The following is a 57,671-nucleotide window of genomic DNA, read 5'->3' as shown; positions in this document are numbered from 1 at the left end:
GTCAAGAACACCCAGGACGACGTTCTGCTCCGGGCCATAACCGGCGAACTGGAAAGTGAAGGCATGGCCGTGGTATCCGCTGTGGACTTCCTGCCCCACCTGCGCTCTCCGGAAGGGGTTCTGACCCGGCGCGGCCCCACTTCCGAGGAGCAGGCGGACATCGATTTCGGCTGGCCCATGGCCCGTCAGATCGGGGCGCTGGACATCGGGCAATGCATCGTGGTTCGCAAGCGCACCACCGTGGCCGTGGAAGGCCTGGAAGGCACGGATGCCACGATTCTCCGCGCCGGGGAGCTGGTCGGACCGGGTTGCGTGGTGATCAAGCTCTTCAAGCCCATCCAGGATGTCCGTCTTGATCTTCCGGCCGTCGGCCCTAAAACCATCCAGACCATGATCCAGGCCAAGGCATCCTGTCTGGCCCTGGAAGCAGGCCGCAGCCTTTTCATCCACCTCGAAGAAAGCCTCACCCTGGCCGACAAGGCCGGCATCAGCGTCGTTGGATTGCGATCGTAATTGACTCACATTACGCAATGAGACGAAGCGCAACGCATGGCTTTTTCTCAGCCAAATCTCCTGAGCGACCAGCAACTGATCCGCAACTGTAACGATTCAGTTCATCCGGAGGGTGGTCATTCACCTGCACTGGATTCCGGCTTTCGCCGGAATGACTTATCGTGGCAAGCTGCATCTATACAGTCATACCGGCGAACGCCGGTATCCAGATCTTTTTCGCGGATTTGCTGAATAGATACCCGCAACTGATCCCAGGTGCGAACTGTCACCGGTCGTTGCGGCCTGAGAGATTTTACGCGGGTTATCCTGTTTTGGAGGATTGACTGTTTGACTGAGCCAAGCATGGTTTATCAAGGCAGTGCCGAGCGCAGAGAGCACGGTCTCTTGTAATTACAGCGCAACAGCTTGATGTTATGAGGCTGGCGAGGGATTTTTGATCCGGCCAAAACAGGTAAAACAGCCGGGAGATCAAATCCAGCCCAGAAGCGCAACGTCACGCCCTTGGGCAGTTGTTCGTGATGCGCCAGGGGGCATGGAAGACGTTCAGCCGGTTCGGCCGGGCGTATCCGGCCAGGGTCAAACCGGCCCGCTTGGCGATCTCCAGACCCAGAGACGAGAGCGACGAGCGGGAAAGAACGATGGGAATGCCGATGCGGGCGCATTTCAGGACCATGTCCGACGTCAGACGTCCTGTGGTGTAGATGGCGCCTCCGGTGGGGAACCGGCCCAGGAGAATGGCGCCAATGACCTTGTCCACTGCATTGTGCCGGCCCACGTCCTCGAAGCATCCCAAATATCGCCCATCAGCCCAGTACCCACAGGCATGGACGCAGTGGGTGTCCTGCGACAGGGTCGAGTTGTTCAGGGTTCCCCGGATCAGATCGCCGACCTGGGAAAAATTAATGCAATTGCCGGATGGCTCCGGAAAATCCTCTTCCAGCATTTTGCGGCTGATCCGGCCCGTCCCCCCGCATCCGGACGTAACAATGGTCTCCGGCTCGGCCTTATCGTCCACACGGGCATACACGGTGACCCTGCCCTGCTCGCAAAGCACCACTTCCACGATCTCCTCGGCAGAGGTGACATATCCTTGGCCATACAGAAACCCAGCCCCGAATTCCTCCAGGTTCTCCGCCAGAACCATGGCCGAACCAATCACCCGCTCATTCAGCGCAACTTCAACAGGCTGCTCACGAAGCACCCGCTCCAGCGCCTCTTCCTGTCCCTCGGGAGTGAGGATGATCGTGGATGAAGTGATGATCGACGGTATGGTATTCATGGAATCAAGACGCTCCTCGTCACAAAAGCGGAAAGGAAATACAGCACCAGTAATTTTTCAGCATAAGCGGGTAGTTGGTTTCCACAAACTCGTGGCAAGCATGACCTGGATTCCCGCCTTCGCGGGAACGACTTGATTTATGCCTTCTCCGGATCAATCATACCTGCGGAGGCGGATATCCAGTCCGCCATTTTTACTCGGATGGACTGAGTAGTTATCAGCAACACAACAAAACAACTTAACAAATTCCCCCTCCGGGCGAAAGAGTTTGCCAAGCTCAACACCCCCGGCGATTGACGAGACAAAGCTCGAAAGGCTAAATGAACTCCAGTGCCCGGGTGGTGGAACTGGTAGACACAAGGGACTTAAAATCCCTCGAGGCTTACCCCTCGTGCCGGTTCGATTCCGGCCCCGGGCACCACCATAAATTCCACCAAGCCTTTTCTCATCCTGCGAACAACTTCCTCATGCTTCAGCCTGAAATGGTTCAAGCGCAAACATTTCATGGTTGCCTCAAATCGTTGTCGAGATCCGTCAACATACCAAACCACCTCGAGGCAAGAGCCATAAAGGTAGCCACGTTCCGTATCGCCGCACCCTCTACGTAGCGGGAAAAGATTCGTGCCAGTATAATCGCTCTACGGCATTATCGGCGATTTGTTCAATGATGCCGTCCAGCGCCATCCAAACATCCCAGGGATCACGATCCAGCGCGTGCGTGAGGGAGGCGGAAATGCGTTGTTCAAGCTCCTCGTCCCGGGTTCCTTTCCAGCACGTGTCCGCCAGTGCGACCAGCAAGTCTTCAAGTGGGAGGTCCGGCTGATTTCGCCAACTACCATGTGTCAGAGCAAATCGGGCATATGCGGGTGCAATGCCGCGCTCCTCCAAAAGTTTGGGACCGAGCTGTTCATGCAGGGAACCGCCGCCGCTGAGTTCGGAGTTAGCACTGACCTTGCCGATGTCGTGGGTTGCAGCACCAAACAGGACCGCTTCCTGGTCGAGTGAACCAAGCAACTCTTCTGTCCGGAGCCGTGTGCAGATTTGAGCCGCGGCGTCGTGAACGAGCCTGAGATGAGCAAGCAGGCGCGGTGGCGCGGCATACGACTGAAGCAACTCGGCTGCGGCATCAGGAAGCGGCTGAAGCGGGAACGAGGGGATTGATGATAATGGATTCATGTAAGGCCCTACCAGGCAGATGCATTTTGCATTGGGGACGCGAAGAGTTGTACAGCTATATCCACATCCATTCCCAGAACAGAATTTTCGTCACGGACTATGGCCAGTCCGCTGTCCTTCATGTCCTGTCGTTCGATATTCTCCCGGTGTTCGGGACTGTCAAGCCAGCCTTGCACCAGTTCCTTTTCATTTTGAAAAGTCCCCATGGCGATATTTTCGGCGAAGGCTTGAGGGTCATAATCTACCTGCATGATCGCTTCCATCGGTCCCTCCCCGGTTTCGGGATTGATGTGGGCGAAATAGTCGTTCTTCAGCATATCCTCCGCTCGCAGTTGCGCGGCCTGGCTCAGGTTCTGGTTGTCGGACAATGGTTCCAGGTCCAGGGACTCGCGATGCTCATTGACAAGCTCCAAAATCTTCTCAGGATCAAGCTTTTCCGCCGCAATAGTCGGGCTCAGCCAGACAAGGCCCGCGAGGACAATCGTAACAACTATCAGATATCTCATGATTGCTCCTTCCTGCATTGGTGACACAATATAATGTCGGCGCGGAAAATCCGCATGTACGGCCTAGTGCCGTCTCGTGCCGCATAAACCTTGTACATAGGACACCCTGCCGAAAACACTAGAAGGCGGCACTGACGCAACAGTACCGCCTTCAAACATCTGAAAGACTCCGCCTACTTTCTCTTCTTCAGGATCAATTTTTCCAGCTTGACGGCATCCGCGGCAAAGAGCCGGATACCGTCGGAAAGTTTTTCCGTGGCCATCTGATCTTCATTGAGCATCCAGCGAAATGATTTTTCATCCAGGGAGATCTTGTCTTCTCCGGACTCCCGGGCCATTTCCGGGCTGAGTTTGCGCTCCACCGTTCCTTCGCCTTCCCGCAGTTCCCGGAGCAGGTTCGGACTGATGGTCAGCAGGTCGCAACCGGCCAGTTCAATAATTTCTCCCGCATTGCGGAAGCTTGCGCCCATGACCTCGGTGGGATAGTCGTGCTTCTTGTAATAATTGTAGATCCGGGTCACGGAATGCACGCCGGGATCTTCATGGGGAGGATATCCGGCTCGGCCTTCGTGGGCCTTGTACCAGTCCATGATCCTTCCGACAAAGGGCGATATGAGCTGCACTCCGGCCTCGGCGCAGGCCACAGCCTGGGCAAAGGAAAAAAGCAGGGTCATGTTGCAGCGGATGCCGTCCTTGGCCAAAATCCTGGCCGCGGCTACTCCTTCCCATGTGCTGGCCAGCTTGACCAGCACCCTCTCCCGGTCCACTCCGGCTTGCTCATACAGTGAGATAAGTGTCCGGGCCTTGTCCACGGAGCCCTGGACGTCAAAGCTGAGCCGGGCATCCACTTCGGTAGAAACGCGACCAGGAACGATCTTCAGGATCTCCCTCCCAAAGGCGACGAACAATTTGTCCATGGCCAGTACCAGGAAAGCCTCGGTGGACGGAGCGCCGGCCTGGGCATCGTCAATGGCCTTGTCCACGAGATCCTTGTACTCGTCCATGGCAACGGCCTTGACGATCAAACTGGGGTTGGTGGTGGCGTCCTGAGGGTGATATTCCTTAATGCTCGAAAAATCACCGGTATCCGCGACAACCGTGGAATGTTCCTTGAGCTGATCCAGAAGGTTGGGCATAGGGACTCCTTTCGTTCAAGTGTTCATCGCCGGCTGGGTTTGATGGGAGGCAGCAGCCTGCGAAGGTCAGCGTGAGCGTGAAGCATGGCAAAGTCGGATCGAGGGTGAACAGTTGACGCTACCTGAAGATACATCGGTAAACAGCACTGCGTTTCTTCATGGAATAAATAAGAACATGCCGTCAATTGCCAATACTTTCCTCAACACTCCAGCCGCCGCCGGTCATCCGCTTCAGCTCCTCATCCCGCGCCGTGCCGTCCAGAGGAGTGCACCGGGTATAGGTGTCTCCCTCAACTACCTCTTTGCGGACCTGAAAATGTTTGTCCGCCTGGGCCGCCAGTTGTGGCCAGTGGGTGATTACCACGACCTGTTGCAGGACGGACAGATTTCGCAGGCGTTCTCCGACCTTGTTCAGGGTCATGCCTCCGATACCGGCATCCACTTCGTCGAAAATCAGTGTGGGGTTGTCCGCATCGGCGATCAGCCCCGTAATGGCGAGCAGTACCCTGGACAACTCGCCGCCGGAGGCAATGTCTTCCAGCGGCTGAAAAGGCTGCCCCGGATTGGGCGCCCAGAGCAGGCGCGGCCGGTCTTCGGTCAATCCGTGTGAAATATCGTGGGGGTGAAATGTGAATTCGATTTTCAGGTGCTCCGAAAAGCCCAGTTCGCGCAATTCACTGGACAGCTTGGCGCTCAGTTCCAGCGCGGCCTGTCGGCGTTCCGCGTTCAGTGCGTTCAGGATGTCGGACAATTCCGACTTGGCTGCCTCATACCGGCGCTCCAACTGCTTCAGGTCCAGGCCGGAGGAATCCAGGAAGGAAAGGTTGGCTTCGACTTCATCCTTGAGCTGGAGAATTTCGTGCAACGGCCTTTTGAGCTTGCGCTTGAGCTGAGAAAGCTCCCAAAGCCTGGCCTCAATGGATTCCAGTTCTCCCTGTGCGCTCTGGATTCGGGACAAGCCACGCAACCGTTTTTCGAGATCATGAGCCTGCTCTGAAAAATTCAAAAGCACGGCAGCATCTCCCCCCAGTTCCGGATGAGTCCCGGTCAGCGAAAGAACCGCCTTGTGCAGTTTCGCCAGTGCGTCATGCAATCCGGAGTCCGGTGCGCAGAGCAGTTCAAGGGCCATTCCCGCATTTTGCTGGATCTGAGCCTGGTCGCGCAGGGTCTGCTTGCGGGTTTCCAGTTCCTCTTCCTCACCATGGACTGGCTGAACCTTGGCGATTTCGGAACGTTGATACTCGAGCAGGTCCCGCCGTTCCCGCAGGCCGCGCAACCGGTCTTCAAGCTGACTTTTCTGCTCAACAAGCGCATTCACTGCCGCAAGCCGCTGCTCTTTTTCACGCACCAAATCCGGTTGGCTGAGAAACCGGTCCAGTAACCGCACATGGAACGAGGGCAGTCGCAACTGCTGCTGGGAGTGCTGACTGGCATGCAGAACCAGCTTGACCCGCAGGCGCTTCAGGCTTTCCTGGGATGCCAAATCGTCATTGACCCAGACTCGGGAACGTCCGGTATCCGCGGAAAGTTCGCGACGGATGAGCGTCTCTGTCGGTGAACCGTTCTCATTGAGGACAAACATGGCCTCCACCTGAGCCTTGTCATGGCCAGGGCGTACCATATTCACGGCTAATTTCTCACCCAGCAGGAAATCCAGGGCTCGGAGAATGAACGACTTGCCGGCTCCGGTTTCGCCGGTGATCACATTCAGACCGGAACCGAATTCCAGTTCCAGGTCATCAATCAAGGCAAGTTTACGGATTCGCAGCAGTTCAAGCATGGGATAATTTCGGGTTATGGCTTGGCGTCATGAAAAATCAGGTTGAAAAGCTCAGAGTGGCCCTGATGGAACCGTCCGGATCGGCAGCGGCGAGTGCATTTTGAAATTTCTGATCCTGGTTCTGTTTGGCGGCACGCGATCCTGCCAGGAGCAACTCCTCCAAACCTTCTTCTAGCCTGAACTCTTGGAGATTGACCAGCCCCAGTTTCAATCCAGCCAGCCAGTTTTGGGGGTGATGCAAAGTCATGTGCGAAAGCAGCGAAAGTCTGATAGGCTCAAAGCCCTGCTCCTTATCAAGCAATGCATCCATGGTCCGACATACTTCCATATCACGTGGATCCATTCTATGTGCCAAAATATAGCATTCCAGTGCGCATTCAGCTAATTGTCGCTCATGATCGTATACAAAACCCCGCCGAGTCAAACGACCCTCTCGTTGAAACTCCTTTGCCCAACAGAGATACATTTTTTGTGACGTAGGCGTTAGAATAACATATTCTCGGGATGATGCGAAATATCGCAACCAGAACGCCTTTGCCGTCGAAAGATCCCCAAGAAGCAGCGCGGACAGCGAGGCGGTGCGGTTAAGCGTCTTGTCCTCGGCATGCAAGTTGGCCTGAAGAATCGCAGCCAGATCATGGGCGACCATGTCTCGCCTGTCCACGCCCATCCAAAAGCCCAGAAGGGCGCTACGCTTGCGTGGAGATTCAGGCAGGGCCAGAAGCAGATCCAGCAGCACCTGGTCAGAAACAGGAGCTCGCCGGGCCTGCCAAAGCCGATACAGGGTCAACACCCAGTCCAACTCCGAAGATTCCCTGCTTTTCATCAAAATGCCGACCAGATTCTCCTCGATCAAGGCCAGCAGGGATTTCGCCCGGTGCTCCGGGAGATGTTCCTCCTGCACTCTGGCCCAGGCCGCCTTGGCCGTTTTTTCGGCAGCATGCAAGTTGTTCAGGAAGTGGCTGATCATGCTTCCGAGTTCCAGGGCATGCCTGAAGACGCCGACTTCCCGATCAGGAGTGAAAAGCTCCTCCAGACCGGGAATGGGAGCTGGATTCAAGACGAGACAGCCACATGACGCGGCCTCAAAGAGCCGGAAATTGATTTCCCCGAAGATGGATTCGTTGGGAGCCAGCCTGGTGTCCTGATAGATTTGCAGCATCTGCTGAAAGGGAACTTCCTGCGTCAACCGCAGATTGTACCGCTGCCCGAGAAACGAGACGAAACGCTCCCGGGATGGGCGATGCCTGGTGACCCGGCCGACGAAACCGACATCATGCCGTCGGCGGCTCCAGGGGTGCCAAGGCAGACGCCGACCGAACCAGGGCAGCCATGCAGTACGGCAAGCACCCTGATCCTGTAAATATCTGGCCCATTGTTTCTGGGTGGAGCATGTGAGGTCAAACAGCCGGGAGTATTCTTCCTGCCAGAAGGAATTCAAGTGCGTGTCAATGGACCAATAGATTTTCAGGCACGAAATTTTTCCCAGCCCTTGCAAAAGAATGCGCGCTCCCAATGTCTCCTGCTGTACAACAACATCCGGCTCAAAGGCATGACTATCCAGCAAGGCCGGAAGATCGCATATTCCCGGCGTCGGATGCAGGGCCAGGACTTCATGTCCCAGACGCGACAATTCGTCCTGAAGAACGCAGTTGATTACGCAAATCCGCATGCTGCGACCTCACGCGATATGTTCGCTTCAGCTTTCGGCGGACTTTTCACATCCAGAGTGCTTCTATGATGAATCCTCACCAACTCTGCCTCCGCGTGGCAATCAGATCTCACCATTCTCCACCATGTCCCTGAGTATCGCGCGAAAATCCAAACCCGCTTTCTTAAAGCCGTCCATGCCAAACGTCATGTTCGCCTCCAGCAGATAGGCCTCACCACCGTAGAGACAGACATCAAGGCCCACCAGATCGAACCGGCATTCCACGGCGGTTTGCATGGCCAGTTTCAGCGCCTTTTCGGGAACGGGGTCCAGAACGACTTTACCGCCCTGGGAAATATTGGTCCGAAATTCACCGGCGCGTGCCTCGCGCCAATAGGCATGCACGGGCTTGCGGCCGAGCACGACGATGCGGATATCCCGCCGGATGGGCAGATACTCCTGGATGTAGGCGGGATGGGGCAAGTGCGTATACCGTTCAAGCTGGTCCTGATTTTGGATCAGGCTGACCCCCTGGCCTTTCGATGAGTTGCGCGGCACTTTGGCTATAAAGGGAAAGGTGAAATCATCCAGAATGACTTTTTTTTGTCGAGGTCCATAGTAAATGCGTGTCCGCGGTATTGAAAGTCCAAGCAGTTGAAAAAGCTGGGTCTGCCGAATTTTATCTCCGGCATAGCGGATGGTCTGGATGCTCGGAAAAATGGGCTTGTCCATGGCACTCAAGGCTTCCGCCATCAGGATGGTCGGAAAATAGATCTTTGATGCCTTCCGGATCAGCTCCAACTCTTTTGAGGAATAGTCGGAAAGGTTGCCGCGAACTCTCAGACAATGCACGGACGGACAGTGCCGGAGTTGACGCCCAATGCCAATTTTAGCGTACGGAGAAAGACCCATGCCCTCTCCGTTGTTGCGTTGCTTGACTGCATTCAACAAAAAAAGGCGCCGAAGCGCCTGTATTTTTGTGGATCGTCTCCATGCCTGTTTCAGGATGGACAGGAGTGTCTGGATTGCAAAGACTATCGCCGTTGCCTGTCATTGCGACCGCGATCACGGTCCCGGCCACCTTCCCGGCGAGGCCCGGAAGGTCTGACCGCCGAGGCCATGTCGAATTCCTCGCCCCGCTCTTCCATGATCACGGCCTTGCGGGACAAGCGCACCCGGCCCGAGGGCTCGACCTCGATCACCTTGACCTTCAGTTCCTGGCCAAGCTGGACTACGTCGGCAACCTGCTCCACCCGTGAAGTATCCAGCTGCGAGACGTGCACCAATCCTTCCACGCCGGGCAATATTTCCACCACGGCGCCGAATTCGATGATCTTCTTGACCCGCCCGGTATAATCCTTTCCGATTTCCGGAACCTGGTTGTAGAAGGTGACCATATCCACGGCCATGTTCAAGGCTTCCTTGGTGGGCGCAAAGATGGATATCTTGCCGGAATCGTCGATGTCCACGGAAGCGCCGGTGGCCGCGGTGATGGCTTTGACGGTCTTTCCGCCGGGTCCGATCACTTCGCGGATTTTTTCCGGATTAATATGCACGACGCTGAGCTGCGGCGCATACGGCGACAGCTCTTCACGCGGCTTATCCATGACCGCATTCATCTGCTCCAGGATGTGCAGCCGGGCGTCCCTGGCCTGATCCAGCGCCCTGCTGAGCACATTGGTGGGGATGCCGCCGATCTTGATGTCCATCTGGATCGCGGTAATGCCGGCAACAGTCCCGGCAACCTTGAAGTCCATGTCGCCCAGATGGTCCTCGGCGCCGAGAATGTCCGTCAGGACAAGATAATCGTCGCCTTCCTTGATCAACCCCATGGCAATCCCGGCCACGGCTTCGGTGATGGGCACGCCGGCATCCATCAAGGCCAGCGACGCGCCGCAGACCGTGGCCATGGAGGACGAACCATTGCTTTCCATGACTTCGGAAACAATGCGCAACGTAAAAGGATAGTCCTCGGGCTGGGGCAGGACCGGCGTCAGGGCGCGTTCCGCCAATTGCCCGTGACCGATTTCCCGGCGGCTTGGCCCGCGCAGCATCCGGGCCTCACCCACGCAGTAGGGCGGGAAATTGTAATGGAGCATGAAGCGCTTGGTGCTTTCGCCGCCCAGGGTATCCAGTCGCTGCTCGTCGCGGATGCTGCCCATGGTGGCCACGGCCAGGGCCTTGGTCTCGCCGCGGGTGAACAGGGCCGAGCCATGGGTTCGCGGAAGCAGGCCGACCTGGATGTCGATGGGGCGCACCGTGGTCAGGTCCCGACCGTCCAGTCGAACGTTCTCCCGATGAATGCGGGCTCGCATCACCTCTTTTTCGAGAGCTTCCAGGATATCGTTGATCTGGGAACCCAGGAGTTGAACGTCCACGCAACGATCCACCAGACCTTGCAGAACTTCCTGATGAACGCACTTCTGGGCTTCCTTGCGTGCCGCCTTTTCCGGAATCCGCAGGGCCTCTTCCAACTTGTCCAAAGCCAAACCACGCACCAGCGCAGACAGCTCCGGATCAATGACGTTCGGCTTGGGAACAAGCTTGGGTTTGCCGGCGCTTTCCCGCAGTTGGTCCTGCAGATCCAGCAACGGAATGAGCTGCTGCTGCCCCCATTCCAGAGCCTTTGTGATCAGGGATTCCGGAACAAAAGTCGCTCCGGCCTCCACCATGACCACGGCATCGCGTGATGCGGCCATGACGAGATTCAGGGTGCTTTCGGCAAGTTCCTTGTAACTGGGATTGAGCACGAATTCGCCGTTGATGCAGCCGATCCTGATCCCGGCAATGGGACCCGCAAAGGGGATTCTGGAAATATGCAGCGCTGCCGATGCCCCGGTGAGCGCCAGGACATCCGGATCGTTGTCCGGATCCGAGGACAGGACCGTTGCGATGACCTGGACTTCCATGGGAAATTTCTTGGGAAACATGGGCCGGATGGGCCGATCGATGACGCGGGAGACCAGGGTTTCCCTGTCGCTGGGGCGGCCGATTTCCCTGCGGAAGTAGTTTCCCGGGATCTGGCCCGCGGCATAGGACATTTCCTGATAATTCACCGTCAGGGGCAGAAAGGAAACCTCCCTGTCCAGTGTCTGGGCCACGGCAGTGACCAGAACCACGGTATCGCCGCATTGAACCCAAACGGCTCCGTCAGCCTGATTAGCCATTCTGCCGGTTTCCAATATGATTTCCTTGCCGTTCAGATTCGTCGTCAGGCGTGTGCAGTTCTTGAGATCATTCATGATATATTTTTGCATCCTTGCAATAGAGTGAGTGGAGGGGCCCGAACAGTGCGGCGCAGGCACCGGGCCGGTATGCCGCAAGACCGGGACCCCTGTTTGACGCGCGGTGACTACTTGCGCAGATTAAGTCGCTCAATGAGGCTGCGATACCGTTGAATATCCTTGTTTTTCAGATAGTTCAACAAGCCTCTGCGTTTTCCGACCAGCTTCAGCAAGCCGGTCCGGGAGTGGAAGTCTTTCTTGTGGGTCTTGAAGTGTCCGGTCAGGTCGTTGATGCGGTGGGTAAGCAAGGCCACCTGCACTTCGGGCGAACCCGTATCACCGTCCTTCAGCCGGTATTCCTCGATAACTCGGGTTTTGTCTTCCAAACTCATGACCACAGCGATATCCTCCTGGGGTTGATCCACTTCGGGAAATGAATGGGATCCGGTTCAATCCGGGCTCGGCGGATCAGAAAAGTCCGCGAAGCACTGTCCATTGTCGTTGACCATCCACTTCTTTGAGCTCGACCAGAGCCAGAGGGAGTTCCTGGTCATCCAGGAACAGGGCGCGTGCACCCGGTTCCAACGGAGTCACCTGACCCGGCGGATTCCAAGGCACCTTCGCGCCGTGGCGAACCTTCCGGGCCAGTTCGGCAGAGAGAACATATCGTGGAAAGTGCGGCAACGCATCCTGCACCGCGATCACGTTCCGATCGAATGTCTCCGGCGTATCCAGCACGGTTTGCAAGCCGTGGGCCTGGTCAAGGTCGAAGGGATGGCTGCGCTCCCGGATCAATTCTTCCAGCACGGCCCCGCACCGCAGGCGTATCCCCAGGCTGTGGACCAGGGAACGAATATAGGTGCCGGCGGAACACTCCACCCGGAAGCGCACCAGGGGAAGGTCGACATCCAAGACCTCCGCCTGAAAAATTTGAATTGGTTTTCGTTTCACCGGGACATCCAGCCCGGCCCGGCTCAAGGCATACAGGGGGCGGCCCTGATGTTTGGCCGCTGAATACGGCGGCACCTCCTGCTCAAGATGCTCCAGCCACTCCTGTACGGCTGTCCGGACTTGCACTGCGGTCAGCGCGCCGCAGTCGACGGTCCGCACCGTCTTTCCCAAAACATCATAAGTATCTGTTTCCACACCCAAGCGCAACACGCCCTGATACTGCTTTCGGCCTTCCGTGAGATAGGCGGCGATCTTGGTGGCCTGTCCCAGAAGAACCAGCAACACGCCCTGGGCCAGAGGGTCGAGGGTTCCGGCGTGGCCGATCTTCTTCTGCCCCAGAGTGCGCTTGATCTGCTCCAGGCAGTATGTGGACGTCGGTCCGGACGGCTTGTTCAGGACAAGCACTCCGTGGGCTTGGGCTGGTCGAGGGAAAGCAGGCATGGTCAGGCCGAAGAGCGATTCTTGTCCTCGAGAGCCAAGTACCGATCGATCATTCGAACCAAAATGGCTTCAGCATCCTCCAGGGTATTGCGCAGCTCGCCTCCGGAGGCGTTCTTGTGCCCTCCCCCTCCGACGGCCGAGGCGATCCCCTCCACATCGACATCGCCGGAAGAACGCAGGCTGAACTTGATCTTGCGGGGCTCGTCCTCACGCAGACTGACAGCGATACGCACTCCCTTGACGCGGCGGATGTAGTCCACGAAATCGTCGCAGTCTTCAATGGTGGCCTGATGTTCTTGGCGCAGTGCCTCGGGAATGGCGATCAGGCCGATGCGGCCATCATTGTAAACTTTGGCCCCGCGCAGCACGTCGCCCATCAACTTCAACCTGTTCATCCGCCACTGGTTCTGCAACCGGGCGTTGAAGGTTCCGGGATTGAGGCCGTGGCGTATAATCCGCGCTGCCAGTTCAAGCACTCTGGGGCCGGTATTTTCGAAACTGAAGGAGCCGGTATCCGTGACCAAGGCCAGATAGATCGCCTCGCCGAGGGGACCGCTGAGGGGGATGTCCAGATCCAGACCGAGATAGCCAATCATTTCGCCGACGGAAGAACGATCCGCCTCGACCAGATTGATGCTCCCGAAGCCGCCGTTGCTGATGTGGTGATCAATGTTCACGGTCCTGTCCATGGGCAGGCGGCCGGCCAGTTCCGATCCAACCCGCCGGACATCTCCGCAATCCAACAGGATATACCATTTGGGATCCCATTCGGGCAGCGAATTTCGCAGTGGACTGGGGAAGCGCAGCCAGGAAAACCGCTCCGGCACGGAAGATTCATTGTACAGCGCATAGGTCTTGCCCAGCTTCTCCAGCATCCATCCCAGGGCCACGGTGGATCCCAAGGCGTCGCCGTCCGGATTATTGTGCGCGGCAACCAGAAAATGATCCTGCTCCAGGAAGAGCTTCAGGACCCTGGCCCAGTTCTGCTCGGATCTAGCTTTGGCTGTGGCCGTCATAGATCATGTCCTCGAGAAAGGTGTCCCGTTCAAAGCGCAATTCCGGGGTGGCGCGCAGATCCAGTCGCTTGACCAGAAGGGCACGCAGATAGCCCTTGGCTTTGGCCAGGCCATCGGCAATTTCCTCCAACCGTACCGGGTCGTCGGTGCAGGTATAAAAAACCTTGGCCACGGTCAGATCGGAGTTGAGCTTCACCCCGCTGATGGTGACCAGTTCCAGACGGGGATCTTGCACCTCTTCCTGAAGCATCTGGGCCAGTTCCCGCTGGATCATGTCCGCGAGACGAATGGATCGCCGGGACGGAGTTCCGTGCTTTACCATGAGCCGCCCTCCAGCAGGTCCGCACGGGTTTCCATGGGATCCTGCGATGATCGAAAAATTTCCGTGTTTCCGCTAACGAACTCCGCCGGCGCTGCAGCCTCGGCCAGCGACATGGCCTTGTGCAGGCGGCTTTCTACGCGCCCGGCTTCATTGGCAACCGCAACCACGGCCAGCACCAGGCGTTCATGTTCGTCCAGCGCCTCCACTTCGGAAACGGCGACATTGAACTTGTTGCGCAGCTTCTGTTTCAAGCTTTGCGCCACCTTGCGCTTGCCCTTGAGGGAGTCGTTCCCGTGCAGGCGAAATTCCAGTCGGAGCAGACCGATAATCATGAAAAAACACTACTTTTGGATAGAGGATGCAATGGGCGGACATTCCCGAGAACGATTTCGCATGCAGGAGGTTTCACGGCCCAGCACGATGCTGAACCGTGAAACCTGGATTACAACGTGGCCTTTTCGGATACTTCCTCGAAGGCTTCAATAACGTCGCCGACCTTGATGTCGTTGAAATTGGCCAGACCGACGCCACATTCGAAGCCTTTCGCCACTTCCTTGACGTCTTCCTTGAAGCGTCTCAGGGAACTGAGCTTGCCGGTGTAGATGACGACGCCTTCACGCAGCAAGCGAATCTTGGCATTGCGCAACAGCTTGCCGTCCATGACCGCGCAACCTGCCACCATGCCGATCTTGGGCACGCTGAAGGTTTGGCGAACCTCGGCCTGGCCCAGATAGGACTCCCGAATAATGGGCGACAGCATGCCGGTCATGGCATCGCGGATGTCGTTCACCAGGTTGTAGATAATGTCGTAGAAACGGATTTCAACGCTTTCGGATTCGGAAACTTCCTTGACTTTGGCCATGGGCCGCACGTTGAACCCGATGACGATGGCCGATGATGCCGCGGCCAGCATGACGTCGGACTCGGTGATGGCGCCGGCTCCGGAATGGACGATCTGCACCCGGACTTCATCCGTGGACAGCTTCAGCAGGGACTCCGAAACCGCTTCCGCTGAGCCCTGAACATCGGTCTTGATGACCAGGTTCAACACCTTGGTCTCACCGGCCGCCTTGGATGCCAAAAAGCTGTCCAGGGTGACCTTGCTTGCCTTGGCCAGGGTCTTTTCACGTTCTTTTGTCTGCCTGGCGGAAGCGATACGGCGGGCGATCTTTTCATCGGCCACGACCACGAATTCGTCGCCGGATTCGGCCAGCCCGTCGAAGCCTTGCACTTCAACCGGATAGGATGGCCCGGCTTCCTTGATCTTCTGCCCCTTGTCGTCCAGCATGGCCCGAACCTTGCCCTGATACAGGCCGCACACAAAGACGTCGCCTTCGTGGAGCGAGCCTTCCTGAATCAGCACCGTGGCCACCGGACCACGTCCCTTGTCCAGTCTGGCCTCGACGATGCGGCCGCGGGCGCGCTTCTCCGGATTGGCCTTCAGGTCCAGCACCTCGGCCTGCAACAGGACCATTTCCAGAAGTTCGTCCAGCCCGATGTGCTGCTTGGCGGAGACATTGGCGAAAATGGTGTCGCCGCCCCAGGCTTCGGCCAGCAGCCCCATCTCGCTCAGCTCACGAATGACCCGGTCGGGATTGGCGTCTTCCTTGTCGATCTTGTTGACGGCCACGACGATGGGCACGTTCGCCGCCTTGGCATGGTTCACGGCTTCCTTGGTCTGTTCCATGACCCCGTCGTCCGCGGCGACCACCAGAATGACCAGGTCGGTGACCTGGGCGCCCCGGGCGCGCATCGCGGTGAATGCCTCGTGGCCTGGCGTGTCCAGAAAGGTAATGATTCCACGATTGGTTTGCACATGGTACGCGCCGATGTGCTGGGTAATGCCGCCGGCTTCACCCTTTGTAACGTTGGTCTCGCGGATGGCGTCCAGCAACGAGGTTTTTCCATGGTCCACGTGGCCCATAATGGTCACCACGGGAGGACGTGGAGCGAGATCTTCCGGCTTGTCCTCCTCGAGTATCTGGGTGAAGCCCTCTTCAAGAAATCCGACGTGCTCCACTTCGTACCCGAACTCCGAAGCCACGAGCGCAGCCGTGTCCTGATCAATAGATTGGTTGATGGTGGTCATCATGCCCATGCCGAAAAGGGCCTTGATGATTTCCTGCGCCTTGAGGCCCATCTGCTTGGCCATGTCGGAAACCCGGATCGCCTCTTCCATGCGGATCTTGCGCTTGGCGGCCTTGATCGGCTGGGTACCCGTCTGAAGCAACTGGTCGTCCTGGGAATCCCTGGATTTCGGACGGGCCCTCTTGGTCCGGAACTTGCCGCCGGTACGATCCTGGACCGGTGATGATTTTTTCTTTTTCCAGCTTGGATCGGATCGATCCTGCTCCGCAAAGGGCGAAGTCTGGACAATTTCAACAGTCCGCTTCCCCTTTTTCTTCTTTTTCCGCTCCGACGCGGTTTCAGCGGATGGCGCGGCCTTGGGTGCACCGGCCCTGGGTTCGGCGGCGGCCCTGGCCGGAGCTTCGCCCCCGGTGGTCTGCACCGGCGTGGGAGTATATGGCTTGCTTTCCGGCTTGTAGGAAAAATCCGGCTTGGCTTCGGGCTTGGAGATGATCCGCACCTGAGGCCCGGTTTGCATCAGCGGCTCTTTTCGCTTCGGCTTGCGCTTTTTCGGTTTCTCTTCCGCGGCGGGAACCGTCTCGGAAACAGCAGCCTCCCCCGGCTCCGCTCCCGTCGACTCGTCGGCATCGGCCTGGGTCGCGTCGGGACCGCCGGCTGAAGCCGCTTCCGGGAGGCGGTCAGCGGGTTGGTCCTCGGACTGGACCGTGGATTGATCCTCGAGTCCTTCTTCGGATTCACCGCCGGGCTGGCCCCCTGGCTGAGCCTCGAATTGCGCCTCCGGCTGATCTTCAACCAACTCCGCCGCGGCGCCCGTGGGTTGCTCCTCGGAAGATGGCGTAACGTGATCATCCTGGACATCCGCTTCAGGCTTCGCCGATGATTGCGGCTGGCTGACGATTCGAGCCGAGGTCACTTTGCGTTCTGGTTTGGCTTTGGCATCTTCCTGGACAGGCGGTGCGGGCGTTTCCTCCGGCTGCCCGGCAACAGGGGCATCCGCGGCAACATCCTCCGGTTCGACTTCCTCCGCTTTAACGACCTTTTTGCGCCGACGCAGGATCACTCCCGGCTGGATCTCGCGCTGCTGAACATCGACGGAGGCGTCTTTGCGCTGCATTTTCTCGCGAACCTGGGCAGCCTCCTCGTCGGTGATGCTGCTGACATGGCTTTTTACCGGAATATCCAGCTCCCGTAAGATCAGCAACAGTTCCTTGTTGCTGATCCCAAGTTCAGAAGACAAATCCATAATACGTATCTTATTGGCCATGCATTTCTCCCTTGCACCGCTTCCGACGTTTCCTCGTCGACGTCAATTTATCCTGACATGATTCTGTTTTGCATACATAACAACCCCGGCCAGGCATCCACTGCCGTGGATCCGCAACCAGGCCCCGCTCCGGATCGGAAATGAATCGGAGCAGCTCGGTCTTCGGGTACCTGTTGCGGCAGACAACGCACATGCGAATGGCAACATGGGCAAGGCCTGGCTCCGGACGATCCTGACACCCCATTATTTCAGGGAAGCAGGCCCGGGATCACCCGATACAGGCTTTTCAGCATCCTCGGTCTCGGAGGAACCACGCTGCTCCTGTCGTGTAACGGCAAGATCTTCTTCTTTGTCCGCTTCCGATTCACCCCGGACCGCATCATCCTCAGAGGCATCCGCATCGGATTCACTTTGAGGGTCGCTCTCTTCGCCGTCGGTGTCTTCATTTCGCCCATCCAACCCGAGGAAATTGATGGCCGAGCGAATGTCGGCGACCTTTTCCGCATCCAGTCCCTGGATGGTCAGAAGCTGCTCATCCTCGGCCTCGGCCACAGCCGTGGCGCCGTCAAAACCGGCCGCGAGAAAGGCTTCAAAAGGAATTTCCGCCACGCTGGCCAGCTGCTCCAGGCTTTGGCGGTCCTTGTACATGGCCCCGTATCGGCTTTCGGTAAAAATATCGATCTTCCAGCCCAGAAGTTTGGCCGCCAGCTTGACGTTCTGGCCCTTGCGGCCGATGGCCAGCGTCAGCTGATCATCCGGAACAACGACTTCCAGCACGCCGTCTTCCTCGTCCACCGTAATGCGGGAAATTCTGGCCGGTGAGAGGGCATTCACGGCGTAGGTAGTGATTTCAGGGCTCCAAACGATGATGTCGATCCGCTCGCCGCGCAATTCCTGAACGATATTCTGAATCCGTGAACCGCGAACGCCGACGCAGGCGCCGACAGGATCCACATCGCGGTCCGTGGACATGACGGCCACTTTTGCCCGGCTGCCGGGATCCCTGGCCACGCCCATGATCCGGACGAACCCGTCCGCGACTTCCGGAACTTCGCGATTGAAAAGCACCGTCAGATAGTCAGGATGGGAACGGGAGACAATGATCTGCGGCCCACGCCCTTCCTTGCGGACATCGTAGAGCAGAGCCTGGATCTGGTCCCCGCGCCGAAAGCGCTCCTTGGAAATCTGCTCTTCCTTGGGCAGCAGGGCCTCGGTTCGTCCAAGATTGATGATCCAGCCGGAACGATCCCGGCGCTGGATGGTGCCGCTGACGATCTCGCGCTTGCGGTCCTTGTACTCCTCGTAGATGATTTCCTGCTCCGCCTCGCGCATGCGCTGAATAATGACCTGCTTGGCGGACTGGGCGGCAATGCGCCCGAGATCTTCCACTTTCAGCTCAAACCCGAGTTCATCGTCGACCTGGACGTTCGGATCGTGATTCTTGGCGTCTTCCAGAAGAATTTCGCTGACGGGGTCCTCGATTTCCCGGACCACCCGCTTGAACTGGTAGACATCAAAACCGCCCTTGTCCTCATTGAAGGTCACTTCAATGTCCACGTCCTCGCCCAGCTTCTTCGTCACGGAGGAGCGCACGGCACGTTCCAGGGTGTCAATCAGAAGATCCTTGTCGATCCCTCTGTCCTTGCTTATCTGCTCGATTGCCTTGCGCAGTTCGGCACTCATGTCGTCCTCCAGGATATACTTGCTCTTATGGTCAAAATCATCTCAGACCGGGATCGAATCTCACCCGTTGCCGCCGTCATTGTCGACGAGGCCGGAGTGACTCACTTTCCGGACCGGGTCCCCGCTTGTGAACGTCTACGGATGGACTTTGCTAGAAGATATGAACCAGGTTGATTTTCTTGATTTGATCCCAGGCCAATGCAATCCGCTCCGCATTGTGCGTCAGCGTGACAACCGCATCGTTCACCGAAACGAGTTCCCCGCGGAAAGATTTGCAACCATCCTTGGGCTCGTGGAGCAGGGCGTGCACAGTTCGCCCGATATACGCCTCCAACTGGGCCGGCTGAAAAAATTTGCGCTCCAGTCCCGGCGAAGAGACCTCCAGGGTGAATGTGCCCGGAAGGGTCTCGTCCATTTCCAGGGCAGGCCCCAGTTGCCGACTGACCTGAGCGCATTGGTCAATGGTCACCCCGCCCTCGCAATCGATATAGAGGCGAATCAGGCCCTTGCGCCCGGAGGCAAGATATTCCGTGCCCCACAGCTCCAGGCCAAGGCCGTGAACTACTGGCAAAATCAGGGATTCAAGATGGTGTACGATTTGGTTCGGCTGGCGCCGGGAATCGGAAGAGATCTGCATGTAATCAAAAATCCAAAAAAAAGGTGGACCCGATGGCCCACCCCGTTCGTTCAATATTGTTTTGCGGCCAGGCCGCAACCGATCAGGATGCTGCAAGAAAGTGGAGCGGGCGACGGGAGTCGAACCCGCGACACCAAGCTTGGGAAGCTTGTACTCTACCAGCTGAGCTACACCCGCCCGCAGTTCGCAACGCCTCATATGGTCAATGAGCGGGGGTTTGTCAAGCAGACTTCCTAAAATTATTGGCTTGCAATTTGCTTTATAACCTGAATTCGGGAGGAACCGCAATGCAAACCAGCATGTACAACGCCCTGTTCGGCGCGCTGACCCAGGAACATCGCTTGGCAAATACCGCCAATAATTTGGCGAACGTGAATACCACGGGCTACAAGGGGGAAACTCTGGCCTTCCAGGATGTTTTCGCACGCCTGGGACACGATATGCTGGATCCGCTTTCAGCCATCAATGAAAAGTCGCTTCTGCCCGTACCCGACGAGATGGCCCAGGCGCGCATCGCCCTGGCTCATATTGATTTTTCCCAGGGAACGATCCGGGAGACCGGCAATCCCCTGGATGCCGCTCTCAGCGGCGAAGGGTTCTTCAAGGTCCGCACCCTGGAAGGCGACTTCTACACCCGCAACGGAAATTTTCGGCTCACACCGGACGGGGAATTGGTCACCGGGCAAGGTTTTCCGGTTCTTGTCGACGGGGGTGCGGTCAACATTGAACCCGGCGCCAATGTGGTCATCGGTCCGGCAGGAGACATTCAGGCCAATGGCGAACCCATCGGCAACATGGATCTGGTGACCTTTGAAAACCTGCAGGTTCTGGAGAAACTGGGACAGAACATGTTTCGGATCCGGCCGGGAGTCCAGGCCGCGGAAATGCCCGCGGACAATGTGACGGTGGCGCAGGGATATCTGGAATCCGCCAATGTCGAGGTGGTCAAGGAGATGGTCAACATGATCGACGCCCATCGCACTTTCGAAGCCTATCAGAAGGTGATGCACACCACCCAGGAAGCGGATCAGAAACTGATCCGCGAAGTTGCAAGTCCCAGGTAATGACTGAACATAACGGAGGAACATTCCGATGATGCGCTCACTATGGACTGCCGCCTCAGGCATGATGGCCATGCAAATGAATATTGACGTGACGTCCAACAATCTCGCCAACATCAGCACCACTGGATTCAAGAAGAGCCGGGCCGAGTTCGAGGACCTGATGTACCAGACCTTGAAAATCGCCGGCGCCGCGACAGCCGACGGCGACCGCATCCCCACCGGGCTGCAGGTAGGGATGGGTGTACGTCCGGTAACCGTACACAAGGAATTCTCCGTCGGTGCTTTCCAGAACACCGGCAACCCGCTGGATCTGGCCATTGAAGGGGACGGCTTCTTCCAGATCGAGGCAAACGGTGATTTTGCCTACACCCGGGCCGGCGCCTTCAAACTGGACAATGATGGACGCGTCGTCACCGCCAACGGATATCCCCTGCAGCCGGAATTCAACGTCCCCATGGAAACCCAGAATATCGTGGTCACGGAAAACGGGCGCATTGTTGCCATGGACAAGTTCGGCGAGGAGTTGGCCGGCGCGGATATTCCTCTGTTCACCTTCGTCAATCCGCCGGGGCTGAACAGCATCGGCCGGAACCTCTATCTGCCGACGGAAGCCTCCGGCGATGCCGTGGAAGGCGTGCCCGGAGAGGAAAATGTGGGCTCCATCGCCCAAGGTTTCCTTGAGGGCTCAAACGTGGACATGGTCGAGGAGATGGTCAAGCTGATTACCGGGCAACGAGCCTACGAGGTCAACTCCAAGGCCATCATGACTTCCGACCAGATGCTGCAGACGGCCAACCAGATCAAGCGGTAACTCCCAGGCTTTCCTATGCATAGGACAATGATGCTCATTGCAATCCGATCAATGCGATCCTGCTCTTGCCATTTGCATTGCATCGCTGCCTGGACCGCACTCATCCTCTTTTTCACGGTGAATACGGTCCACGCCCAGCGCGGCTACTGGCACTACCTGGTGCACCCTGTGGCTGCCGTGGATGCCGACGTGGTGCGTTTCGGCGATATTGCCGCTCCCTTGACGGATCATGGGCGCTCCCAGTGGGCAAAACTTTCCGAACAGCCGATGTGGCCGGCGCCGGAACCCGGCAAAACCATGACCCTTTCCCAGCAGCGACTGGCAGGTCTGCTCCGGCAACATATCGGTCACGCGGCGGCTTCGGTTCGGCTTCCTTCCCAACTCGTGGTGCAGGGTGGGGGACAGGTCATCCTGGAAGAGGAAATTCGCTCCCGCGTCGTCACTTTTTTGACCCCGAAGACCAGTAATCTTGGCGAAGAAGTATCTTTCCGCGATTTTCGCCTTCCAGACCACATTTTTCTGCCCCATGTCCAGGATGTCCTGGAAATCGAGCCCTCCACGGACTTGCGACCCGGCCGGAACAGCCTTCGCTTTCTGATCCGCTCAGTGGACGGCCGTATTACCCGCAGAGTTACCGGAACAGTATTTCTGGACGTCTGGCAGACCGTGCCTTGCGCGGCCCGACCCATGAACAGGGGCACTCCGCTGGATCTGGACGAGATCACCTTTCAGCGCAAAAACCTGGCCTACCTGCGGGACCAGGTCTGGGACGGAACCGGCGGCCCCTGGCAGATCCGCACCCCGGTGGGCATGGATCAGGTAATCTATCTTTCCGCCCTGGAACCATTGCCGGCAATCCGTCGGGGCGACCACATCAATCTTATTTATGAAGGCGAACTGGTCCGGCTCCAGATCCAGGTTCAGGCACTGCAAGACGGAGCCATCGGTGAAACAATCGCGGTGCGAAACTTGCAAAACAACAATGAAGTTCTGGCCCGGATTCGGGATTATGAAACCGTGATCGTGCGATGATTCTGAAAGAATCGGGTTGCATCAGTATCAGCAATGCAAAGGAGCAAGCAAATGACGAAGATGAACATTGCAAATTTCAAGGGCAATACCATAGCACTGCTGTTTCTGTCGGCGCTGCTCATGATGATCGGCGTCGGATGCGCTCCGGCCAGAACCCAAAGCATGCCCGCCCCAATCATGACGCAGACCGTGGACATTCCCCAGCCCGCGGAACACAATCCCGGTTCGCTCTTCAATCCGGCCAGCGCTGAACTGCTCTTTGCCGACAATCGGGCCCGAAGAGTCGGCGACATCGTGCAGATCAAGGTTGTCGAGGAAACCAAGGCCCAGAATAAAGCCACCACGGATACCTCGCGGGATTCCAGCACGGGCTTGAGCATCGAGCACCTCCTGGATCAGCGGCTGGTCAATATGGGCCTGCCGGTTCTGGGCATCAACCGCGGCCAGTTCGGCGAGACTCCGCTCATCAGCGCCAATACCTCCAGTTCCTTCAAAGGCGACGGGGAAACCCGGCGCGAATCCAAGATCAGTGCCACTGTTGGAGCCCGGGTGGTTCAGGTTCTGCCCAACGGCCTTCTTCAGGTGGAGGGCGCCCGGGAAACCCGGGTGAACAACGAGACCCAGATCGTCGTGGTCCACGGCCTGATCCGCTCCACGGACATCAATCCGGACAACACGATCCTCTCGACCCAGATGGCCGATGCCACCATTGAGTTCTACGGCGCGGGAATCCTGGCGGACAAGCAGCGACCGGGATGGCTGAGCCGAATCCTGGACAATGTTTGGCCGTTCTAAGGCATTTCTGAATTCCGGAGTTGGACGGATTCGCAAATCCTCAGCACATCGTCAGAATGAACACAAGCCGCACTGGATTCCGGCTTTTGCCGGAATGACATACTGGAGCAAACCTTTCCACGGCAGTCATATCAACGCAAGCCGTATCCAGTTCTTTTCTCTGACCTTATGAATGGTTATCAGAATATCAACACCGCCTTCGTTTGAATCATTCTCAGTTCACGGTCCAATCAGGAGCCCCTCCATGCAAAACAGACATTCCTACACGCGCACAATAATTCTGGCCATGGTTCTGAGCGTGGTGCTGGCCGCGGCGGTCGTCGACTCCGCCCAGGCCAACGTGCGAATCAAGGACATCGCCACATTCTCCGGAACACGATCCAACCAGTTGGTCGGGTACGGCCTGGTGGTCGGGCTTTCCGGCACCGGCGACCGGCGCGGGGCCGAGTTCACCATTCAATCCATGGCCAACATGATGGAACGGATGGGTGTTCGCGTGGACCAGTCCAAACTGCGTGTGCGCAATGTGGCCGCCGTCATGGTGACCACCCAGATGCCGGTTTCCTCCAGGGCGGGATCAAGCCTGGACGTGTCCGTCTCCTCGGTGGGCGATGCCTCCAGCCTCCTGGGCGGTGTCCTGCTGATGACTCCCTTGCGCGGCGTGGACGGGCAGACATACGCGCTGGCTCAGGGCCCTCTGCTGCTGGGCGGTTTCAGCGCCGGCGGCGATGCGGCCCAGGCCCAGAAGAACATCACCACGGTGGGCATCATTCCCAATGGAGCCACGGTGGAACGTTCGGTCCCCTTCCAGTTCAACCAGCAGGACAACGTCACCCTGCACCTGCAAACCAGCGATTTCTCCACGGCGGTTCAGGTGGTGGACAGGATCAATGCCAACTTTGGTTCTAATCTTGCCAAGGCCTCGGATATTTCCACCATCGTTGTGGACGTGCCGGACATCTATCAGGGGAACCTGGTTCCGTTCATCGCCTCACTGGAGAATTTGCCCATCACCCCGGACAATCGCGCCCGGGTGGTTGTGGACGAAAAAACCGGCACTGTGGTTGTCGGTCAAAGCGTCCGGTTGTCCAGGGTGGCCGTGGCCCACGGCAATCTGCACATCGTCGTGGCGGAACGTCCCGAAGTGGTCCAGCCTCAACCCTTCTCCATGGGCCAGACCGCGGTCGTACCCCGCACTGAGCTCGGTGTTCGCGAAGAGGACCGGCGCTTGACCCTGCTGGAAGGCGCAACCCTGCAGGATCTGGTGAACGGCTTGAACGCCATCGGCGCCACTCCGCGCGACGTCATCTCCATTTTACGCACGCTCAAGGCCGCCGGTGCGCTGCATGCGGATGTGGAGGTGATCTGATGCTTGGTCTGCCGGATGCCAACACCCTGCTTCTCGGCAGTGGGCAGGATGATGTCCGTCAGCGTCTGGATTCGATCCGTCTGCAGCAGCGCCTGGCTGAATCTGCTGACGCCAAGGGCGAAAGCAAGCTGCGGAAAGCCAGCCAGGATTTTGAGGCCCTGCTCCTGCATCAACTGCTCAAGCAGATGCGGGCCACCGTGCCCAAGGAAGGGTTGCTGCACGGCAAGGGCGAAGAATTCTGGCAATCGCACTTCGATATGGAAATGGCCACGGTCATGGCCCGTAGCGGAGGCATCGGCCTGGGAGACATGATCTTCGAACAACTTCGCCAGACCCAGGTCCAGGCCACCCGCGACAGCGAACCTCTCGGAAAACCCATGGGCATGACCATTCTCCCCCCGATGGAAACCGAGCCGTCAGACGCAGCGAAACAAGCGGATCACGACGAACTCCGAAAGGCTTCCCTCCAACCTGAAGCGCAAAGCCACGTTTCGGCGCAGGGACCTTACGCCGCGCCTGAGGCACGAGCAATAAACTCGCACACTTATGTCTCGGACAGCAAGGTCATGAGCCGAGTACGCTCATTGGCGCAATCCATAGAAGAACGTGGCGGCGTGGTACCGGAACACCCCGGTTTTGTTCACGGCCTTGCACCGACGCAGAACATCAGCTCCACGGCGCCTCTGCCGCCCATGCAATGGCCCCTCCAGGGCCGCGTCAGTTCGGGCTTCGGCTGGCGCAATGATCCTTTTACCGGCGAACAGTCCTGGCATGCCGGTACCGATCTGGTCGCCCCCAAAGGCACGCCTATTAATGCCGCCTGGGATGGGCGGGTGGTCTTCGTGGGTCAGCGCGGAGGCTACGGCAATATGGTGGTCCTGGAACATGCCGGCGGTTGGCGTTCGTACTACGCCCATAATGAACAAAACAAGGTCAAGGTCGGGGACATGGTCGAGGCCGGGCAAAATATCGCGACCGTAGGCTCCAGCGGCCGCTCCACGGGACCGCATCTCCACTTCGAGATCCGCCAAGGGAACATGGCCTGGGATCCCAAACAGATCCGCGACAGACTGCTGGCCGGCCTGCCCATCGGCAAAACAGATTCGGCCTGATTTTTGAATAAATCCACATATCGCGGAGCATGCGGAAAAAAATATCCGGTTTCATTGATTCCAAGTCAATGCAACGTCCGCACGGATTCCTTCTTTCTCCATCCCCAGAGGTCGACCATGTCCAGATATGTACTGCAGAACCTGCATCGTCAGAAACAAGCTGTTTTCTTGCTGTCCCACTTGCTTGATGAAGAATTTCAACATCTGGGCAAGGGGGATCCACAATCCGTGGCCACGGTGGAATTTTCGATCCAGGAGCTGTTGCGCCAGATTGCCGTGGAACGCCAAGAACTCAAGCGGCACGTCATGGACCTTGATCCGTCATTGCCGGCGATTCGTGATCTCCCTCTGCTGGTGGACGAGTCCTGCCGCAACGAAGTGCAGGCCCTGTTACGGGAAATCGACCATCAGGAACAGATTTGCGGTCGCAAGGCCGCGCAAAATGCCGTCACAGCCCAGGGGTTGATGGACCAGAATCAGGCCCTCCTGGACTACCTGGCCAGCCAAATCATCCCCAAGGATGCGCACACGTATTCCAGGCGCGGGAAATGGCATCATTCCGAAGGCACCGGCACGTTGCTTCACGGTAGATTGTAGAGGAGAGTCGCGATGACCGTCGGCGTCAATTCCCTTCTGAATACTGGGCGCGGAGCGCTTTTGGCGTTCCAATCCGCCATTCACGTCACCGGCGAGAACATCGCGAACGTGAATACTCCCGGTTACAGCCGCCGCACTGTCCGCCTGCAGGAAAATCCAAGCATCGACTTTCGGCCGGGCCAGATCGGAACCGGGGTCACGGCAGCAGAGGTCATCAGGCACTACGACTACTTTATTGAACGCCAGTACCTGGAAAAATCTTCCACCATGCATCGGTGGGACTCGCTGAACACGAACCTGCGCAATGTGGAGATGCTGTTCAACGAGTCCATCGGAGACGGTTTGAACGATGTCATGGCCAAATTCTGGGCGGACTGGCAAAACCTCTCCCTGCGCCCGGACGATATGGCTTCGCGCAGTCAGCTTATGAGCACGGCCCAGAACATGACCCAGATCATCAACCAGGTGGATCGCGACCTGAGTCATTTCCAGAGTCAAATGGATGACTTCATCCGCCAGGACGTAAATCGAGCCAATGAACTGCTCCGAGACATCGCCGAGATCAACAGTAAAATCGCAGTCCACGACATACCAGGCCAAAACAATGCCAACGCCCTTCTGGACAAACGCGATTCCATGGCCCGCGAACTCGCCGGCCTCCTGGACATCCAGACCCAGGACAAAGGAAATGGACAGTTCTTCATCATGACCAAGGCGGGCCATACCCTGGTGGACGGAAATAATTTTTTTGAGCTGAAGTTCGAGGGAGCGACGAGTTATGCATCACTGACCCCGGCTTCCAGCTATACCGGACAAATCGAATTTGCCGGAAGCTTGGAACGCGAATACTTGGTGGAGATAGTAAATGCAGGTGGGGCGGTCGGGACGGCGGAATTCCGGGTTTCTCTGGATGGCGGCAAGACGTGGCTCAAGGATGATGCCGGCCAACATGCAATTTTTAGGACATCAGAAGTGCCCATTACCATCGAAGGCTTGGATATTTCCTTTACCGCTGGAGGCAATCTGGCTCCAGGCGACAAATTTACCATCGTGCCCAAAAGTGGCCTGTACTGGCACCGGAACACCTCATCGGAAATGAACATCACCCCCCAGATCCACTTTAACGGGGAAGACAACAGGCAACGCATCACCGGCGGCAGCTTGACCGGCTACTTCAACTTCCGCGACGATTACATCGGCAACTTTCGGGAAAAGCTGGATGCTCTCTCTTCGACCATGGCCTGGGAAGTGAATCGAATCCACAGCCAGGGTGCTGGGCAGCAAAATTTCGGACAGGTGCTTGGAACGTATGGGGTTGCTGACCAAAACTTGCCCCTGAGCAGTTTGGCTTCCGGCTTACTTTTTGGAGACAAACTGCAAGACGGAAGCTTGACTATCTGGACATTCAACTCCGGAAACGCGGGCACGCCTTATGTCATTGATTTTACATCCGCTGATCCAAGTCAAGCAAATTTCAATGCTGCTGAACACAGCTTGGATGATGTTGTAGCTGCCATAAACACAAGTTTGACCGGAACCGGCATTACTGCATCTGTCGTGGACAACCGTCTGCAAATCTCATCTAGCGACCCAAATACATCCTTTGCTTTCGGCTCCGACTCCACCGGTCTCCTGGCTGCCCTTGGCATAAACACGTTCTTCAGCGGCACCGATGCTCGCGGCTTCAGTCTGAACCAGGAAGTCTTCAATAATCTTGCATTCATCAATGCCGGCCACGTTAACGGCGCCGGGGAAATCAACACCGGGGACAATGAAACGGCCAAGGCCATAGCGGCTTTGCAGTACGAGAAAATCGACTTCAAGACGAGCTTTCAGGGCAGAACCTCCCAGACACTGCAAAATTTCTACGGATCCCTGGTCGGTGATGCCGGTGCGGCTTCGGCCAACGCCAAATTTAACTTCAACTACCACAAGGCGTTGGCGGACGATCTGTACAACCGGCAGGAAGCCGTTTCCGGCGTAAACCTGGACGAAGAAATGAGCAGCCTGATCAGATTTCAGCATTCCTACAGCGCGGCGGCCAAGCTCATTTCCGCTGCGGACCAGATGTTTCAGACCATTCTGTCCATGAAGTAGGATGATCAAGTAGTGCCTGCAATTCACAAGAGCCATCTTCCGAAAAGGAGCGGCACCCATGCGGGTTAGTCATCGCAATATATATTCCAACGTGCTCGGCTATTTCAACAAGTCGATCACCGGTCTGGTTGAATTGAATCTGCAAGCCTCCAGCCAGAAGAAAATCAATCGTCCATCGGACGACCCCATCGGCATGTCTCGCGTTCTGTCCTATCGTGATTCACTCAGATCCATGGAGCAGTACCGCAAAAACATCGACACGGCCCAAGGCTGGAACGGGCTTGCGGATGAAAACCTGATGCAGGTCAGCGTGATCATTTCCCGCCTCAAAGAGCTGAGCGAGCAGGCAGCGACCGGCACATATACCGCCGAAAACAGGCAACAGATTTCCTTTGAGGCACGACAACTCTACCAACAGTTGATCACTCTTTCCAATGCCACTTATGAAGGCAAATATATATATGCCGGGCATAAAGTGGATGCTCCCGCATTTCGTGAAGCTTTATTCGCCCAGAGCAATGATGGAAGCATAACAAGTGATGCTATTTTGGGGATATCTGGTGGAACCAACTCAACAATTCTCGTCCAGTTTCTTGATTCCGGTGAGACAGGCGAAGATGATCTCGCTTTTCGCTACTCCACCAACGGCGGGAAGTCCTGGTCTGAGGGACTATTGCCGGAATCCGATCAGGCGAATTCTCCAGTTGTGATGAACCTTGGTGGAGTGGAAGTAAGTATCGCCGCAGGCTTGAATGTGACCGCAACCAATCAGAACGACACCAACGACACGAATGGAACATGGCTTTGGGTTCGCCCCACAGCTGTGTACAAAGGTGACGACGAAGACCAAATCCATGTTGAAAGCTTCGGCTCGTACGATCCAGATGACACCTTGGCCGCCGGAGTCTTTCGCAACAATGTCAAAGTACGCATTGATGACGTCGATGGTGGTGAGATAACGTTTTCCTACAGCACGGATGGCGGACGAAAATGGAACCAAGGCAACACAACTCCGGAAGGCTTGCCGCCATCGCCGACATCGCTGCCTGTACCCGGTGGTTTTCTCAACCTTGAAGCCGGGCCTCCTTCCACGGGCGACCAGTTCGTCATCCGCCCCAATCGCGCTTTAATGAATGTTGAGATATCCCAAAACGAATCCATTCAGATCAATAATATCGGCAAGGATGTTTTCGGCGGATTGTATCCTGATGCGAACGGGGTTCTGCGTCCTGTCGATTTAGGCAAACCCGGCTCCAATCTTTTCGAAACCGTTGGCAGACTCATCGGCTACCTTGAAACAAATACCCAACAGGGCACTTCCGAAGCCCTGGAAGAGTTGAATGACGCTCACAAGCATATAACCACCTATCTCGCCGGCGTCGGGGCGCGGCGAAATCGGCTGGATTTGACCGACAACATCTTGAGCGGACTGCAACTCAACGCCACTGACCGAAAAAGCAAAATCGAGGATGTGGACGTGGCCGAACTGATGACCAAGATGGCCATGCAGCAGATCACTTATGAGGCTGTCCTCAAGTCCTCGACGACGATCATGAGAATGAGCCTCGTCAACTTCATGTAACATCATTCACAGTTAGACGTAGCATGCTCATCCTGACACGCAAAGCGGGCGAAAGCCTCTATCTGGGAGACAATATCAAGGTCACCGTGCTCAAAGTCCAGGGCAATCAGGTCAAGCTTGGGTTTGACATTCCTGACGATCTCACGGTGTACCGGGAGGAGGTCTATTTGCGGATCAGGGAAGAGAACTTGATGGCCGTACAGGCCAGTGAACAGGATTTCTTGATGGCGACGAAGATATGGTCCAGAAAAAAGGAAGAATAATTCATTCCCGGGTCGGTCCGCTGCAAGTGGAGCAGGACCGACTGATCTATTTCCCGAAAGGGCTGGTGGGATTCGAGATGCAGCGGGAATTCGCCCTGGTGCGCGTGCGCGAGGATTCGGCCTTTTTTCTGCTGCAAAGCTGCACCGATCCGGCACTCGGGTTGATGGTCGCGGACCCCTACGTGTACGTGCCAGATTATCGAATCAAGGTCGGCACGCCGGAACAGGAGTTGCTGCGCCTGAAGAACATCCGTGAAGCCGTGGTTCTGGTGACTGTCACCATTCCCGCCGGGAAGCCGGAAGACGCCGTCCTGAATCTGGTCGGCCCTCTGGTGATCAACACGCGGCTGCGCAGAGGAATGCAGGTTCCCCAGAATCAGATGCGCCATCCGCCCAGAGTCCATTTGGCCGCGGGGACGGCAAAATCAAGAGATGAACAAATCCCTCGAGAAATTGGTTAAGCTGTCCGGATCCGAGGGAGTAGGCGAGAACGGCAGGATCAAACCTGTCTTCCCCAAGCCCCATACTCCTGCTCCAGCATTTTCTCGGCGGTCTTGCGGCTGTTCATCTGATAGGTGTTGGATTCCACCTGCGCCTTGATCTGTTCGACACGATCGGCACGGACTCCGGAATCTGCCTCGGCAACAGCCTGGACGCTACGGTAGGTCTGGGCTCCCGCAGAAAGGCTGATTCGATCACCTTGGTGCGAGGTCGTCCCGGTGGCCGGCCCTTTCTTTTCAGCCTTGGGTCCGGATTCCCGGCTTTCCACGGGTCGAAATGCATCAATTAATTTCTTGATTTCCATGATTCCTCCAGAAAAGGCCTAAAGCATGGTTTCATTCACTTTGGCCAGGGTAATGCGCCAGAAATGCTGAAGAATGGTTTGTTTTTCCTCACCGAGAACCTCGATCAGTTCTTCGCCATTCTTGCGCAAAATTTGCAGTTCCGGCTCCAGCGGAAGATATCGAAACTCCATGCCGAAACCGAATTCCCGTTCCAATTCCTCTTTGATTTCCAGGACCACAGGGTTGTTGCTTCCTGAAACCATCAAGCTGTCCATGATCTCAGCGGAGATTTTCTCCACCAACTGCTTACGGCGGGCGTCCTGGGACAGGGTGACGACGTCTCCAGGCGAAGCCCGCTGCAGCAGCATGCGATAGCGCGCCATTCTCCGGCCCTGGTCGAGATGTTGGCCGTAAAGGCGAAGCATGTTCTGGACTTGAAATGGCTTGATGGTCACAGCGGATTACTCCTCATGACCTTTATCGGCAGGGATCTGAAAAACTTTAGGGGCTCAACCATCTAGAATGATGGAAAAAATATTTCGCGCGGCTTGAACCGGATTTCGGAATCATCCGGAATCAAATCGGGTTAATAAGTGCCTTCGTAAATTATTCTCCATCGCCCGTCGCTTTCCTGCTGCCAGAACTGATGTTTGCGCGACGATGACTGGAAGTTGTCGCTCCAGTAGTCCTGATTGAAGGTTACGACCATGATTTCCGGATGCTCCGGGTCCCCGAATACGTTGATATTTTCCATGTCCACCCGGATTTCGCTTTTTCCCGCGTTAACCCGAGTTTTGTGGCGCTTCCAGGCCGAGTAGTCCTGGTTCCCGCTGCGAAATTGCGGTGAATAGTGCGCCAGATACGCTTCCGAGTTCAGACTTTCCCAATCCTTCCGCCACGTCTCCAGCAGATCCAGCATCTCCTTTCGCACTTCAAGCAGCTTTCGAGGATCGGTCCAACTGACGCTTCGGGCAAGCACCACGGGCACATTGCCGTGCTTGAGCAAGGGAGCCAGAGCCTCCAGATCCTCGTTGTGCATGGTCACGCAGCCGTCGCTGGCCAACGGGGGGCGGCTGAACATGCCTGTAGGGTTTCCATGCAGCCAGATGCCGTGCCCTGTCTTGCCCAGTCGCCGGTCCAGAGGGTTGGGGTAATCCAGAGTGAAGGCGCCCCATCCGTAATACCTGGGCAGCCGCTGGCCGGGAATAAATTGCTGGGTAAAATATATTCCCAAAGGGGTGCGCTGGTCTCCTTCCCGGTGTTTTTCAGGGCCGTTCTTGCCGCCGGAGATGTAATAGTCGTCCACAATGCGCGGCCCGGCTCCCCCCCTGTTGGAAACCACATACATTCTGGACAACTCCAGATCCACAACCAGGGCATAGGGTTCGTTCTCCCCAAGAGCGATCAAACTGCTGGGCAGCAAATTCCTGTTGGGTTGCCGCTGGTGAGAAAGCCACCTGCGGCGGGCTTCATCTTCCAGACCGGCCAATTCGGTTTCCGAAATCAGACCCGCTCCAAGTCCCTGAATGGTTCCAGCTCTTGCCGCAAGCACATCCGCATAGACAAGATGAGCCAGGCGAAAATCCGGATTCTCCTGAACCAGACTCTCCAGAAGGACCTGGGCCTGATCCAGACGTTCCTTTTGAACGTTTTCCAAGGCAATCAACAGACTGGATTCCGGCGCCCTGGTAATGCTCAGATCATATCCACCGGCCGAAATATCTCCCAGGTTGGCCTTGATGGATAATGGGATGAAAACCACCACGACAAGAATCGCCAAAGCCGAAACGAGTTTCCACAATGGGTGTTTTTTCTGGATCATGGGCTGGAAGGAGGATGATTGATCATTGAGAACGTGCTGTGACTAAAGCATGCTGGGATTACATAAGGTGACTACCGAGGCAACAACCGTTCCCTGACAATACGCCACTGGCCGTTTTCCTTGCGCAATTGCAACTCTTTGGGAACCTGGTCGTTGATCACGTTGGAACGGTAGCGTTGCGCAAAGCGAACCTGAACGGAATTCTCGTCCAGAACGGTGACGACAATGTTCGAGAGCGACACCTGGATGAATTGAGGCGCCGCAACCCTGGTGCGGCGTTGTTCTCGCCACTGGGACAGACTGAGACCTCTTTCGGGCTTGAACTCATCGCTGTAAAAGGAAAGGTAGGCCTGAACGTTTTGATCGGCCCAGGCCTTGGCCCAGTCTTGAACCACCTGGGTCACGATCTTTCGAACATCCACATCGGGGACGTCGGCTGTCGCCGTTTCGGCCTGAACGGAAAGAGAGGCGTTTTCCGGCTCACCGGCCGCGGGAACTTCCGGAGTCGGCAATGGCTCCGGAACAGGGGCCGGCATGGGAGCATCGGAAGTTTCCGCGGCAGGCATGGGTGAAGCCGCTTCAGCTTCAATTGCTCCAGATGCTTCGGGTGCTCCAGGTACTTCGAGCGCTTCAGTCGTTTCGGACGCTTCAGGCCCTTGAGATGCTTCAGGTGCCGTGGCTGATGGTTCAGGTACGGACGGCGGTTCGGCGCTGGTCAGTTCCGCAAGAATTCCCGCCACGACATCCTGAGGGCACGGATCATCGAGTCCGATATTACCCCTTCCGTCCTCCTGCTGAATACAGAGCTGGGCTGACGCTTGTGCCGAAGGCACGCCTTGCGTCCCGAAACCTGGTGGCAACAGCCATGAAGATACGCCAGGCAAGGGTCCTGGGGCCTGTTCTGGTGCTTGAGCAGTTCGCGGTGCCGAAGTGGAGTCCGGGCTTGGAGCCGGCATGGCCGGTGAGGACACAGGAGCTTCTGACACGGTCCGTTCCTGGGGTTCACTATCGACAGCGGCCTGCATCAATGCCGTATCCACTGGAAGCCCGAGTTCTTCCAATGGATCAAGGAGGACGAGCATCTTGCCGTCATCATTGCCCAAGGCCCGCCGGTAGGCACTGCCGGCCATGGCCGAATAAATCCGGCTCAAGTTTTGATGCGCCGTGGCATAGCTGGGATGGGTCTGCAAAGCCTGTTGCAACGTCTGCTTGGCCTCGTCAAAACGTCCCGCGGCAGCGAGCAGCGCGGCCAGGTTGTTGTAAGGTTCGGGCAGGTCCGGATGGATGTCGATCAGGGAGCGGTACACGTCCATGGCTTCGGTAAACCGCCCCGATCGTTCCAGAATCAGGGCTTTCAGGAACAATCCCTGTGGCTCGCCGGGATACTTTCGGAGATGCTCCTGAATCGCCAGCAGGGCTTCGGCGGGTCTGTTCTCCGCCATGCGAACCTGGGCCATGTCAAGGTCTGAAAAGGAACCAACGGCCGGCACCGCTGCCCACAGCAAAAAAATCAAAATGGCCGGGGCGAAAATAATGCGCTTCATTGATGAGTCGGACCTCTTCCGTAGAGTGTCGTCAGATGCAGTAGGTGCTTGCGGACACCGGCATTCAAGGAATCCGGCGCCACTCGCCAGGACCAGTTTCCGTTGGATACGCCGGGGACGTTCATTTTGGAGGCTGCGCTCAATCCAAGGATGTCCTGGAGCGGAAAAATGGCCGTTTCCGCCACGGATTGCATCGCCAGGCGCACGAATCGCGGTGCAATGTTTTCCGCTGTGCACTGTGCGTCGAGATATTCGTTCACCCGGGCCAGGGTCTCCGCATCGGCCTCTTCCTCAAACCAGCCGCGGACGGTGTTGTTGTCGTGGGTACCGGTATAGACAAAACATTTCTGGATATGGTTATGCGGAACATACGGGTTTGAGGGCAGGTCCGGACCAAAGGCGAAGAGCAGGATCTTCATTCCAGGAAGCGAAAACTCGCGCATGATGTCGCGCACCGCATCGTCAATGGTGCCGAGATCCTCGGCAATCAGGGGCAGGGGATCAAATGCTTCGGAAAGGACCCGAAAAAAGGCCCTGGCCGGCAGATCAACCCATTTCCCGTGCATGGCGGTCTTGTGGCCGGCGGGCACTTCCCAGCAGGCCACGAAGCCGCGAAAATGATCCAGACGGACCATGTCGAAGAGCGTGATGTTGTGCCGAATGCGCCACACCCACCAGCTGAAATCATCTTTTTGCATCTGCTCCCAGTCGTAAACCGGATTGCCCCAGAGCTGGCCTGTCTCGCTGAAGTAGTCCGGCGGCACTCCGGCTTGAACCCGCGGGCGCAGGGAAGCGTCCAGCTTGAACAACCTGGGATTGGCCCAGACATCCACGCTGTCCTCGTTCACGTAGATGGGGATGTCTCCGATCAATTGGACTCCCTTGCGGCGGCAGTACTCCCGCAGGGATTGCCACTGGCTGAAGAAGACGAACTGTCGGAAACAGGCCAGGTCGATATCCGCTCGCAGTTCGTCGCGATATGTGGCCAGGGCGGAACTCTCACGGCGCTGCAAGGCCTGGGGCCACGCCGTCCAGGGCAATTGGTCAAAGTGGTTTTTCAGGGCCCGGAACAGGGCGTAATCCTCAAGCCAGTCAGCCTGTTTCTTCCTGAATTCCTCAAACCTGCTCCGGATGAGAGGCCGGCTTTCCAGCCGGGCAAACGCCTTGCGGAGCAGTTCTTCCCGAATTTCAGCGGCCTGTCTGTACTTGACCCGTTCCACCGGCATGCGCGGCAGACCGTAAAAATCCTCCTCCTGGAGCAAACCCGCCTCAAGCATGACTTCCGGGCTGATCAGCAGAGGATTGCCGGCAAACGCCGAATCGCTGCTGTAGGGCGAATTGCCGTGAATCGGAGAGGTTGGGTTCAAGGGCAGCATCTGCCAATACCGCTGCCCGGATTCGGCCAGAAAATCCACGAATCGCTTTGCCTCGGGTCCCAAGTCTCCGACGCCGAAGCGGGAAGGAAGAGATGTGACGTGCAGGAGTATGCCGCTGAAGCGGTCTTGCGTCTTCATAAAGTTCTCGTTTTGGTGCTCGATGGCATCATCGAGGCGCAATAATTCTGATTGCTATAAACCAGTGAGAGGTGGTTGACTCCGAAGGTCAGTATAGACCTTCAAATTCGCGGCGAACAAACACCTCAATCCAGTTTTTTCAAAAAGAAATCCACCGTGGGCGTCTCGGGGATGTCGGCAAACAATTCATTGCGGCAGACCAGGTCGGTGCTGCCTGTACTGTCGTTTTTCAAAAAGATCACGCCCAACGGAGGCAGGGTCAGGGCCAGGGAGGAAAAATGATTGTGACTGGGAAGAGGCGCGGCCTCGACTCCGCCCATGTTTCCCAGACCGCTGCCCCCGTACTCCCGGGCATCGCTGTTCAATATTTCCTTCCAGAACCCTCCGTGAGGAACGCCGACCCGATAATTTTCCCGCGGCACCGGCGTAAAGTTGGCCACCACAAGGATAAGATCCTGGGTGCAGGAACCGCGACGCAAAAAGCTGATCACGCTCTGATCAGCATCATTGCAATCCACCCAGGCAAAGCCGTCCTGTTCAAAGTCCATCTCATACAACGCCGGTTCGCCTCGGTAAAGCTTATTCAAATCCTGAACCCAGCGCTGCACACCATGGTGCTCAGGCTGGTGAAGCAGGTGCCACTGCAGACTTTGTTCGTGAGCCCACTCCGACCACTGTCCGAATTCAGCCCCCATGAACAGCAGTTTCTTGCCCGGATGGCCGTACATGTAGCCGAAAAGCAGCCGCAGATTCGCGCATTTCTGCCAGTAGTCACCCGGCATTTTATTCAACAGGGAACCCTTGCCGTACACAACTTCATCATGGGACATGGGCAGGATGAAGTTCTCGGCAAAGGAATACCAGATGCTGAACGTGAGCTGATTGTGGTGATACTGACGATGTATCGGATCATTGGCCATGTAGGCCAGGGTGTCGTGCATCCAGCCCATGTTCCATTTCATGCCGAAACCCAGACCACCCACATCCGTGGGTCGCGAAACCATGGGCCAGGCGGTTGACTCCTCCGCCGCGGTCTGCGTGTCCGGAAAGTTCACATACACGGCTTCGTTCACGGCTCGGATGAATTCAATGGCTTCCATGTTCTCCCGCCCGCCGTAGCGATTGGGAATCCATTCGCCCTCCTTGCGGGAATAGTCCAGGTAGAGCATGGATGCCACGGCGTCCACGCGCAACCCGTCCACATGATACTTATCCAGCCAGAACAAGGCGGAGCTGATCAGGAAACACCGGACTTCGTTGCGGCCGTAATTGAAGATATAGCTGTTCCAATCCGGATGATACCCTTGGCGCGGATCAGAGTGCTCGTAGAGATGGGTGCCGTCGAAATAGGCCAGCCCGTGCCCGTCTCCGGGGAAATGCGACGGAACCCAGTCCAGAATCACCCCGATGCCGTGCTGGTGCAACTGGTCGACAAGATACATGAAATCCTGCGGCGGACCGAATCGGGACGTGGGCGCGAAGTATCCCAGGGTCTGGTAACCCCAGGAACCATAGAACGGATGCTCCATGACCGGCAGAAGTTCGACATGGGTGAAGCCCATTTCCCGGACATAGGAAGGCAATCTGGAGGCCAGCTCCCGGTAGGTCAAATAGCGATTGGATTCGCCGGGAATGCGTTGCCAGGAGCCGAGGTGGACCTCGTACACGGATTGGGGAGCGCGCAGGGAGTTGCGCAAAGCCCGCTCATGCATCCATTGGCCGTCATGCCATTGGTACTCCAGGTCCCAGACCACTGAGGAGGTATTGGGCGGAATCTCCGTATGGCGGGCAAAGGGATCGGCCCGGTCCGAACTGTACATGTGGTGCCGGGAACGAATGTGGTACTTGTAAAGCTGCCATGGATGCGCACCGGGGACGAATCCCTCCCAGATCCCCGAGCCGTCCCAGCGCGAATGCAGAACATGGGCGCTGTTGTCCCAGTCGTTGAAATCGCCGATCACGCTGACCTGCTCGGCGTTGGGCGCCCAAACCGCGAACAGAGTGCCGCGCTCTCCATCCACTTCCATCGGATGCGCGCCGAGCTTGTCGTAGAGTCGGAAATGACGGCCTTCCTTGAACAGATATATGTCCGTTTCGGAGAACAGGCTTACTCCTGGAATGACGCGCTTCATGGTTGCACCTCCATAATATTTTTCAACCCCTTGAGCGGGAGATCCACCCAATCCAGGCGATTATTCAATTCATAGCCCAATTCATAGACGGCCTTGTCCAGAACGAAGATGTCCAGCAGGTTTTTGATTTCATCATCCTTGTCCGGCAGAAAAATGTGACCCCGGGCCAGTTCGAGATAGGCTTTCAGGAACATCCCCGAAACAGCCGAGGACCAGGCGTTGATCCATGCAGTGAGGACGGTCTTGTCGGTTTCACGGGCAAGAACCTGATTGCGCAGGACCATTTGCGCGAGATAATCAAAGGAGCGCAGCATCCCGGCCACATCCCGCAACGCGGAGCGTTTCAGCCGCCGCTCGCTCAAGGCGCGGGCGGGTTCACCTTCGAAGTCGATAATCACGAAATCCTTGCCGGTGTAAAGGGCCTGGGCCAGGTGGTAGTCGCCATGAATCCGGATCTTGGACGCCAGGATCTTGTGGCTGTAGATGGTCCGGAATCGCTCATGAATAGCTTTTTCCGTCTCCAGGACCTCCTTGGCCAAAGAGGCCAGATCCTCTGGTACCCGTTTCAGATTCTTGCGCAGCAGGCTCATGACGGTCTTCAACTGGTTCTGCAGACCTTGAAATATGGACCGCTGGTAGAGATAGGAGAACGGCTCCGGCGCGAAAGCCGGATCGTCATGTCTTGAGGCGAGGGCGATATGCAGTTCCGCCGTGCGACGACCCAGCAGGGCGATCATTTCCAGGTACGGTCCGATCAGATCTGTCACCGTCTCCGGTGTGGAGCCATGGGCTGCTTCCCAGTAGCCGCACGGGCATTGGGGAATGGAGGCTTCCGGTCCCAACGACAAAACGGATTCCACGTACCGCTCCAGCGCGTCCTGGCTATATTTCCAGGCGTCTCCGTGACTGGGAACAAATTGCTGCAAAACCCCCAGGACCGCATCCTCCACACCGCGTTGGTTGTAGGTCAGGGAACCGGCATACAGGGGGAAGTTGCGAAACTTTGTCCGTTCGGTGAGAAACCGGCACAACTCCAGTTCCGGCTGCTGGCCGCGCTCCAGTTGACGATAAATTTTGAGAATCAGCTCGTTGCCGTAATTCAGGGATGAATTGCTCTGTTCCGTGCGCAACAGGTGCGGCTCCAGCCTCATGATTTCACGCTGCCGCAGTTCCCGGCCGGGCCAGGCATGCAACTCACCACGGCGTCCCTTGATGTGCTGGCGCTTGCTCAGGAATTTGATCAGGCGTTTTGCAAAATCCGTTGCATATACCGCCTCAAACAGAATGCCCTGCTCCTCGCCGCCGCGGGAAGTTCTGGACAGGCGGCTGATCACATGCTTGGGCTCCTCGGCGGCAACCGCCTTGGCGTCTTCCCCCCAGGCCATGGTCACGGGCAGGACGTACCTTTCCTTGGCGCCCTCCACATAGTCCACGCTGAGAATCAGGATCAGGGAAGCCTGGTCGGAATGGTTGAACTCCAGGACGTCCTTGATGGTGACCTGCTGGATTTTCCTGGCCTTGCTCCGGAACCAGCGCCGGGTGGGCAGAAATCTCGGCAGAATGCGCTTCTCCAGCCGTTCGCCCACTTCGCCGGTCCAGATGTCATGTTCCGCGGCGCGGATGGTCAGCAGCGGCAATTCCTGGATGCCTCGAACCTGCTCCGTATCCGCGACCTGGATCATCTGAAAAAAATAGTAGCCATAGGATCCCAGGGTCAGGGAATACAGCCCCTCCTGGACCGCGGGAAAGCGATTGCGGCTGAACACTTCTTCGGGAATCCAGCCCGCATATCCCGGCAATTCCAGTTCCACAGGCTGGCAATGTCTGGAAAGATTGGCAACGATCAGCAGATGCTCGTCCTCATAGCGGCGTATAAATGCCAGGACCTTGGCGTTGTCCGGACGCAAAAACGTGATGTCGCCACGGCCGAGAGCCTGGAAACGCTTGTACATGGAAATGAACCGCTTGTTCCACCAGAGCAGCGATGCCTGATTCTGGGACTGGGTTTCCACGTTGATGGCTTCAAAATGATACTCCGGATCGATGATCACCGGCAGATAGAGCTTTTGCGGATTGGCCCGCGAGAAACCGGCATTGCGATCCGAACTCCACTGCATGGGCGTGCGCACCCCGTCCCGGTCGCCCAGGTAGTAGTTGTCGCCCATGCCCAGTTCGTCGCCGTAATAGAGGACCACGGAACCGGGCATGGCAAAAAGGATTGCGTTGAGCAGGTTGATCTTTTTGCGATCATTTTCCAGTAGCGGAGCCAGGCGGCGGCGGATGCCCAGGTTGATGCGCGCCCGGGGATCGCGGGCGTACATTCGATACATGTAGTCCCGCTCTTCGTCCGTGACCATTTCCAGGGTCAATTCGTCATGGTTGCGCAGGAAAAAAGCCCATTGGCAATTGTCCGGAATGGCCGGCGTCTGTTCGAAAATATCGATGATCGGATGGGATTCCTCCATGTGCAGGGACATGAACAGCCGGGGCATCAAGGGAAAATGAAAGGCCATCTGACAGGAGTCGCCATTTCCGAAATAGGCGCAGGCGTCCTCGGGCCACTGGTTGGCTTCGGCCAGCAGCATCCGGTTGGGGTACTTGGCATCGATGTGCGCCCGCAGATCCTGAAGATACTTGTGTGTTTCGGGCAGATTCTCGCAATTGGTGCCCTCTCGTTCGTAGAGATAGGGCACGGCGTCCAGACGCATCCCGTCTACGCCCATTTTCAGCCAGTAGTCGATCACCCGAAACAGGGCCTTGCCTACCTGAGGGTTGTCGAAGTTCAGGTCCGGCTGGTGGGAATAGAATCGATGCCAGTAGTAGGCCTTGGCCACTGGATCCCATGTCCAGTTGGATGTTTCGAAATCCTTGAAAATAATCCGGGCGTCCTGGTACTTTTCCTGGGTATCGCTCCAGACGTAAAAATTGCGCCAGGATGATCCGGGCGGGGAATTCCTGGCCCGCTGAAACCAGGGATGCTGGTCGGAGGTATGGTTGAGGACCAACTCGGTGATCACCCGCAGCCCGCGTTTGTGGGCCTCCCGCAGAAACATCTTGAAATCCTTGATGGTCCCGTACTGGGGGTGGACGCTGAAATAGTCCGCGATGTCATACCCGTCATCGCGCAGCGGCGAAGGATAAAATGGCAGCAGCCAGATCGCGGTGATCCCAAGATCCGCCAGATAGTCAAGCTTCTGGGTCAATCCCGGCAAATCGCCGATCCCATCGGAGTTGCTGTCGAAAAAGGCCTTGATGTGCACTTCGTAAATAATGGCATCCTTGTACCAAAGGGGATCGTCGATCAGTCGGGCTTGTTTAGTGGGCATGCAAAGCTCCTGCTATTTGGGATGCGCGGGTGAGTCAGGTATGGAATTGATAGAAGGTAGAAATCCAGCAAAAAACTCAGGGCTACGTCAGATTCAATTTCTGAGCAGGCTGAATGTAATAAAAAGCATATCGAAAAAGAAAGCTTATTTCCAGGCACGTCATCGAGCAAATAATTTTTAATTATTTGATGTACTTAGGTATTTATTCAGCAACTGCTCAAAAACTTGTGGCAATCAACGGGATAAATCCTGGGAACGCCGCACCCCAGTGCGGCAACGGTGTAACGCACTCAGGGCAAAGTTCCGGCTGAAGCATGGCCCCCGTAGCTTGCTCATGAAACTCCGTGTTGATGGGCACCCTTGGATAGGAAACTTAATCGCCCGATTTTTTTGAGCAATTACTCTATTCAGCACTGCTCAACAACTTCGGATGATTGAACCACACGAAAACACCTTGCCCCCGGCGTTGGCCGGTATGATTGATGTGGAAACGGCTTGCTACGACAAGTCCTTCCGGCGAAAGCCGGAAGCCAGTGCAGGTGAGTGACCAAACCAATGATCCATTGCGAGAATTATTCAAGAATTCGCTGCAGGGCGCGTTGCCGCTCTTGCGAGAAACCGCCGGGTACGCACGGCCAGAGGGAAGGATTCTGGAAAAGGGGTTCTTCTGCCAGCGGCAGTTTAGAGATTGCGCACGCCTGCTGGAAGAGTTGCGTTCCGGGAATGGGGGAATAGTACGCCAGATGGGGCCGCAGTCCGAAGGACCGGACAAATCGCCCGCTTGCGGCCACCTCATCGAAATCCTGCCCGGGTAAACCGCACAGGATGTAGGCTCCAACCTGATCAGCCTGAAATCCGGCCTCAACCAAGGCCCGCACCCCCTGCTCCCAGTGGTCGGCAAGGAGTTTCTCATCATTGCGATGCGCAAATGAGGACGTTTCCAGTCCCAGACGGATGGTCACAAATCCTGCCTTGCGCATCATGGAACAAAGCGACCGATTCAGATACCGAATATGTACGGCATTTGGCGTGTGCAGGCGTACGGGACTCTTCAGTCCGGCGATCATGTTCAGCAAGGGAATCAGCCAGGATTGGGCATCCACGAGAAGGGCGTCGTCCTGAAAGGCGAAATCCCGGACTCCTCGCTGGAAATCCTGCTCCAGGGCCGAGAACAGACTTTCCGGGGACCGGCGCCGGAACCCGGGAAAGAGCAGCCCTGATGCGCAATAGGAGCAGCGAAACGGGCAGCCTCGCGAACCGAGCAGCACGGAAAAATCCGGTTGATCATACAGATCCAGGGCCAGGTGCAGCCCGGAACCTTCAGGAAGAGGCGGCGCACTCAATCCCCAAAGCCCCCAGAACCGCATCCAGTTCCGAGGTTCTTCCAAAGGCCCCTGAAGCACGAGGTCCACCTCACAGCGCCGGGCATGATCCGGACAAAGGGTTGCATAAACGCCGCCAAGGATGATCGGAACCTTGGGCCAGAATTGGCGCAGCAAATGAACCATGGTCGTGATGCCCGGATACCAGTAGGTCATGACCGTGGAGATGAGGATTCCATCCGGACGCCTCGACCGGGCAAGCAGTGACCGCACGGTTTCCACAGGCAGCCCATATCGCCCCCAGTTGCGGGGTATGTTCCGAAGTATGGCGGGTTTGGGTAACGGAACCTTTGGATAGCGGCCTGTTCCGAATCGGCCGGGTTTGGGCCGGAATCCGTCAGGGTCCCAGGGATTCATGCAATCCAGCAACCCGACCCTGGCACCGGATAAACGCAGCATTTCCAGGCAGGCCAGCAGACCAACGGGGCGTGACCAGAGGTTATGGGCGGCAAAGTCGTAAATCCAGGGATTGATTCCCAGAAAGTACGGTTGATCAGGAAGGTTTTCGAGTGTGGAAATTGGGAAGCTCAGGGGGTGTCGCGCTCCAGATAGCGGCCCATGCCGATCCTGGTCACCACGGCCGGGATATTTTCCTGTTTCTGAAATTGATCGGCACGGAGCTGAGCCTGTTCCTTGTCCGCGGCCGAATCAATGAAAACAACAAACCACGTAGATCCCAGATGCAGAATTTCCGCTATGCCGGCTGGATAGCCCTTGACGGCATAACGCTCACGCAGGACCTTGGCCTTGCCCTGATCCATAAACGCTCCGATCTGGGCGATATAAGTGGCGGACTGATCAACATCCTGAACTTCTTTTGTCCCGGCATGCGCATCACCGCTTCCTGGTCCAGGGGCGGACGGCACCGCGGAACGAAATACTGCAAAAACTTCTGAATCGCGGGCAGCCCCCCCGACAAGAGCTGGCATGGTTACGTCGCTTCCGGCCGCCCCCACTCCCCGATCCAGCGAGCGCAGATACTCAGAGACCATGGCCGCTTCCGGACTGTCCTGGGGCACGGCGACCAGAACCCGTTCCAGCCAAAGCCGAGCGTCTCTGGTCTTGCCGACAAGGAGGAGATATTCGGCCAGGGTGAGCATCAGGCGGGTATTGTTCAAATCCGCTGCAACCCCGCGTTCCAGGATCTCGACGGCCTTGTCGAGATCCCCCTGGCCGGCTTCAAGTTCCGCTGCCAGAAGGTAAGCTCTCCCGAACCGCCAGTTCAGTTCCAGGGTCAGATCGACATACCGCCTGGCCTTGATCGGATCATTTTGTTCCATGGACAGCAGCGCCAGGTTCAATGCGGCAATTTCGGGGGTGTGGTAGGTGGGAACGCTCAGGGCTCGGGTGAATGCCGCTTCGGCGTCCTTGAAGTTGTCGACGGCAAGATACGCCAGACCCAGGTTGTTCCAGGCTTCGGCGTGGTCGGGATCAAGAGCGACGGCCGTTTGGTATGCCGTCACGGCATCCTCCCTGTGGCCAAGCAGGAAATACGTATAGCCCAGCACGAAGTGGTATCGCGGCATGGCCCCGGCCGCGGCCCGGATTCTTGTCAATTCCTGCAGGCTCAGTCTTGGCTCCGCATTGCGCAGATACGCTTCGGCCAAATCCAAACGGATCATCACTTCCCGCGGGTTGATATGCTCAACTCCATTGCTTCCCCGCGGACTACTCCCGGCGCAACCGAGCAGTTGCAGCCAAACAAGAAACACCAGAGTGACGGCCACAATCCAGATGGACCGCGACCGGTTCCGCGTCATTGCCGGATGTGATGAAGTCAGGGCAACGCAATGATCCGCCGGCCGCGGACCATGAGCGGATCCGCTTTGGCTCATCTCGCCAGGACATCCGGCGGAAGAGGCCTTGAGGATGCAAAAGAACCGGACAAGGCGAGTCCCTGCAAGAAAACGTGCAAACTGTCGTATAGCCGACCTCAGATGACCTTGTTCAGGGAGTATTCGATGATGCCCTCGGCACCCAGGCCGACCAGATCCGGAATCAGGTCCCGGACCACACTCTCCTCGACCACGATTTCCACGGAAAGCCAGTCGCTGTTCAGGAGATGGGCCACGGTCGGAGACGTCAGGCTGGGCAGAACGGACATGACCTGTTCCACCTTGCTCTGGGGAACGTTCATTTTTAGGCCCACCAGTTTCTCGGCTCTGAGCGCCCCCTTGAGCAGCATGTCGATCTGTTCGATCTTGGCCCGCTTGACCGGGTTGGCCCAGGCCGTCTTGTTCGCGATCAGCTGGGTGTTGGTCTGCATCATTTCGGCAATGATGCGCAGGCCATGGGCCTTGATGGTCGAGCCGGTCTCGGTGACTTCGACAATGGCGTCAGCCAGGCCTTCGACGACCTTGGCCTCTGTGGCGCCCCAGGAAAATTCTACATCCACCGGAATGCCCGCGTTCTGAAAATATCTCCTGGTGAAGTTAACCAGTTCCGTGGAAATCTTTTTGCCGGCCAAATCTTCCGGACGACGATAGGGCGAATCGCCGGCCACGGCCAGAATCCAGCGCGCCGGACGGGAACTGACCTTTGAATAGACCAGGTCCGAAACCACATGCACATCGGACTCGTACTCCATGACCCAGTCCTTGCCGGTCAATCCGGCGTCCAGCGTGCCGGCTTCCACGTAACGGGCCATTTCCTGGGCCCGGCAAATGCTGCAATTGATGGCCGGGTCATTGATCTCCGGAAAGTAATTGCGGGAATGCAGGTGAATCTTCCACCCGGAACGGGCGAAGAGGTTGATGGTGGCATCCTGCAGTGAACCTTTGGGGATGCCCAGCTTGAGCTGGTTGTCTGGTGTCGGCATCTATTTATAAACCTCCTTGGGATCAAAAATAATCGGCGCGCAGATTTTCCACTCGCCCTCGTCCATGGACCGGAAAAAACATGTCCGGTACCCCTCGTGGCAGGCTGCTCCACCGATCTGTTCCACAAGCAGCAAAACCGTGTCCGCATCACAGTCCAGGCGGACCGAACGAACCTTCTGCACATGGCCGGACGTACCGCCCTTGTGCCACAGCTTATTCCGGGAACGGCTGTAAAAATGCGCATCCCCCGTGGCCAGGGTCCGTTCCCAGGCCTCCTTGTTCATATAGGCCAGCATCAATACTTCCAGGCTGGCAACGTCCTGGACCACGACAGGCACCAACCCGCCGCACTTTTCAAAATCAGGTTTCACACTATAACTCCGTTGGGGATGATTGACGTACTGCCAAAGGGATGATTTGAAGGTAATTTATTCAGCACATACGCTGCATAACCATTCTTCAGCACAGGATTCCGGCTTTCGCCGGAATGACGAATCGGAGCAAAGCCTTTCCACGTTAGTCATACCGGCGAAGGCCGATATCCAGATCATTTTTTTGGCTCTGCTGAGTAGTTACATTTGCAGCATGTTGTCCGAGAAGCACGCAATGTACAAGCGGTTACATCACTGACTTGCATCACAAACTTGCATCACTGACTTGCGTCAATGCTTGTGCATTCCGCTCGCAACTGGCCACAGGCGGCAGAAATATCTTGCCCTTTGCTTTTGCGCAAGGTTGCCGGCAGCCCCTTGGATTTCAGAAAATTCTCGAAATCCAGCACTCGGTTCGGGTCCGGGGCCGTGTACGGCAAGCCCGGCCCGGGATGAAAGGCGATCAGGTTGATCTTCGCCTTGACCTTGTTCAGCAGGCGAACCAGATCACGGGCGTGGCCCAGGCTGTCGTTCACCTCACCCAGCAGCACGTACTCGATGGTGATCTTTTGTCGTGGCTGCAGTGGATAGTACGAAAGCTCGGAGATCAGATCATCCAGGGGAAAGCGGGCGGCCTTGGGCATGATCCGGGAGCGCAGTTCCTGGGTCGGGGCGTGCAGGGACACGGCCAGGGAGGCCAGCCCCCAGGAGCCGAGTTCGCGCAGACCGCCCGGAAGACCGACAGTGGACACGGTGATCCGGCGCTTGGAGAAGTCCAGGCCAAGGGGATGATGCAGCGACTCCAGGGCACGGCGCAAATTCACCCGGTTCAGCAAAGGCTCGCCCATGCCCATGAACACGAGATTTCGTAGCGACAGTTCCGTGTCCAGGCCTGCCACATGTTCCTGAGCCACCAGCACCTGAGCCAAAATCTCGCCCATGGTCAGGTTGCGAAGCAAACCCATCCGTCCCGTGGCGCAGAACGTGCACCCCAAACTGCACCCCACCTGGGAGGAGAGGCAAAGCGTGTAGTGGGTCTTTTCCGGAATGAGGACGGTTTCAATGCGCTGGCCGTCCCGCAAAGTCAGCAGAAATTTGGTCGTGCCGTCCCGGCTGTGCTGAACCTGATCCACATCCGGCCAGACGATCACCGCGTCTTCGGCAAGACGCGAACGCAGATCCTTGGACACGTTGGACATCAAGGCGAAATCACGCACCCGCTTCTGCCACAGCCACTGCCAGATCTGCTGCGCCCGGAAGGGTGCTTCCCCCATCTCGGCGCAGAACCTTTCCAGTTCAGGGAGGGTAAAATCGAGAAGATCAGGTTTCAAGAGAGCTTGCGGCAAGGTTGGGGGCAACCGTCATTGCAACTTTTCCTTGGACCGGTAGTTGCGGACAAACTCCACGGCCTCAGGCACCGATGTCACGTCCCCGGCAATCTGAGCCTGGAGCAGGGCTTCACGGATCAGACCCACCGCCGGACCGGGATTGATTTCGGCAAAGTCCATGATTTCATGACCGTTGAGCAGGGGCTCCAGGGCTTCTTCCGGAATCGCCGCCCGCTCCAGCATCTTCATGTTGTGGTTGAATTCCTTGTAGGCACCGTTGCGGGCCTTGATGTCCGCCCGGGCGATTTCAATCAGGCGTGGATAATCGTGCAGCGCGGTGAACCGGCGGATGCCGCGGTCCGTGAGCATGAAATGAAAGCGCATGTGATGGCGCACCAGATGGCAGACCTTGTCGATTTCCTCCGGGGAGAAACGCAGTCGTCCGAGAATCTTTCGGGTCACCTTGGCGCCCACCCGGTGATGCTGATAGAAAGTCCACTGGTTGCCCACATACTCCGCGGTAAACAGCTTGCCCACATCATGGAACAGACAGGCCAGGGTCCCGTACCAGTCATAGGGCAGTTCCTCAGGATAGCGGCGCATCAACTCCAGGGTGTGATCCAGGACGATCTCCTCGCCTTCGTCCGGATTCTTGACCTGCTTGACCCGGCTCAATGCGGCGATTTCAGGGATCAGGCCGTCCAGGATGGTGCTTTCATGAAGCAGCTTCACGAAATGCCACATGTTTTCCGCTTCCACCTTGCGCCATTCATCCATGATGTCCGAAACCGAAACATAGTCCAGGACACGCCGGGCCGCCCGCACAATGGCCATCCAGGAATTGGGCTCCACGGGCAGCTGAAAATTGGCCGCGAACCGCAACGCACGCACGCCGCGCAGATAGTTCTGCTTCAGGGTTTCATCCGGAATGCCCTGAAAACGGATTTCGCCACTGCCGACATCCGCGAAGCCGTCATACAGTTCCTTGGCTTTGGGCATGTACGGGCAGGCCAACTGCAGCGGAAGGCCGCCTTCGGTCTTTTCCAGGGCCTTGATCATCCCCGGGGTGAACTTGGCCACTCCCTCCTCGGGATGTGAGCCGTCCTCGGAGTCCGCGGGATAGACCCGGATCAGGACGTCGCCTTCCTTCAGCGTGCCGGTATACTCCGCCGTGGTGGCCGGTTCGAAAAGAGGGAATATCTTGCTCAGATCCTCGAAATCAGCCTCGGAGCAGATATCCACTTCACGTTCGCCGTTTCCTTGCAAAATTTTTTCCTGCAAGCGGGCATTGATCACATACGCGTCAAACCCGTTGCGCATGATGGCCTTGCAGATGCTTACGGCATCTTTCAAAGGTTGAGACATGAATACTCCTGTATTTATTCGAGAGCGTCGTGAAAGAGAATGTTTCCGGAGATGCAATGCGCACGGACGCGCCCAGGCAGGACCTGGCCCAGGCAGGGAGTGTTCTTGCCCCGGGAATACAGGCTTTGGGCGCTCACGGTCCACTTCTGATCCGGATTGAACAGAATGAAGTCCGCCGGGTCTCCCGGAGAAAAACGGTTTGCGGGCAAAGAGAAGATTTCCGCGGGCCGATAAGACCAGAGCCGGCACAGATCCTGAACGGAAAGCACCCCGTCGCGGACCAGGGTCCAGCACAGGGACAGCGCCGTATCCAGGCCGCTGATGCCGTTGGGGGCCTCGTCCAGGGGCGTCTCCTTCTCATGGTCGGCATGGGGGGCATGATCCGTGACCAGAATGTCGATCACTCCTTCCCGCACTGCCTGGCGCAGGGACTGGACATCGTCGCTGGTGCGCAGCGGCGGGTTGACCTTGGCCAGGGTGTTGTACCCCTGCATCATTTCCTCGGTCCAAAGCAGATAATGGGGACAAGTCTCCGCGGTTACCCGGACGCCCCGACTCTTGGCCCAGGCAATCAATTCCACGGACTGGCGGCAGCTGATGTGCGCCAGATGAATCGGAAGATCCAGGTATTCCGCCAGCAGGATGTCCCTGGCCACCTGCAGGCTTTCCGCGACCACAGGCTGGCCCTTGAGTCCGAGCAGGCCGCTGATCCGGCCTTCGTTCATGGATGCGCCCTCGGCCAGGGCCGGGTCCTCGCAATGATCGATCACGACCAGGCCCAGGTCGGAAGCATATTCCACGGCCCGGCGAAAGATGTCCGGGTTGGCGACGGGCATGCCGTCATTGGAAAACGCAACGCAGCCTGCTTCGGCCAGTTCAGCCAGGGGCGCCAGTTCCAGACCCGCAAGAGATTTGGTCAAGGCGCCGACTGGGTGCAACCGGGGTCCGTGGGGATGTGTCAAGACGGCCTTGTTACGCATGAAGTCGGTCACCGCAGCCGTGTCGTTAACCGGGCTGGTATTGGCCATGGCCAATACGGCGCTGAATCCTCCCCGGGCCGCGGCCGCCAGACCGGAGGCGATGTCTTCCTTGTATTCGTATCCCGGCTCACGCAGATGCACGTGGGCGTCGATCAACCCCGGAAGCAGCAGCGTCCCGCTCCCATCCAGCTCCACGCCGCCGGAAGACGGCTCGCCGGACAAGGCGATTCGCTGCACCTTGCCCTCACTGATCCAGAGGCTGACCAGTTCATCCCGAAAAAGAACGTTGCGTACGACAAGATCCGGTCCGGGCATGCTAGGCCTCCTGAAGCCGAGGGGGTTGGGGTTGTTGCTCGTCCCTGGAATATTGGTCCTTGCGGGTCAGAAAAAGGAACAGCAGGGCCATGCGCGTGGCAACGCCGGCCGAAACCTGATCCAGAATCAGGCTGTTTTCTGCGTCCGCCAGAGCGGCTTCGATTTCCAGGCCTCGATTCATGGGACCGGGATGCATGATCAGAACCCCGGGGTTGGCCTGTTGCAAATGCCGCGCACCCAGTCCGAACGTGCGGGCATATTCGCGCAGATCCGGCAGCAGGCCGGCCTTTTGCCGCTCCAACTGCAGACGCAGGCAGATCACGGCGTCCACGCCTCGGCAGGCTGTGGAGAGATCCGAAAAAATTTCCACGGGCCACCCCCGTACGGCAGCCGGAAGCAGAGTGCGCGGCGCGCAGATCCGGACATTGACGCCCAGCGCGTTGAACAACAGCACGTCGGAGCGGGCCACCCGGCTATGGGCGATATCGCCCACAATGAGGACTGTTTTCCCGGCCATCTCGTCTCCCCAGACCTCGCTCAGGGCAAATCCGTCCAGAAGGGCCTGGGTGGGATGCGCATGCCAGCCGTCCCCCGCGTTGATCACCGAACAGGAAAGGCGCTTGGCCAGAAACTCGGAAGCCCCGCTTTGATGGTGGCGCAACACCAGCGCATCCGGGTGCATGGCCTCCAACGTCAGAGCCGAGTCCTTGAGATTCTCCCCTTTTTTCAAACTGCTGGAAGAAGCAGCCAGTGAATAGGTGTCCGCGGAAAGGCGTTTTCCGGCGATGTCGAAGGATGTCTTGGTGCGCGTGCTTGGCTCGACAAAAAAAAGGATCACGCTCTTGCCTTTCAGCGTCGGCACTTTTTTAACCGGTCGGGAATTGATCTCGGCAAACCGGCGAGCCATCTCGAAAACATGCAGAATTTCCGCCTTGGACAGTTGCGATATGCAGAGCAGATCCTTGTGGGGCCAAAGCATAGGAATACCGTATGATGAAATTGTTGATGGTTTGAAAGTTGAAATCTTAAGGACGACATGGGTGCCGGAGCATTCGTCAAGGTGCGAGTCAGTCTTAGCCGAAAACGCCGCCGTATTCCAGTAATATTTATTCAGCCGTATCCATTCAGCAAATTCGCACCCTGCGACGGACTCCTGATCACGCTTGCCGGGAACAATTGGCCACTTGCCTTTCCCACGTCGCCTGGTTGTTGTCATTCCCTTTTTTCAGGGGTATTTTGAAAAGATCAGTCTGAGGTTATGCTGTCGGACTCATGTTTACGGATGTTGACGCTCTCGCTCTTATTCCGATTCTCCCTTCCAACCCATCCAGGTTACAGCACAATGTATCGTTATCTCGACCAACTGTTTGAAAAAAACAACATCCCCACGATCACCGCGCCCAACGAGTCGCTTTTCCAACATAAGTATCATTTTTTCAAGCAGCTCCTCAGCCACAACAACAAGGCTTTGCAGCTGATCAACAATTTGGAAAATCTGCTGTTCGTTCCTCAGCCGTTTACCTTCGACGAAGTCCTTTGCCAGTGCGAGGAACTGGTGGGCGTGGTATATGAACTGGCTGAAGACCTCAATGCTCTCTCCCAGGGCAAATATCCCGGCCTGTTCAGCTCATCGGAAAAGATCGGCATCCAGGTGTTGCGCGGCCTGTCCAGGCAGCGCAAGTTGGAGCGATCCTGTCTTGTACTGCCCCTGGTCGGCTTGAGCCATGAGAACCAGAGCCGGGTCGGGGGCAAGGCCGCCAATCTGGGCGAGGTTTCCAACCGGGCCGGCCTGCCGACTCCCCGGGGGTTCGTGGTTACGGCCTATGCCTGTCATCACTTTCTGCGCTCATCGAATCTTTACGACGTCATCCGGAGTGAGCTCAAGGGAGTGGACATCCAGGACACCGACCATCTGGAAGCCGCCTGTCACAGGATTCAGAACACGATTTTGAACGCGGCTCTGCCCGAGGATCTGGAATCCCGCATCTACTACGAAGCCAGGGAGATGGCTTCCGAGCTTGGACCGGAAACCCGAATGGCCGTCCGCAGCAGCGCCACGGGGGAAGATTCGGAATCTTCTTTTGCCGGGCAGCACTCCACGGTGTTGAATGTGACCGCCGACACCATCCTCGACGCCTACAAGGAAGTCGTGGCCAGCATGTACACCCCCCGGGCTGTTTTCTACCGTCGCAGCGTGGGGTATCGCGACCAGGACATGCAGATGTGCGTGCTCTGTCTGAATATGGTCGACGCCCGGGCCAGCGGGGTTATGTACACCCAGGATCCCAACAAGCCAGGAGAGCGCAAGCTGATCATCAGTGCGGCATGGGGCCTCGGAGTGAGCGTCGTGGACGGTTCCATGCCCACGGATATGTGGCAGGTAACGTCACCTGGAGACATCGAAACCGTCACCGTGCGCAAGACGAAACGCATCGTGATGAATCCCGCCGGAGGACTCCATGAGGTTCCGGTCGATCTTCACCTTCAGTATCAGCCCTGCCTGGGCGAGGATGCCGTTGCCAAGCTTGCCGAATACGGCATTCTTCTGGAAAAACATTACAAGCTCCCCTTGGACATCGAATGGGCCATGGATCAGGCAGGGAAAATCTTCATCCTCCAGGCCCGCCCCCTGAATCTGCACCTGTCCGAGGAAGAACACTCTGTTCCTGATTCCGGTGAAGAAGGCTACGCCGGCCATGAACTGCTCTTGCAGGGCGGCTCCACCGCCTCCACCGGAACGGCAAGCGGCTTGGCCTTTGTCCTGAAGAGCGAGCACAACCTCTCGGCCGTGCCGCAAGGAGCCATTCTCGTCACCACGCAAACATCCCCGATGTATGTTTCCCTGATGAGCAAGGTTCACGGAATCATCACAGATGTCGGCAGCGTGGCCGGTCATATGGCTTCCGTGGCCCGGGAATTCGGCATACCGACCCTGGTGGGCACGGATAATGCCACCAGCGTGCTGCCCCACGGCGAAGAGATCACGTTGGACGCCACGCGCAGGGCCGTCTATTCAGGGAGAGTCATGGCCGTGATTCGGACCAAGCCGCGGGTGAACCTGATGAAGGGGAGTCCCCTGTTTCGACTTGTCAAGGAGACGCTGCAGAAAGTCGTCCCGCTGAACCTGATCGACCCCAAGCGAGACGACTTCACCCCGGAAGGATGCCTGACCCTGCATGACATTGTGCGGTTCGCCCATGAAAAGGCCATGTCCGAGATGTTTTGCATCGGCGAGGATATTCAGGAAGACGCGTGCCTGGCAGTCAGGCTGCAAACCACATTGCCGTTGAATACCTTTATCCTGGATCTTGGAGGTGGTTTCAGGCACCAACCCAAAGAGGCCGTCACGGACCAGGAGGGAATTGCCTCCAAACCGTTTGCAGCGCTGCTCAAAGGCATGACCCATCCCGGGGTTCGCTGGGAAAGGCGGATCGATGTGGAACCAACCGGTTCCTCCGCAAGCAGCCGTGTAACAATTCCCAATGATCCGGCTCGCGACACTTCCAGGGGCGGACCAAATTACGCCATCATTTCAGATGACTACCTGAACTATAGTGCCCGTCTGGGCTACCATTTCGTGACCATCGACGCCTATTGCGGCGAACATGTGAACGACAACTACATCGCGTTCCAGTTCAAGGGCGGGGCCGCGGACATCTCCCGCCGCACCCGGCGGGCTCTGATGATCTCCACAATCCTGAAACGCTTGGGACTGCGGGTCGAGCACAAGGGAGACATGGTTCGCGGCGAGATCAAAAAATACGACTGTCCAAGGATGGTAGAAAAGCTTCAATTCATCGGCCGACTGCTGGGATCAGTCCGCCTGCTGGACATGGTGCTCACCGACGAAGCCCAGATCCCCTGGTATGTTGAGCAGTTTTTCAAGGGCAATTATACTTTTGAGCAGTGACGGCCGGTCCTTGGATTGCCGCAGTATCACATCTTTGACTGAGCCAAGATGCACATGAACCCATACGTTCAAAATGCTGATGAGATCCTAAGCCCGACGAGAAAAGAAGAACTGCAATGTCATTGGCTCTCATTCTGCTGATTGCCATGCTTCCGGATCTCATCGGCGAGTTGCCTGACCGACACACCCTCAAAGAAATGTTTTCGTTCAGCCGTGTAATCCCCGCTCCCGGTTCGAAATTGGCTTAAAAAACGCAACGTGTCAGCAACTCCCATATGCTTGATCAGCACGCTTGTGGCACGAGAATTAATCTGATTTATCGATTGAATTGTTGTCATGGCATGAGCTCCTGAATGAGTTCAAAAATGGAAACCACCTGGCAGGATAGGCCTCCCAACTGTTTGCCTTTGTGTAAAAGCTTATCGTCACATGTCACAAAAAAATTCACATTCGCTGATGAAGCCAAAGCAACGTGTAAAGCATCCATTGCTTGAATACCTGTGGTTTCGATTTTTTCAGCAAAAGCGATAACCTGATCAGAGCAAGAAGTTTGTTTTCTGGCCAAATCCAGAATCTTCATGGCCTGTTCACGCCGTTCTTGATTTGGAATCCGTGTTGTTTCGAAATCCAGTGCATCAGAACGAACGAGTTGAATTTCATCCGCCTCCACAGCACTCAGAACAGCTAAAACAGCTTCCGTCTCCACACGAATTCTGGGTTGGGTCTGATCATCAAATGGTCGTTGCAAACAACAAGCGTCAAGATAAATGTACATGATTTCTCATCTTTCAATTAGCGCCTTTTCATACTCTAGTTCCAAAACTTCAATCGTTCCGGATCAGATCATCATCTTCCCCCGAAATTCCTCCCATGACTTCACTCCAAGTTCTTCCAGCAATCCCGGCAGTTGCGATGCTATGCGGAAGGCCATGTCCGGACGCAGGAAATTGGCCGTGCCGATTTGCACGGCCCAGGCGCCGACCAGGATGTATTCCAGGACGTCTTCCGCTGAAGCGATTCCTCCCAGTCCGATGATCGGCAAATTGACAGCCCGGCTGACCTGGTAGACGCAGCGCAGCCCCACGGGCTTGATGGCCGGACCGGACAGTCCGCCGATGATGTTGGCCAGACGCGGCTTGCGGGTGCGGATGTCCACGGCCATGCCGGAGAGGGTATTGATCAGCGCCAGGGCGTCGGCCCCGGCGTCGGCCGCGGCCTTGGCAATGGCAGTGATGTCCGTGACATTTGGCGACAGTTTGACGATCACCGGCTTCCCCCCGGCTTTGGCCTTCACCGCCGCGGTGACCCGGGCGGCCTGGCTGGGGTCCTGGCCGAACAGCACCCCTCCGGCCTGAACATTGGGGCAGGAAATGTTCACTTCCAGGGCCGCGATGCCTTCCTGGTCGGACAGGTATTCGGCCAGCCGGGCGAAATCGTCGGCATCACAGGCGTACAGGTTCGCGATGACCGGTACTTCGGCCCAGGGCAGCAAGGGCAATTTGTCCTCCACGAACCGTCGCACTCCGACATTCTGCAAACCAATGGCATTGAGCATCCCGCAGGGCGTTTCCGCGATACGCGGCATGGGATTGCCCGTTCGGGGCTCCCAGGACAACCCTTTGACCACGATTCCACCCAGGGCCGTCAGGTCGCCATACGGGGCAAACTCCAATCCGTAACCAAAGGTTCCGGAAGCGGTCAGAATCGGATTCTTCAAATCCAGCCCGGCGCAATTCACACTGAGATTCATGGTTTCACCCGATCAATGACGGTCTGTTCAAGTTGCACGTCTTCCGCCCGGAAGACCGGCCCCTGGGTGCATACCTTCACGGGCAGTTCCTGTCCGGCGACATTGGTCACGCAGCCCAGACAGGCACCGATGCCGCAGGCCATGCGGTTCTCCAGGGACAACTGCGTCCTGGCTCGATGATGCAGGGCCATGGCCTGCACCGCACGCAAAAACGGAAGTGGGCCGCAGGCGAGGATCAAGCCGTTCTTGCGTGCATATTCCGCTATTCGGCTCTCCAGATCCCGCACAAAACAGGCAATATCCTCCTCGCATCTCTGCCGGGCGGTATCCCGGGCAACGCTTTCCGGCAACAGATGCAACGGATACCCCGAAACCGACGGGCGGTGTCCGAGCAGCAGGAAAAGGAGATCCGGCTGGGGATGAGCCCAGGCATATCCGATAAACGGCGCCAGCCCGATGCCTCCAGCCAGGAGCAGGGTGGGGGTATCCGGTTCCAATGAAAATGCATTGCCCAGCGGTCCCCAGACAATGACCTGTTCACCGGGTTCGAGTTTGGTCATGGCCCGCGTGCCCTTGCCGACCACCTGAAAAAAAATCCGCAAGATGCCGTTACCGGCCATGCATATGGAAAACGGCCTGGCCCAGAGCGGCTCAAAAGACCAGGAAACAGGCCGGATCATCACGAACTGACCGGGTTGCCACCCTGTTCCTTCGCGAAAAGTCGCGGGCAATTGCAGATCCAGCAGCCAGAGGGAATTCTCCAGGTCATGCGAGCAATCGGTCCGCGTCAGGGCAACCACCGCTGTTTCGATGCAGCCTGGTTCCGGTGAAATCTCTGTGGCGGTGTGTTCGGTAGGGATGAGTTCAGACATAGGAAAATTTGATGTAAAATGTTCTATGAGAATGTAATGCGGCAGTAATGTTTCTGAACAATGCTCGGAATCACATACGCACCTGTCGAACCTTACGAAAAAGCAGCCGAACTGACCAGAGGCGAGTCCCTGTCAATCCGCCTTCAGATGCCATGTCCGCGGGCATCAAGGGACGCAGCCAGTGAATATTGGCGCCCGTGGACACATCCAATCATGGTTCAAACCTCTGATCTCCCGGCACGGGCCTGCCTTGACCGGAAACAACCATGCCGTACTTTTTCTTGATATCGAGTCGCATGGAGCCGAAACCGGACAACGAGACATATCCACTCACAACTGAATCTGGATGCCTCAAATGCAGCATGATTCCTTGGGGGACAATGCATGAATCAAAGCCGATCACAGCACCAGCCTGAGCATAAATCAGAACCCTTTAGACCCATCATCGGAGCAATGCACTGCCATGACGTGCTGTTCGCGCACTGGCCGTTACCCCCCGAAAAAATACGCCCGCTCATCCCGACGGAACTGCAGTTGGATACCCATGACGGCCAAGCCTGGTTTGGGGTTGTGGCCATGCGCATCACCGGCATGCGCCCGCGGTTTATGCCGTCCTTTCTCGGCCTGAGGTATTCCGCGGTGAATGTGCGCACCTATGTCCGTCATTCGGGAAAGCCGGGAGTCTGGTTCTTCAGCCTGGATATCGACAGCCGGCTGTCCCTTTTGGCGGCTAGAACATGGTACGGCCTGCCCTACTACAAGGCTCATTTCGAACTCCGAAAACAGGGCCAGGTCCACCATTTCGACTGCACCCGCACACACCGGGGAGCCTCTGAAGCCAGGTTGCGCTTCGACTATACCCCTGTCGGCGACGTTTTCCGAAGCGAGCCCGGCTCACTGACGCACTGGCTCACGGAGCGATACCGTCTCTCAACGGTCAGCCCCCAGGGAAAGCTCGGTTTCGGCGACATCCATCATGAACCCTGGCCGCTTCAGGAAGCCGAGGCAACGTTTCAGATCAATACCATGGGCAACCAGATCGGTTTGAAGCTCCCCCTGGATGCAAC

50 protein-coding genes and 2 tRNA genes (2 of these 52 cut by a window edge) are annotated in these 57,671 nt (G+C 57.1%); 15 read left to right on the top strand and 37 right to left on the bottom strand.

Annotation, left to right across the window (positions count from 1 at the left end):
* Nucleotides 1-513 carry the 3' portion of an LpxI family protein gene (locus ACYQ15_RS17705; RefSeq protein ID WP_459938821.1) on the top strand. It extends 306 nt beyond the left edge of the window, so only the last 513 of its 819 coding nucleotides appear in the window; its start codon lies beyond the left edge, outside the window; its stop codon occupies nt 511-513.
* A gap of 493 nt (nt 514-1,006) precedes the next feature.
* Here the strand turns inward: ACYQ15_RS17705 and fdhD are convergent, their stop codons facing one another.
* On the bottom strand, nt 1,007-1,792 hold the full coding sequence (gene fdhD, locus ACYQ15_RS17700; protein WP_459938820.1) for a formate dehydrogenase accessory sulfurtransferase FdhD: 786 nt from the start codon (nt 1,790-1,792) through the stop codon (nt 1,007-1,009).
* 332 nt (nt 1,793-2,124) lie between these two features.
* On the opposite strand from fdhD, the gene ACYQ15_RS17695 reads away from it, so the two are divergent.
* Nucleotides 2,125-2,213, top strand: a tRNA-Leu gene (locus tag ACYQ15_RS17695).
* A gap of 179 nt (nt 2,214-2,392) precedes the next feature.
* On the opposite strand, the gene ACYQ15_RS17690 is transcribed toward ACYQ15_RS17695, so the two are convergent.
* From ACYQ15_RS17690 to ACYQ15_RS17610, 17 genes are all read right to left on the bottom strand, one after another.
* Entirely contained in the window at nt 2,393-2,968 is a 576-nt protein-coding gene (locus tag ACYQ15_RS17690) for an HD domain-containing protein (protein ID WP_459938819.1), read from the bottom strand.
* 8 nt (nt 2,969-2,976) lie between these two features.
* Nucleotides 2,977-3,474: a CAP domain-containing protein gene (locus ACYQ15_RS17685; protein WP_459938818.1), complete on the bottom strand. Its 498-nt coding sequence runs from the start codon at nt 3,472-3,474 to the stop codon at nt 2,977-2,979.
* A 173-nt stretch (nt 3,475-3,647) separates the two neighbouring features.
* Nucleotides 3,648-4,610: a transaldolase gene (gene tal / locus ACYQ15_RS17680; protein WP_459938817.1), complete on the bottom strand. Its 963-nt coding sequence runs from the start codon at nt 4,608-4,610 to the stop codon at nt 3,648-3,650.
* A 181-nt stretch (nt 4,611-4,791) separates the two neighbouring features.
* Nucleotides 4,792-6,390, bottom strand: a complete 1,599-nt coding sequence (locus ACYQ15_RS17675) for a DNA repair protein RecN (protein WP_459938816.1) — start codon at nt 6,388-6,390, stop codon at nt 4,792-4,794.
* Between the two features lie 37 nt (nt 6,391-6,427).
* Nucleotides 6,428-8,062, bottom strand: coding sequence for a glycosyltransferase family protein (locus ACYQ15_RS17670; RefSeq protein WP_459938815.1), 1,635 nt, complete (start codon nt 8,060-8,062; stop codon nt 6,428-6,430).
* 102 nt (nt 8,063-8,164) lie between these two features.
* Nucleotides 8,165-8,953, bottom strand: coding sequence for an ATP-grasp domain-containing protein (locus ACYQ15_RS17665; RefSeq protein WP_459938814.1), 789 nt, complete (start codon nt 8,951-8,953; stop codon nt 8,165-8,167).
* Nucleotides 8,954-9,075: 122 nt separating this feature from the next.
* Nucleotides 9,076-11,283 (bottom strand): polyribonucleotide nucleotidyltransferase, encoded by a 2,208-nt coding sequence (gene pnp, locus ACYQ15_RS17660; RefSeq protein ID WP_459938813.1) that lies wholly within the window; start codon nt 11,281-11,283, stop codon nt 9,076-9,078.
* 110 nt (nt 11,284-11,393) lie between these two features.
* Nucleotides 11,394-11,663 (bottom strand): 30S ribosomal protein S15, encoded by a 270-nt coding sequence (rpsO, locus tag ACYQ15_RS17655; protein WP_459938812.1) that lies wholly within the window; start codon nt 11,661-11,663, stop codon nt 11,394-11,396.
* Nucleotides 11,664-11,733: 70 nt separating this feature from the next.
* A complete protein-coding gene (gene truB / locus ACYQ15_RS17650) occupies nt 11,734-12,657 on the bottom strand; it encodes a tRNA pseudouridine(55) synthase TruB (RefSeq protein WP_459938811.1) in 924 nt (307 codons plus the stop codon).
* A gap of 2 nt (nt 12,658-12,659) precedes the next feature.
* On the bottom strand, nt 12,660-13,673 hold the full coding sequence (locus ACYQ15_RS17645; protein WP_459938810.1) for a DHH family phosphoesterase: 1,014 nt from the start codon (nt 13,671-13,673) through the stop codon (nt 12,660-12,662).
* A complete protein-coding gene (gene rbfA, locus ACYQ15_RS17640; protein WP_459938809.1) occupies nt 13,651-13,995 on the bottom strand; it encodes a 30S ribosome-binding factor RbfA in 345 nt (114 codons plus the stop codon). The genes ACYQ15_RS17645 and rbfA overlap by 23 nt, the downstream gene beginning before the upstream one ends.
* Nucleotides 13,989-14,327, bottom strand: coding sequence for a DUF503 domain-containing protein (locus ACYQ15_RS17635; RefSeq protein WP_459938808.1), 339 nt, complete (start codon nt 14,325-14,327; stop codon nt 13,989-13,991). Before ACYQ15_RS17635 ends, rbfA begins: the two co-directional genes overlap by 7 nt.
* A gap of 110 nt (nt 14,328-14,437) precedes the next feature.
* On the bottom strand, nt 14,438-17,347 hold the full coding sequence (gene infB, locus ACYQ15_RS17630) for a translation initiation factor IF-2 (RefSeq protein WP_459938807.1): 2,910 nt from the start codon (nt 17,345-17,347) through the stop codon (nt 14,438-14,440).
* Nucleotides 17,337-17,540 (bottom strand): YlxR family protein, encoded by a 204-nt coding sequence (locus tag ACYQ15_RS17625; protein ID WP_459938806.1) that lies wholly within the window; start codon nt 17,538-17,540, stop codon nt 17,337-17,339. Before ACYQ15_RS17625 ends, infB begins: the two co-directional genes overlap by 11 nt.
* Nucleotides 17,541-17,590: 50 nt before the next feature.
* Complete coding sequence (gene nusA / locus ACYQ15_RS17620) at nt 17,591-19,030, bottom strand: transcription termination factor NusA (protein ID WP_459938805.1); 1,440 nt, start codon at nt 19,028-19,030, stop codon at nt 17,591-17,593.
* Nucleotides 19,031-19,181: 151 nt separating this feature from the next.
* A complete protein-coding gene (locus ACYQ15_RS17615; protein WP_459938804.1) occupies nt 19,182-19,667 on the bottom strand; it encodes a ribosome maturation factor RimP in 486 nt (161 codons plus the stop codon).
* Between the two features lie 101 nt (nt 19,668-19,768).
* A tRNA-Gly gene (locus ACYQ15_RS17610) sits at nt 19,769-19,844 on the bottom strand.
* Nucleotides 19,845-19,954: 110 nt separating this feature from the next.
* Between ACYQ15_RS17610 and flgF the strand changes: the two genes are divergently transcribed.
* From flgF to fliW, 11 genes are all read left to right on the top strand, one after another.
* Entirely contained in the window at nt 19,955-20,731 is a 777-nt protein-coding gene (gene flgF, locus ACYQ15_RS17605; RefSeq protein WP_459938803.1) for a flagellar basal-body rod protein FlgF, read from the top strand.
* Between the two features lie 28 nt (nt 20,732-20,759).
* Nucleotides 20,760-21,542 (top strand): flagellar basal-body rod protein FlgG, encoded by a 783-nt coding sequence (gene flgG, locus ACYQ15_RS17600; protein ID WP_459938802.1) that lies wholly within the window; start codon nt 20,760-20,762, stop codon nt 21,540-21,542.
* A 51-nt stretch (nt 21,543-21,593) separates the two neighbouring features.
* Nucleotides 21,594-22,574 carry a flagellar basal body P-ring formation chaperone FlgA gene (gene flgA / locus ACYQ15_RS17595; protein ID WP_459938801.1) on the top strand — a complete coding sequence of 327 codons (981 nt, stop codon included), beginning with the start codon at nt 21,594-21,596 and terminating at the stop codon, nt 22,572-22,574.
* A 60-nt stretch (nt 22,575-22,634) separates the two neighbouring features.
* Nucleotides 22,635-23,369, top strand: a complete 735-nt coding sequence (locus ACYQ15_RS17590; protein WP_459939613.1) for a flagellar basal body L-ring protein FlgH — start codon at nt 22,635-22,637, stop codon at nt 23,367-23,369.
* Between the two features lie 244 nt (nt 23,370-23,613).
* A complete protein-coding gene (locus ACYQ15_RS17585; RefSeq protein ID WP_459938800.1) occupies nt 23,614-24,738 on the top strand; it encodes a flagellar basal body P-ring protein FlgI in 1,125 nt (374 codons plus the stop codon).
* Nucleotides 24,738-25,850: a peptidoglycan DD-metalloendopeptidase family protein gene (locus ACYQ15_RS17580; RefSeq protein ID WP_459938799.1), complete on the top strand. Its 1,113-nt coding sequence runs from the start codon at nt 24,738-24,740 to the stop codon at nt 25,848-25,850. The genes ACYQ15_RS17585 and ACYQ15_RS17580 overlap by 1 nt, the downstream gene beginning before the upstream one ends.
* A gap of 117 nt (nt 25,851-25,967) precedes the next feature.
* Nucleotides 25,968-26,447: a flagellar protein FlgN gene (locus tag ACYQ15_RS17575; RefSeq protein ID WP_459938798.1), complete on the top strand. Its 480-nt coding sequence runs from the start codon at nt 25,968-25,970 to the stop codon at nt 26,445-26,447.
* A 12-nt stretch (nt 26,448-26,459) separates the two neighbouring features.
* Nucleotides 26,460-28,544 carry a flagellar hook-associated protein FlgK gene (flgK, locus tag ACYQ15_RS17570; RefSeq protein WP_459938797.1) on the top strand — a complete coding sequence of 695 codons (2,085 nt, stop codon included), beginning with the start codon at nt 26,460-26,462 and terminating at the stop codon, nt 28,542-28,544.
* A 58-nt stretch (nt 28,545-28,602) separates the two neighbouring features.
* Nucleotides 28,603-30,126 (top strand): flagellar hook-associated protein FlgL, encoded by a 1,524-nt coding sequence (gene flgL, locus ACYQ15_RS17565; RefSeq protein WP_459938796.1) that lies wholly within the window; start codon nt 28,603-28,605, stop codon nt 30,124-30,126.
* Nucleotides 30,127-30,149: 23 nt separating this feature from the next.
* The gene (csrA, locus tag ACYQ15_RS17560) at nt 30,150-30,389 is read left to right on the top strand and encodes a carbon storage regulator CsrA (RefSeq protein WP_459938795.1); all 240 of its coding nucleotides are present in this window, start codon (nt 30,150-30,152) and stop codon (nt 30,387-30,389) included.
* The gene (gene fliW, locus ACYQ15_RS17555; RefSeq protein WP_459938794.1) at nt 30,365-30,850 is read left to right on the top strand and encodes a flagellar assembly protein FliW; all 486 of its coding nucleotides are present in this window, start codon (nt 30,365-30,367) and stop codon (nt 30,848-30,850) included. The genes csrA and fliW overlap by 25 nt, the downstream gene beginning before the upstream one ends.
* Before the next feature lie 38 nt (nt 30,851-30,888).
* Here fliW and flgM read toward each other — a convergent pair whose 3' ends face one another.
* From flgM to ACYQ15_RS17480, 15 genes are all read right to left on the bottom strand, one after another.
* Nucleotides 30,889-31,194: a flagellar biosynthesis anti-sigma factor FlgM gene (gene flgM / locus ACYQ15_RS17550; protein ID WP_459938793.1), complete on the bottom strand. Its 306-nt coding sequence runs from the start codon at nt 31,192-31,194 to the stop codon at nt 30,889-30,891.
* A gap of 18 nt (nt 31,195-31,212) precedes the next feature.
* Nucleotides 31,213-31,629, bottom strand: coding sequence for a DVU0524 family FlgM-associated protein (locus ACYQ15_RS17545; protein ID WP_459938792.1), 417 nt, complete (start codon nt 31,627-31,629; stop codon nt 31,213-31,215).
* Between the two features lie 131 nt (nt 31,630-31,760).
* Nucleotides 31,761-32,996: a L,D-transpeptidase family protein gene (locus ACYQ15_RS17540; protein WP_459938791.1), complete on the bottom strand. Its 1,236-nt coding sequence runs from the start codon at nt 32,994-32,996 to the stop codon at nt 31,761-31,763.
* Between the two features lie 71 nt (nt 32,997-33,067).
* Complete coding sequence (locus tag ACYQ15_RS17535; protein ID WP_459938790.1) at nt 33,068-34,540, bottom strand: nuclear transport factor 2 family protein; 1,473 nt, start codon at nt 34,538-34,540, stop codon at nt 33,068-33,070.
* Entirely contained in the window at nt 34,537-36,054 is a 1,518-nt protein-coding gene (gene malQ, locus ACYQ15_RS17530) for a 4-alpha-glucanotransferase (RefSeq protein WP_459938789.1), read from the bottom strand. The genes ACYQ15_RS17535 and malQ overlap by 4 nt, the downstream gene beginning before the upstream one ends.
* A 125-nt stretch (nt 36,055-36,179) precedes the next feature.
* Nucleotides 36,180-38,186, bottom strand: coding sequence for a 1,4-alpha-glucan branching protein GlgB (glgB, locus tag ACYQ15_RS17525; protein WP_459938788.1), 2,007 nt, complete (start codon nt 38,184-38,186; stop codon nt 36,180-36,182).
* Nucleotides 38,183-41,512, bottom strand: coding sequence for a maltose alpha-D-glucosyltransferase (gene treS, locus ACYQ15_RS17520; RefSeq protein ID WP_459938787.1), 3,330 nt, complete (start codon nt 41,510-41,512; stop codon nt 38,183-38,185). The genes glgB and treS overlap by 4 nt, the downstream gene beginning before the upstream one ends.
* A 572-nt stretch (nt 41,513-42,084) precedes the next feature.
* Nucleotides 42,085-43,251: a B12-binding domain-containing radical SAM protein gene (locus ACYQ15_RS17515; protein ID WP_459938786.1), complete on the bottom strand. Its 1,167-nt coding sequence runs from the start codon at nt 43,249-43,251 to the stop codon at nt 42,085-42,087.
* 170 nt (nt 43,252-43,421) lie between these two features.
* Complete coding sequence (locus tag ACYQ15_RS17510; protein WP_459938785.1) at nt 43,422-44,729, bottom strand: SPOR domain-containing protein; 1,308 nt, start codon at nt 44,727-44,729, stop codon at nt 43,422-43,424.
* A gap of 98 nt (nt 44,730-44,827) precedes the next feature.
* The gene (gene hisG / locus ACYQ15_RS17505) at nt 44,828-45,712 is read right to left on the bottom strand and encodes an ATP phosphoribosyltransferase (RefSeq protein WP_459938784.1); all 885 of its coding nucleotides are present in this window, start codon (nt 45,710-45,712) and stop codon (nt 44,828-44,830) included.
* Nucleotides 45,713-46,084 (bottom strand): phosphoribosyl-AMP cyclohydrolase, encoded by a 372-nt coding sequence (gene hisI, locus ACYQ15_RS17500; RefSeq protein ID WP_459938783.1) that lies wholly within the window; start codon nt 46,082-46,084, stop codon nt 45,713-45,715.
* A 278-nt stretch (nt 46,085-46,362) separates the two neighbouring features.
* A complete protein-coding gene (gene rlmN, locus ACYQ15_RS17495) occupies nt 46,363-47,415 on the bottom strand; it encodes a dual-specificity RNA methyltransferase RlmN (RefSeq protein WP_459938782.1) in 1,053 nt (350 codons plus the stop codon).
* Nucleotides 47,416-47,445: 30 nt separating this feature from the next.
* A complete protein-coding gene (locus ACYQ15_RS17490) occupies nt 47,446-48,777 on the bottom strand; it encodes an HD domain-containing protein (protein ID WP_459938781.1) in 1,332 nt (443 codons plus the stop codon).
* 14 nt (nt 48,778-48,791) lie between these two features.
* A complete protein-coding gene (locus ACYQ15_RS17485) occupies nt 48,792-50,072 on the bottom strand; it encodes a dihydroorotase (RefSeq protein ID WP_459938780.1) in 1,281 nt (426 codons plus the stop codon).
* A 1-nt stretch (nt 50,073) separates the two neighbouring features.
* Nucleotides 50,074-51,051, bottom strand: a complete 978-nt coding sequence (locus tag ACYQ15_RS17480) for an aspartate carbamoyltransferase catalytic subunit (RefSeq protein WP_459938779.1) — start codon at nt 51,049-51,051, stop codon at nt 50,074-50,076.
* Nucleotides 51,052-51,414: 363 nt separating this feature from the next.
* Between ACYQ15_RS17480 and ACYQ15_RS17475 the strand changes: the two genes are divergently transcribed.
* The gene (locus ACYQ15_RS17475; RefSeq protein ID WP_459938778.1) at nt 51,415-53,982 is read left to right on the top strand and encodes a PEP/pyruvate-binding domain-containing protein; all 2,568 of its coding nucleotides are present in this window, start codon (nt 51,415-51,417) and stop codon (nt 53,980-53,982) included.
* Between the two features lie 119 nt (nt 53,983-54,101).
* Here ACYQ15_RS17475 and ACYQ15_RS17470 read toward each other — a convergent pair whose 3' ends face one another.
* The 4 genes from ACYQ15_RS17470 to ACYQ15_RS17455 all read right to left on the bottom strand — a co-directional run bounded on the left by ACYQ15_RS17470 (nt 54,102) and on the right by ACYQ15_RS17455 (nt 56,604).
* Complete coding sequence (locus ACYQ15_RS17470; protein WP_459938777.1) at nt 54,102-54,320, bottom strand: hypothetical protein; 219 nt, start codon at nt 54,318-54,320, stop codon at nt 54,102-54,104.
* Nucleotides 54,317-54,757, bottom strand: a complete 441-nt coding sequence (locus ACYQ15_RS17465; RefSeq protein ID WP_459938776.1) for a PIN domain-containing protein — start codon at nt 54,755-54,757, stop codon at nt 54,317-54,319. The genes ACYQ15_RS17470 and ACYQ15_RS17465 overlap by 4 nt, the downstream gene beginning before the upstream one ends.
* Nucleotides 54,758-54,820: 63 nt before the next feature.
* The gene (locus ACYQ15_RS17460) at nt 54,821-55,732 is read right to left on the bottom strand and encodes a dihydroorotate dehydrogenase (RefSeq protein WP_459938775.1); all 912 of its coding nucleotides are present in this window, start codon (nt 55,730-55,732) and stop codon (nt 54,821-54,823) included.
* Nucleotides 55,729-56,604: an iron-sulfur cluster-binding protein gene (locus tag ACYQ15_RS17455; RefSeq protein ID WP_459938774.1), complete on the bottom strand. Its 876-nt coding sequence runs from the start codon at nt 56,602-56,604 to the stop codon at nt 55,729-55,731. Before ACYQ15_RS17455 ends, ACYQ15_RS17460 begins: the two co-directional genes overlap by 4 nt.
* Nucleotides 56,605-56,988: 384 nt before the next feature.
* Here ACYQ15_RS17455 and ACYQ15_RS17450 point away from each other — a divergent pair, with 384 nt between their 5' ends.
* Nucleotides 56,989-57,671: the 5' portion of a YqjF family protein gene (locus ACYQ15_RS17450; protein WP_459938773.1), read on the top strand. 85 nt of this gene lie beyond the right edge of the window; the window shows 683 of its 768 coding nt (coding positions 1-683); it begins with the start codon at nt 56,989-56,991; its stop codon lies beyond the right edge, outside the window.

The organism is Desulfonatronum parangueonense (assembly GCF_054656975.1).
This window is presented reverse-complemented; position numbering and strand designations above follow the sequence as displayed.

Coding starts and splice junctions, on each gene's coding strand:
- fdhD (WP_459938820.1), bottom strand. CDS start 1,792: ATGAATACCATACCGTCGATCATCACTTCATCCACGATCATCCTCACT.
- ACYQ15_RS17690 (WP_459938819.1), bottom strand. CDS start 2,968: ATGAATCCATTATCATCAATCCCCTCGTTCCCGCTTCAGCCGCTTCCT.
- ACYQ15_RS17685 (WP_459938818.1), bottom strand. CDS start 3,474: ATGAGATATCTGATAGTTGTTACGATTGTCCTCGCGGGCCTTGTCTGG.
- tal (WP_459938817.1), bottom strand. CDS start 4,610: ATGCCCAACCTTCTGGATCAGCTCAAGGAACATTCCACGGTTGTCGCG.
- ACYQ15_RS17675 (WP_459938816.1), bottom strand. CDS start 6,390: ATGCTTGAACTGCTGCGAATCCGTAAACTTGCCTTGATTGATGACCTG.
- ACYQ15_RS17670 (WP_459938815.1), bottom strand. CDS start 8,062: ATGCGGATTTGCGTAATCAACTGCGTTCTTCAGGACGAATTGTCGCGT.
- ACYQ15_RS17665 (WP_459938814.1), bottom strand. CDS start 8,953: ATGGGTCTTTCTCCGTACGCTAAAATTGGCATTGGGCGTCAACTCCGG.
- pnp (WP_459938813.1), bottom strand. CDS start 11,283: ATGAATGATCTCAAGAACTGCACACGCCTGACGACGAATCTGAACGGC.
- truB (WP_459938811.1), bottom strand. CDS start 12,657: ATGCCTGCTTTCCCTCGACCAGCCCAAGCCCACGGAGTGCTTGTCCTG.
- ACYQ15_RS17645 (WP_459938810.1), bottom strand. CDS start 13,673: ATGACGGCCACAGCCAAAGCTAGATCCGAGCAGAACTGGGCCAGGGTC.
- rbfA (WP_459938809.1), bottom strand. CDS start 13,995: ATGGTAAAGCACGGAACTCCGTCCCGGCGATCCATTCGTCTCGCGGAC.
- ACYQ15_RS17635 (WP_459938808.1), bottom strand. CDS start 14,327: ATGATTATCGGTCTGCTCCGACTGGAATTTCGCCTGCACGGGAACGAC.
- infB (WP_459938807.1), bottom strand. CDS start 17,347: ATGGCCAATAAGATACGTATTATGGATTTGTCTTCTGAACTTGGGATC.
- ACYQ15_RS17625 (WP_459938806.1), bottom strand. CDS start 17,540: ATGTGCGTTGTCTGCCGCAACAGGTACCCGAAGACCGAGCTGCTCCGA.
- nusA (WP_459938805.1), bottom strand. CDS start 19,030: ATGAGTGCCGAACTGCGCAAGGCAATCGAGCAGATAAGCAAGGACAGA.
- ACYQ15_RS17615 (WP_459938804.1), bottom strand. CDS start 19,667: ATGCAGATCTCTTCCGATTCCCGGCGCCAGCCGAACCAAATCGTACAC.
- flgF (WP_459938803.1), top strand. CDS start 19,955: ATGCAAACCAGCATGTACAACGCCCTGTTCGGCGCGCTGACCCAGGAA.
- flgG (WP_459938802.1), top strand. CDS start 20,760: ATGATGCGCTCACTATGGACTGCCGCCTCAGGCATGATGGCCATGCAA.
- flgA (WP_459938801.1), top strand. CDS start 21,594: ATGCGATCCTGCTCTTGCCATTTGCATTGCATCGCTGCCTGGACCGCA.
- ACYQ15_RS17590 (WP_459939613.1), top strand. CDS start 22,635: ATGAACATTGCAAATTTCAAGGGCAATACCATAGCACTGCTGTTTCTG.
- ACYQ15_RS17585 (WP_459938800.1), top strand. CDS start 23,614: ATGCAAAACAGACATTCCTACACGCGCACAATAATTCTGGCCATGGTT.
- ACYQ15_RS17580 (WP_459938799.1), top strand. CDS start 24,738: ATGCTTGGTCTGCCGGATGCCAACACCCTGCTTCTCGGCAGTGGGCAG.
- ACYQ15_RS17575 (WP_459938798.1), top strand. CDS start 25,968: ATGTCCAGATATGTACTGCAGAACCTGCATCGTCAGAAACAAGCTGTT.
- flgK (WP_459938797.1), top strand. CDS start 26,460: ATGACCGTCGGCGTCAATTCCCTTCTGAATACTGGGCGCGGAGCGCTT.
- flgL (WP_459938796.1), top strand. CDS start 28,603: ATGCGGGTTAGTCATCGCAATATATATTCCAACGTGCTCGGCTATTTC.
- csrA (WP_459938795.1), top strand. CDS start 30,150: ATGCTCATCCTGACACGCAAAGCGGGCGAAAGCCTCTATCTGGGAGAC.
- fliW (WP_459938794.1), top strand. CDS start 30,365: ATGGTCCAGAAAAAAGGAAGAATAATTCATTCCCGGGTCGGTCCGCTG.
- flgM (WP_459938793.1), bottom strand. CDS start 31,194: ATGGAAATCAAGAAATTAATTGATGCATTTCGACCCGTGGAAAGCCGG.
- ACYQ15_RS17540 (WP_459938791.1), bottom strand. CDS start 32,996: ATGATCCAGAAAAAACACCCATTGTGGAAACTCGTTTCGGCTTTGGCG.
- ACYQ15_RS17535 (WP_459938790.1), bottom strand. CDS start 34,540: ATGAAGCGCATTATTTTCGCCCCGGCCATTTTGATTTTTTTGCTGTGG.
- malQ (WP_459938789.1), bottom strand. CDS start 36,054: ATGAAGACGCAAGACCGCTTCAGCGGCATACTCCTGCACGTCACATCT.
- glgB (WP_459938788.1), bottom strand. CDS start 38,186: ATGAAGCGCGTCATTCCAGGAGTAAGCCTGTTCTCCGAAACGGACATA.
- treS (WP_459938787.1), bottom strand. CDS start 41,512: ATGCCCACTAAACAAGCCCGACTGATCGACGATCCCCTTTGGTACAAG.
- ACYQ15_RS17515 (WP_459938786.1), bottom strand. CDS start 43,251: ATGAATCCCTGGGACCCTGACGGATTCCGGCCCAAACCCGGCCGATTC.
- ACYQ15_RS17510 (WP_459938785.1), bottom strand. CDS start 44,729: ATGAGCCAAAGCGGATCCGCTCATGGTCCGCGGCCGGCGGATCATTGC.
- hisG (WP_459938784.1), bottom strand. CDS start 45,712: ATGCCGACACCAGACAACCAGCTCAAGCTGGGCATCCCCAAAGGTTCA.
- ACYQ15_RS17490 (WP_459938781.1), bottom strand. CDS start 48,777: ATGTCTCAACCTTTGAAAGATGCCGTAAGCATCTGCAAGGCCATCATG.
- ACYQ15_RS17485 (WP_459938780.1), bottom strand. CDS start 50,072: ATGCCCGGACCGGATCTTGTCGTACGCAACGTTCTTTTTCGGGATGAA.
- ACYQ15_RS17480 (WP_459938779.1), bottom strand. CDS start 51,051: ATGCTTTGGCCCCACAAGGATCTGCTCTGCATATCGCAACTGTCCAAG.
- ACYQ15_RS17475 (WP_459938778.1), top strand. CDS start 51,415: ATGTATCGTTATCTCGACCAACTGTTTGAAAAAAACAACATCCCCACG.
- ACYQ15_RS17470 (WP_459938777.1), bottom strand. CDS start 54,320: ATGACAACAATTCAATCGATAAATCAGATTAATTCTCGTGCCACAAGC.
- ACYQ15_RS17465 (WP_459938776.1), bottom strand. CDS start 54,757: ATGTACATTTATCTTGACGCTTGTTGTTTGCAACGACCATTTGATGAT.
- ACYQ15_RS17460 (WP_459938775.1), bottom strand. CDS start 55,732: ATGAATCTCAGTGTGAATTGCGCCGGGCTGGATTTGAAGAATCCGATT.
- ACYQ15_RS17455 (WP_459938774.1), bottom strand. CDS start 56,604: ATGTCTGAACTCATCCCTACCGAACACACCGCCACAGAGATTTCACCG.